The sequence below is a fragment of the Niastella populi genome (assembly GCF_002078015.1).
Lineage (GTDB): Bacteria > Bacteroidota > Bacteroidia > Chitinophagales > Chitinophagaceae > Niastella > Niastella populi.
The window spans coordinates 115,344-173,014 of sequence record NZ_LWBP01000045.1; the positions used below are offsets into that span (position 1 = coordinate 115,344).

Genomic DNA, 57,671 nt, shown 5'->3' on the forward strand with positions numbered 1-57,671 from the left:
GTACCGGTAATGTAGGCAGCAAACTGCTGGCCCAGCTGAAACAGCAACAACAGTATTTGCAACAGAACATGCGTTTGCAGGTACGCATAGTAGGTATGGCCAACAGTAAGAAAATGGTGTTCAGTGATGAAGGCATCGATCTCGACAACTGGCGCGATCACCTGCAGCAGGGCGAAGCCAGCGACCTGGGCAGGTTTGTTGAAACCGTACGGTCGAAGAACCTGCGCAACTCCGTTTTTGTAGATGTTACCGCCAATGAAATGGTAGCGCAGGTATACGATCAGTTGCTGGCCAAAAGCATTTCGGTAGTAGCCTGTAATAAGGTGGCCTGTTCTTCTGCCTATGCTTATTATAAAAAGCTGAAAGACCTGGCGCGCGAATACAATGCTTTCTTCCTGTTCGAAACAAACGTAGGCGCCGGCCTGCCGGTAATAGGCACCCTGAACGACCTTATGCGCAGCGGCGATGTGGTAACCCGTATACAGGCGGTGCTCAGCGGTACCCTTAACTTCGTTTTCAACAATTACGATGGCTCCAGAAGTTTTGCACAGGTGGTGAAACAGGCGCAGGACGAAGGGTATACCGAACCCGATCCGCGGTTAGACCTGAGCGGTACCGATGTAATGCGCAAGATCATGATCCTGGCCCGCGAATCGGGCGAACGCCTCGATATGGAAGATATTACCAACAACAGCTTTATGCCCGCTTCATGTATGGTAGGCAGTGTGGAAGATTTTTATAAGGAAATGGAAAAACAGGAAGCGCATTTCAAAGCGATCTACCAGCAGGCGGCCGATGCAGGAAAGAAGCTGAAGTTTGTGGCGAAGTTCGAGAACGGGAAAGCTTCCGTTGGTTTACAGCATGTTGATGCGCAAAGTGATTTTTATCACCTCTACGGAAAGGATAACGTGGTATTGTTCTATACCAACCGTTATCCCGATCAGCCGCTGGTGGTAAAAGGAGCGGGCGCCGGCGCCGAGGTAACCGCATCGGGTGTGTTTGCTGATATTATCCGCGCAGCACATTAGTAATGTGATAATTCGATAATGTGATAATGGGAAAGGCAATAAAAGAATACAGACAGGACTATTGATTAAATTATGTTCAAAAGAATAAAATGGCAAATGATATAAAAAGCCCTGGAAGTAGCGTACAGGTTTTGGCGCCGGCCACAGTGGCTAATCTGGTTTGCGGATTTGATGTGTTGGGTATGGCGTTGCAGCAACCACAGGATGTTATGACCGTAAGGCTAACGGAGAAACCCGGCATCTTTATACAAAAGGACGACGTTTATAACCTGCCGGTAGAGCCGGAAAAGAACGTAGCCGGTGCATCGCTGCTGGCATTGATGGAAGAATGGAAAGCGCCCGTTGGTTTTGAAGTGAGCATCGACAAGCGCATAAAACCCGGCAGCGGGTTGGGGTCAAGCGCCGCCAGTTCGGCCGGTGCGGTGGTAGCCGCCAATCATTTGCTGGGAAGCCCGTTCACGAAAGAAGACCTGGTGCGTTTTGCCATGAATGGCGAAAAAGTAGCGTCGGGGGTAAAACACGCCGATAATATTGCGCCCTGTATCTATGGCGGTATAACCCTTATCCGCTCCATTTTCCCGCTCGATATTGTACAACTTACCGCTCCGCCGATGTATGTAACGGTTGTGCATCCGCAGATAGAGGTGCGCACTTCCGATGCGCGGCAGATATTGCGGAAAGAAGTGCAGTTGAAAGCGGCTATTAAACAATGGGGCAATATTGCCGGTTTGGTTACGGGTTTTCTAAAGAATGATTATGATCTTATTGGCCGTTCGCTCGAAGATGTGATCATTGAACCGGTGCGCAGCATTCTTATACCCGGTTTCGATGATGTGAAAAAAAGAAGCAAGGATGCCGGTGCATTGGGCGGCGGCATTTCCGGTTCTGGCCCCTCTATTTTTATGCTTAGCAAAGAAGAGTATGTAGCCAAAGGCGTAGAGGATGTGATGATAGATGTATACACAAGACTGGGAATAGAGTTTAAGACCTACGTCACTATGATCAATTACGAAGGAGCGAAATGCATAATTAGCTAATTAGCTAATATGCTAATGTGATAATGGAAAAGCAACACGAATAAGAATTTCGGGAATCCCAAACCTGGTTATAAACCTTGAAAAATCCCGAGCCTGCGTTCCCATTAGCAAATTAGCACATTAGCACATTATCACATTAACAATGAAATACTATAGTTTAAATAAACAATCTCCCGACGTAGATTTCAAGGAAGCTACCATAAAAGGACAGGCGCCTGACAAGGGATTGTATTTTCCGCATACCATTCCGGTACATGAGCAGTCGTTCTTCCGGAATATTGAACAATACAGTAATGAAGAAATTGCCTTCCGGCTTATACAACCCTATGTTGCCGGCACCATACCCGACGATGCCTTGCAGGGGATTGTAAAAGAAACCATCAACTTTCCCATACCGCTGGTGCCTGTGAATGACGGCATTTACTCACTGGAACTTTTTCATGGGCCTACGCTGGCATTTAAAGATGTAGGCGCCCGTTTCATGAGCCGTTGCCTGGGTTATTTTGCACATGAGCGCAGCGAAAAAGTGGTGGTGCTGGTAGCAACCTCCGGCGATACCGGCGGTGCGGTTGCCCATGGCTTTTACGATGTGCCGGGCGTTGAAGTGGTGATCCTGTACCCATCGGGCAAAGTAAGCTCAGTACAGGAAAAACAACTCACCACATTAGGTAAAAATATTCATGCGCTGGAGGTAACCGGTACATTCGACGATTGCCAGCAAATGGTGAAACAGGCATTCGCCGATGAAGACCTTACTAAAAAGATCTTCCTTACTTCGGCTAACTCTATCAACGTTGCACGCTGGCTGCCACAACAGTTCTATTATGTGCTGGCCTGGAAACAATGGGCCGATAAAACCAACCCGCCGGTAATTTCGGTGCCGAGCGGCAATTTCGGAAATATCTGTGCAGGTTTGCTGGCGCATATTTCGGGTTTGCCGGTAAAACATTTTATTGCCGCCTGTAATGCCAATGCTGTTGTGCCTTCGTTTTTAGATAGTGGTGAGTATCAGCCTAAAAAAGCGGTAGCTACCATCTCCAATGCGATGGACGTTGGCAATCCCAGTAATTTTGTGCGTATTCTCGAACTGTTCCATCATAAACTGGGCGACCTGCGGAAGGTGCTTACCGGTTACAGCATTTCGGATGATGAAACAAGAGCTACCCTGAAAGAAGTATATCAGCAGCATAAATACCTGCCCGATCCGCATGGCGCGGTAGGCTATCTGGCCCTGCAGCGTTATTTACAGCAGCACGCCGGCGATAAAGGTATGTTCCTCGAAACGGCCCATCCCGTGAAATTTTACGATGTGGTGGAGCCGGTTATCAACGAAACGGTGCCCGTGCCGGCCGCCATTGAAGAGCAGCTGAAACTTACCAAGAAAAGCAGCCTGATAGCGCCGGATTATGCCGCATTGAAAGATGATCTGCTTGGCAGGTACTAATTCCTTTATTTATAAGAGGTTAGTTTACACATGGGTAAGCGGTTGAAAACGGTTGAAAAAAATTGTTAGTAGAACACTTTCTTTTGTAGGGAAAAGGTGCTTTTTTGTGTATCTAAAGCAACCTATCTATATGCAAAAGGCTCTTTTCCTGTTTATTGCCCTGATCGTATCGTGCGGGATCGTTCGTGCCAAAGACGAAGATTCCCTGACCAACCAACTGCTTAAGCAACTTAAGCAGTATGACTCTGTTAACAAAGCCATGAAATACCAGACCGGGTTGGTAAAACTGCCCAACGGTATTGCCCAGTTGAACGTGCCGAAAGGTTTCAAATACCTGAATGCCGAACAAAGTCAATTCATAATACATGACCTGTGGGGTAACCCCGCCCGCCCCGATGTGATCGGGATGTTGTTCCCCGAAAACGGCGGTCCGTATGCCGACAGTACCTATGCATTCATTATTTCGTATGATGAAACGGGTCATGTGGAAGATGAAGAAGCCAACAAGATCGATTATGATGAAATGATGAAGAACTGGCATACGGCAGAAAAACAAACCAACACCGAACGCATGAAACAGGGTTACCCTACTTTACATATTGTAGGCTGGGCGCAAAAACCTTATTACGATAAAAGCACCAAAGTATTGCACTGGGCGAAAGAGTTGCATTTTGGCGGTGAAGAAAGTAACACACTGAACTATGACATCCGCATCCTGGGCCGCAAGGGAATGTTGTCGATGAATGCGGTGGCCAATATGAGTGAATTAAGCCTGGTAAAACAAGACATCAGCAAAGTATTGGGTATAGCTGAATTCACCGCCGGAAACAAGTATTCAGATTTCGATTCCAATATCGATAAAATTGCCGTAGGCGGTATTGCTGCGGTGATTGGTGGTAAAGTGTTAGCCAAAGCGGGTATCCTGGCCGGTTTAGGCAAATTTCTGAAAATTATCATCCTTGGTATTGGCGCACTGATCGCCGGTATTATAAGATTCTTTAAAGGAAAGAAACAGGACGAGTCGTATACTACTTATGAGCCGGCGCCGCCCGCTGATAATTCAACACCAAACGCATAATGTTATTATAGGTGTGCCACACTTTGAAAGTGTGGCACACCTTTCAAACTTTTAAACGATGCCGGCCAGCTCGAGGCTCTTCTTTTTTAATTTACGTACTTCCACATCTTCAATAACTGCTTCGGGCGAAAGAATGAGTGAGGTTTTATTTTCACGCCACCAGTCGTTTTGGGCCAGTTCGTTAAAGTGCAATACGCCAACCAGGTATTTACGGTCGGTTTCGGCATGCCACTCTTCGATCCACTCGAACTTCTCTTTTGGAATATATTTCCAGTCGTCGAAACTTACATATACACGAACGTAAAAGTCGTTGGTAAGTTCGTTGGGTGTATGGTGGTACAATTTCTTGTACTCGTATTTATATTGGTAACGTAAAGCCGAGAGATCGCTCAATACGGCAGAAGCAGTGGGGAAGCTGCCGGCGCCTTTACCATAAAAGAATTGTTTATCGGCAAAACCGCTTTCTATAACAACGCCATTGTATTCATTCTTTACGAATGCGAGATGGTCGTCGTGTTTAACGAATTGAGGTAATACAAATGCGGCTACTTTTCCATTTTCGAGTTTTTTGGCCTGGGCTACCAGTTTAATATCGTAATGTTTTTCAGTAGCAACTGACGCATCGCTTCCGTGAATGTTTTGAATACCGTTAAATACCAGGGCATCGGGTGGTATTACGATCCCGTAGGCGTGCGTGAGCAGGAAGTTCCATTTGTTGGCGGCATCAAAACCTTCTACATCGAGCGAAGGGTCTGATTCAGCAAAGCCCAGCTGCTGCGCCAGTAAGAGGGCCTGTTGAAAGTCGAGCCTGTCTTCAAACATTTTGGTAAGAATGAAGTTGGTTGAACCGTTAACGATGGCTTTTATGGAATGTAACAGGTCGTTATCATAATATTCTTCGAGGTTGCGGATAACCGGTATGGAAGCACAGGCGGCTGCTTCGTACAGGAAGGAACGCTCGGTTGTTTTTTGCAGATCGAGTAATTCGGTTAAATGTTCGGCGATCATTTTTTTGCTGGCGCTCACCACATCTTTTCCGTTCTTCAGTGCGGTAGAAACTATTTCAAAAGCGGGTTCACTTTCATTGATCACCTCTACGATCACATTGATCTCGGGATCGTTCAGCAGTTCGTCTTTGTTTGTAGTGAACAATGCATCGGGCGCATTGCGTTTTTTTCCGGGGTTCTTTATACAGACCTTTTTAATAGAGGCTTTCAGTGAAGGGGTTTGTTGTAAAACTTTATAAAGACCTTCACCTACGACACCAAAACCAAATAAACCAATTGTGAGTGACTTGTGTGCGTCCATACGATAAAATAATTTGCTAATGTGCTAATTTGCTGATGTGCTAATTAAAATACCTGCCGGTATAACCGGTATTTTGTATTAATTTTTTAATTTTTCATTTCTCTGTTCTTCATTTTACATTTCCACCGACCATTCATCTTCAACTATCTGCCAGTCGTTAAACTGTTCTTTGCCGCCGCGGATCTTCCAGTCGGAATCGATGGTAAGTTTTGAACTGATGCCGCCGCGCGGGTTGCAGATCATTACCAGGCGCAACCTTGCAGGTTCGTACACGGCAACAAGATCATCATAGATTATGTTGATCAATCTTTCGTATGACACCACAATGTTGCGTAACTGGAAAACGTATTGTTTCAGCGATTTCAGTTCAATGATTTTTTTACCGGGGTAGAACGTGCAGTAAATGACTGCGAAATCGGGTTGTTCTTTTACACCCAGGAAGGTGAACTCCGGTATTTTGATCTTGATCTCGTAGGCCTGTTCGCTTGGGTTAGGAATAGGTTTTAAAATACTACGGTCAATATCCCTGTATGTTTTAACAGGTTCCCGCGTAATTTGTTCAGACATGTTTTTCCTGTTTTACAATTTGTTTTAAATGGCTATACTTTCCCTGCCCTTAACAAGGGACTGCTTTACTTTCAGTTGTTTCAATGATATTGGTTGTGCTTTCAAGGGCCTGTTGCAGGTCTTTTAACAGATCGGCTGCATCTTCAAGGCCTATGCTTAAGCGGATAAGGCTATCGGTAACACCGGCTGCATGGCGTTTTTCGGCCGGAATGGTCTTATGCGTCATGCTGGCTGGGTGGCTTACAAGGCTTTTGATACCACCGAGGCTTTCAGCCAGTTTGAACAGCTGCGTGCCGGTAACGAAGGCGGTGGCTGCATCAATACTATCCTGTTTCAGGGTGAAGGAAACAATGCCGCCGAATCCTTTGCTTTGTTTTTTGGCAATGGCATGGTTGGGATGATCTTTCAACCCGGGATAGTATACTTTATCAACAGCGGGATGGTGTTGCAGGAACTCCGCTATTTCCTGTGCGCTGCGGCAATGCTGTTGAATGCGCAGGTGTAAGGTTTCAATACCACGGATAACCAGCCAGCTGTCGAAGGGGGCCAGGATGGCGCCACACGCGTTCTGGTAGAACTTTATTTTATCGCCGAGCGCTTTGTCTTTGGTAACTACCAGGCCTGCTATAAGGTCGCTGTGACCACCGAGGTACTTGGTAGCAGAATGCACTACAATATCAGCACCCAGTGAAAGCGGTTGTTGTAATGCGGGTGAAGCAAAAGTGTTATCCACGCAAAGCAGGCTGTTGTTTGCTTTGGCTATTTTGGCAATGGCTTCAATATCCGAGATCTTTAGGGTTGGGTTGGTAGGTGTTTCGAGCCAGATGAGCTTTGTTTCAGGCGTAATGGCGTTGAACACTTTTTCAGGATCGCTGGTATCTACAAATTTGATGGTGATACCGAATTGCTGATATACCTGTGTAAATAACCGGTATGCGCCGCCGTAGATATCATCAACGGCCACTATTTCATCGCCGGGGCGTAATAATTTGGCAATGGCGTCAATGGCGGCCAGTCCGCTCGAGAAGGCAATACCAACCTTACCGTTCTCGAGTTGTGCAATAAGGCTTTCGAGCGTAGCCCTTGTCGGGTTACTGGTACGCGCATAATCGTATCCTTTGTTTACACCGGGCGCTTCCTGTACGAAGGTGCTTGTTTGATAAATGGGCACAGAGATGGCGCCGGTTAACGGATCGACAGGAATGCTGTGAATGAGTTGTGTTGTCGCTTGCATGATAAACATTTTTTTCTCCATTGCCGTCCCGATAGCTACCGGGAACGGTAAGCGGAGCATTGATAATTTGATTAAACAGTTGTACTATGACCGGTCTTTGTTATGAGACGATGTGCAGTACATGTGTTAGCGACAGCACTTATCAAGAGGAGTTCTTACTGGAGGAGACAATTTTATCTGCAGCGACCGGATACGTCCGATTTGCGATGCGGTCCTTTAACCTGCCGGTGGTTGGGCATGGTGCTGGACAATAAAAAAGCTCTTCCGTAAGTCAGAAGAGCCTTTCAATATGTTGTATTTCAGTATTGTAGAAGCTTTTATCTGACTTATCTGTCCCGCCTTCCGCGGGATGGAGTTGGCACCTTACAGCGGTTATATTGCAAACCAGCATGCAGGTTGTCAAGGCTTCATCGGGCCATTTCCCTCAGCCTTTCTTGATAAGCGATGTATAAAGAACTGGTGCAAAGATAATGCTGGAAATTAATATTCCAAATTTTCCTTTAATGGAAAATTTGTTTGGTGGGAGATACATAATGAAAAAGGCCTCCCCATCAGGAGAGGCCTTTTTATAAATCCAATTAAGATTTTTGTAAGGGTTACTTTCGATACAACAGGTTGATCTCTTAGAAACGGTATCCTACAGAGATGCCGAAGCCGGTATTTTTAAGTTTGGTATCATCTGGTTTTTCACCCATAATTTTAGGGAACATGTTTGCCATACCCAGTTGAGCATTCAATTGGAAAGACAGTTTGCTGCTCAGTTCATAACCAACCAGCAGGTTTCCGCCAAAGTCAAGGCGTTTTTGGTACCATGCATCCATGCTTCCAAATTCCATTGCTTCTTTTTCATCGAGGTCATTGCTGAATTTGATATCAATGTCGTCACCATCACCTTTGATTTTACCACCTACAGCAATACCAACGTAGGGGCCGAAACCTAATAACAGTTTACCATCGCCTAATGTAGGTTTGTACAGGAAATTGATAGGAACCTCAATATAAGACAGGTTCCATTTGCCATCGCCTTCATCGGCTTTAGCTCCCTTTGTGCTGAACAATAAACCCGGCTGTAAATAAAACTCAGAAGCAACAGGAATCTCAGCATTTACACCGATATGAAAACCGGTTTTCATTTTTAAGTCGAGATCCTCGCCTCCGAATTCACCATTGAGATTTTGGAAGTTAACACCAGCGCGTACGCCAAATGTTGTTTTGTCTTGTGCTTTTGAGGCTAAAGAAAGGGCGGTAGTTGCAAGTGCAAGCAACAGAACTTTTGATTTCATAATAGATCTTTGGTTTTTAATGTAGTTAAAACGAATTTGGGTTTTTAAAAAAACGCTTAACTATCACGCAAATAAACGTAATAGTTCTTTGAAAATTGTATAGGAGTTAATACGTAAGTTGAAGATTGGCTGATAAAAGGTTGTCTCATGATAAGACAACCTTTATTGTGTAGTTGTTACGTATGTGCTTGCGATTGTACTGCAGAATTAATGTCACAACCGTATGTTTTGTTAGAACCTATAACCTAACGATAAACCAAAGCCGGTGTTCTTCCACTTTGATTTATCGTTGGTTAAACCATCTATGTCGGGATTGATTTTTAACATACCCAGCTGGGCATTCAATTGAGCTGAAAGCTTATTGGCAAATTCATAACCTACCAGTAAATTGCCACCTGCATCGATTCTTCTGGCATATACAGTATTGAGATCTGCTGCCTGTGATGCGGATATTTCATTTTCAAACTTCAGGTCTAATTCTTTCCCATCATAATTCTTATAACTGCCGCCTATACCGAAAGCGACATAGGGGCCAACGCCAAGTAACAGTTTTCCTGCCCCTAACGCTGGCTTGTACAGGAAGTTGATGGGAACTTCAATATAAGAAAGGTTCCATTTTATATCTTCATCTTCTTTATCGACCGCGCCCTTTGTTGAAAACAAAACTCCTGGTTGCAAATAAAAATCGGTAGCCACCGGTATTTCGGCATTGGCGCCGATATGAAAGCCTGTTTTTATTTTGTTTTCCAGGTCGTCATCATTATAATCCTTTCCATTAAGGTTCTGAAAATTTACACCTGCCCGAATACCGAATGTAGTCGTTTCCTGCGCCTGCGCGCCTAATGCTAACGCAGTAGTGGTCACAGCGAGTAGCAGTGTTTTTGCTTTCATGACTAAATAGTTGAAGGTTATAAATGTCGATTAACGGTGGCAATCCAGATCAAAGACGCAATTACCTATTGGTTTGCTGCTTCTTTCTTCGCGTCTGCTTTCATTTTTTCGTTGGCAGTGATGAGGAAGTCGACACGGCGGTTTTGTGCGCGGCCATCTTCTGTTTCGTTTGTGGCTACAGGAGCGGTTTCGCCATAACCTTTAATTCTGATACGGCTGCTGGCAACCCCTTTACCACGTAAGAAAGCGGCTACGGAAGAAGCTCTTCTTTCAGACAGGCCCTGGTTGTATTCATCGGTACCTTTGCTATCGGTATGGCCCTGGATCTCGATATCGGTATCGGGATATGCTTTTAACACTTCAACCAGTTTGTTAAGGTTGGTTGAAGCTCCTGCTGAGAGATCGGAGCTGTTGAAACCGAACAATATTTTATCGCTGAACTCAACAACAATACCTTCGCCTACACGCTCAACTTTAGCGCCAGGTACTTTGTTCTCGATCTCTTTGGCCTGTTTGTCCATTTTCCTTCCGATAACTGCACCGGTAACGCCACCTACAGTGGCGCCAATGATAGCACCCAATGCGGTATTGCCCGCTGCTTTTCCTATTACCGCTCCAACGGCGCCACCGCCCGCGGTTCCGATAACTGCACCTTTTGTGGTTTTGTTCATGCTTTTGCAACCGGCCAGAATGATGGCGGCGGCGGCAACACTTGTAAGGGTTTTTTGGATTGATCTCATATTATATTGTTTTAGTAAAGACCCGGTTTATAAACAGTCCACAGCTTTCAAATTGTATACCACAATACCTCCGCAAAGCTATAGTATTGATTATGAGGCGCAAATATCTTAAAGGATTTTCAACTTTCCTACATTTTTTTTGTTGTTATCTTTGATAAATTATTTAGTAATATCGCACAGCGCTTAGTGTAATTTCCCACACAAATCAAAGGCGAACGTTTTATATGGCAGAAGCGAAAGTTAAAAAGCCGGAACAATCGAAACGAGAAAATGTTGCCGGTGTTGAAACAGAAGAATCAATTCATGTTTTTGGGGCGAGGGTGCATAATCTTAAGAACATCGATATAAGTATCCCGAAAAATAAACTGGTCGTTATAACAGGTATCAGTGGCAGTGGCAAATCGTCGCTGGCTTTTGATACTATTTATGCGGAGGGGCAACGCCGTTATATGGAAAGTTTCGGCGCTTATGCCCGGCAATTCATCGGCGATATGGAACGGCCCGATGTGGATAAAATAACGGGTTTGTCGCCGGTGATCTCCATTGAACAAAAAACCACCAACAAAAACCCCCGTTCTACCGTAGGCACCATAACGGAAGTGTACGATTTCCTGCGTTTGTTGTTTGCCCGCGTTGGGGAGGCTTATAGTTACAATACGGGGAAAAAAATGGTCAAGTTCAGTGAAGAAGAGATCGTTGATAACATCTATAAGAAATTCAAAAACAAGAAGATCACGTTGCTTGCTCCGTTGGTGCGCGGTCGTAAAGGTCACTATCGTGAACTGTTTGAAGACATCCGTAAAAAAGGATATCTGAAGGTACGCGTCGATGGTGAAGTAAAAGACCTTGTTCCCAAAATGCAGGTTGACCGTTACAAGATACACGAGATTGAAGTGGTGATCGATCGCATGGCGGTAACGGATGATATGAAGGTACGGTTAAGTCAAAGTGTGCAGAAGACATTGCAAATGGGGAAGGAGCTGATGTTCCTGTTAGTGCATGATGCCGCTTCGAATGGGAAAAATGGCAAAACACAGGCGGAGTTGTTAGTGCAGTATTCGCGGCAGTTGATGTGTGAAGAAACAGGCATCAGCTATGAAGAGCCTTCACCCAACAGTTTTTCTTTTAACAGTCCATACGGCGCCTGCCCAACCTGTAAAGGACTGGGCAATGTGTACCAGATAAGCATGGATGCCATTATACCCGATAATTCTTTAAGCATTAATGAAGGCGGTATTGCACCATTGGGTGAAGAAAGAGATAACTATGTGTTCAGCCAGGTACAACGGCTGGCAAAAAAGAATAAGTTCAGCCTCGATGTGCCTTTGAAAGAAATGCCTCCCAAAGCACTCAACCTGGTGTTATACGGTAATGAAACCGGCTCACAGGAAGAGCACCTGGATTTTGATGCTATTAGTCCCGATGCGAACATGTATACCGAAGAGTTCGAAGGAATAGTGCCCCAGTTGAAGCGTTGGTTCGCCGCCAGCTCGAGCGACAGCGTTCGCCAGTGGACGGAACAGTTCATGGAACTAAAAACATGTACTACCTGCGATGGGGCAAGGCTTAAAAAAGAAAGCCTGTGGTTTAAGGTAGATGAAAAAAATATTGCCGAGTTGAGCGAGTTCAATCTCGATAAACTGATGCAATGGTTCAAGGGTGTTGAAAAAAGATTATCGAACAAACAGAACACCATTGCAAAGGACGTATTGAAAGAGATCAGGGAGCGTTTGCAGTTCCTGCTCGATGTGGGATTGACGTATCTGACGCTTAACCGCTCTTCCCGTACGCTTAGCGGCGGAGAATCGCAGCGGATCCGCCTGGCAACACAGATAGGTTCACAATTACAAGGTATTACTTATATACTGGATGAACCCAGCATCGGGTTGCATCAACGCGATAACCATCGCCTCATTGAAGCATTGAAGAACCTGCGCAATATTGGCAACAGCGTACTGGTGGTTGAGCATGATAAAGATATTATGCTGGCAGCCGATCACCTGGTTGATATTGGTCCCAAAGCCGGTTATCATGGCGGCAGGGTAGTGGCGCAGGGGGTGCCGAATGATCTGCTGAAACTCGATACGCTTACTTCAGCTTATTTAAATGGATTACGGGAAATAGCCATTCCGAAAGAAAGGAGAAAAGGCAACGGCAAGGTGTTGGAGCTGATAGGCGCTAACGGCAACAACCTGCAAAAAGTAACCGCGAAGTTTCCATTGGGAAAATTGATAGTGGCCACCGGGGTTAGCGGCAGCGGAAAATCAACGCTTATTATCGAAACCCTTTACCCGATATTAAGCAAACATGCCTATAATTCAAGGATGACGCCGCTTGAATATAAAAATGTAAAAGGGCTTGAGCATATAGATAAAGTAATTGAAATAGATCAATCGCCTATTGGCCGTACGCCCCGCAGCAACCCGGCAACGTACTGCGGCTTTTTCACCGATATAAGAACATTGTTTGCATCGGTTCCTGAAGCCAAGATCCGCGGGTATAACGCCGGCCGGTTCTCCTTCAATGTAAAAAGCGGCCGCTGCGATGTTTGTGAAGGCGGTGGTATGCGGGTGATTGAAATGAACTTCTTACCCGATGTATATGTGCATTGTGAGAAATGCCAGGGTAAACGCTATAACCGCGAAACACTCGAGATCAGGTACAAAGGCAAAAGCATCAGCGATGTGCTTGATATGACGGTTGAGGAAGCGGTTGAGTTCTTTCAGAACGTGCCATACATTTACCGGAAAATAAAAGTGCTGCAGGAAGTTGGGCTTGGGTACATTACCCTTGGGCAAAGCGCCGTCACATTGAGTGGGGGCGAAGCGCAACGGGTTAAGCTGGCTACCGAACTGTCGAAAAAAGATACCGGTAAAACATTTTATATACTCGACGAACCTACTACCGGTTTGCACTTCGAAGACATCCAGCATTTGCTCGATGTGCTGAACAAACTGGTTGACCGCGGCAATACCGTGCTGGTAATAGAGCATAATATGGATGTTATTAAAGTAGCGGATCATATTATTGACCTGGGACCGGAAGGCGGCGACGGGGGCGGACAAATATTATTTGAAGGAACGCCTGAAGACCTGCTGAAAGTAAAGGCCAGCCACACCGCTAAATTTTTAAAAGAAGAACTGAAATAAAAGTGTGCCACACTTCGCAAATGGGGTGGGAGAAAGTGTGGCACACCTTCTATACAAATATGGAAAGAATTATCATCGATATGGATGAAGTGATAGCCGATCCCATGGGGGCCATGATAACGTGGTATGAAAAGGAACATGGATTGGCTGTCGATTTCAATAAAATGAAAGGCTCGTGGCTATTAGGGTTCCCCGATAAGCACCAGGCATTGGTGCGGGAACGATTATATTCGCCGGGGTTTTTCAGAAACCTGCCTGTGATGAAAGATAGTGTTGATGTACTGAAGGAAATGAATAAGCGGTACGAGATCTTTATTGTTTCAGCAGCCACTGAATTCCCTAATTCACTAAAAGATAAACTCGACTGGTTATTGGAGCATTTTCCGTTTTTCAACTGGAAACAGCTGGTGCTTTGCGGCGAAAAGCGCATGGTTTTCGGCGATCATATGATCGACGATCACGTCCGTCATCTGCAACATTTTAATGGAAGGAAGCACCTGTTTACGGCCGCACATAACAAAGACGTCACCGGCTACGACCGGATAAACAGTTGGGAAGATGCAGCAGGCGTATTCCTGAAATAAGAGTATTGGTATTATTTGGATCAGGGCGGCTGTGAAGCGGCCCTTTTTTGGCTGAAGGCTAAAGGCTAAAGGCAAAAGGCATAAGGCTGAAGGCAAAAGGCATAAGGCTAAAGGCTGAAGGCAAAAGGCTGAAGGCAAAATGCATTGGTGAAGCGGCGGGCTACATTTAATAAGGCTTTCGGAACGTTCGGAAAGAAGCGTTAAGCCTTCAGCGTTGAGCGTTCGGCTTAAAAACGAATAGCCGGCAATTACTCATCGCCGGCTACTGAGGATACTGGAATGAACCAGAAAAAGTTGAAAAAAGCCAATAAGCAGGTGCAGGGAGTGATTAATAAAATCTTTGTGTTTCAGGGTACTTAATAAATAGGGAACGGATCAGGTTTTGACTCAACCGGATATATGGATTTTACTAATTTCCCTGCAGCTTATTGGTTTATAAGTTGTGGTAGCAAAGAGCTTGTTTGTCAGCTGCCGTTGCCGGCAACCGGTTTATCGAATGATCACCTGGCCGTTCTCGAGCCGCTCGTCATCACTGAACACTTCGAACAGGTAATTGCCTTTTTCAATGTTGTCAATAACAGTAGTTTGCTTGTTTTTGATATTTGCCTGCCTTATTAAATTGCCGGCAACATCGAATAAAAACAGCTGGTATTCTTTCTTCTCCGTTCCACGCACACTAAAGAACAGAACATTCTCTTCCGTAGCGGAATAAAGCTTTATTCTATGCTTTTTACTGGTAGTTTGCTTTTGAACCAGGATAGTATCTTGTGAATATGCAGGTACTGATAATGGACAACCGGCAGAAGCATTGCCTGCAAACAATATCGCTATTGCCAGCAGTGCGGGTAAAGTACGGATGTTAGAATGCTTTCTTACGGTTTCAAACGGATTCATGGGTTCCAAATTGGCTACCCGCCGCAGGCGGGCCAAATGTTTTCAAAAGGGTACGGATCAACAGTATCTTGAATACGGAATTGTAACAATTAGAATCTTACCGGGCAACGTGTAGAGCTATAGTCATTACCACCGCGGCCTAATCTGAAACCTAATTTCAGGTTAACAGAGAAGTATGCATCATTATTAGATGATGTACCTCTTTTCATGCCGGGAGTATATTGAGTAGTAGCACCATTGTTTCCGCTTTTGTTTGCCATTCTTTCAGCCAGTTGAGCCTGAGCCAAAGGCATGTTCGCATAGAAAACAGCAGGATCTACATAGGTAGTACTTACGTCATCGAGGTAATCGGTGAATGTAGTTCTGTGCAGCACTTCAAGCGCCAGATTTACTGTTTCGCTGAGGAAGTATTTTGCGCCAAAACCCAAAGGAATGTTCAGGCTTGTAAGTTTATATTCCTTACGGCCGGGGAACTGGGGTAAACCCTGTCCTTCGGTATGTAAAGGTCTCAGATCAACCCATTCTTTGGTCAGCGGATCGGTACCTTGCGGATTGAATTTGAAATAGCCGATACCACCTACGAGGTATGGTCTCAGTCTTCCGATAACATCGCTGGGATCGTCTTCAAGAAAAACGGTAGGATAGATCTCTGCCAGTAACATGCCTTCGGTTATCCGCGAACGGAAGTTGGAGTTACGGTATTTGCGGGCTTCTTCAAGACCGCCTTTACCTTTAATAACGGCATCATCACCTTCAATGGTTCCCCTGTTGATAGCTAATCTGAAACCCAGCCACTCATTCGGCTGGTAAGAAAGATAGCCACCAAAAATGAATTTGGTCATCGGGAAGTTATTGTCCTTGATGAACTTGGTACCTTTTCCGGCGTTACCACCGAGGTCGCCGAGGAAGTTGGAAGGTCCAAAAGAAACGCCAGCTTCGAAGACGGAGGAACCTTCAGTCTGGCCAAAAGAAGAAATGCAACTACTTGCACTTACCAGTAACAACAAGCTACACCTCCTTACAGAGTGTAAAAATTGTTTCATTGAATATCAGATTTAGTTTTCAGACGGTCAGAGAATTCCGGCGCTAAAATAGTAAACGCCAGTCACACATACAATAAACGCAGAATTGTTTGTTTCTTGTGTGCAGCATTTAAAAAATATCCAAATTAATGTTCGGATGTGGTGTTTTTACTTATTAAATGGTAAAAACATCTTAATATGTTCAATCCCATCTTCTATATAGATGTCGCTACACTGTTGAAATCCCAATGATGTGTAGAAATTACGGAGGTAAAATTGCGCACCGATAGTGATCGTAGATTTCCCCAGCACTTCGTATGTAGTACGAATGGAGTAGTTCATTAGTAGTTTTCCTATGCCTGCATGTCTTACTTTCGGCGAGGTGACCACACGGCCGATCGACTGTTCTTCATAGGAAATTCCTGCGGGCACCAGCCTTGTATAACCGGCTAACAGCTCGTTTTGCCAGCACATTACATGAATGCATACCTGATCTTTGTCATCTGCATCGAGGAAAACACAATTTTGTTCAACTACAAATACCTCACTGCGTAGTTGTAAGATCGCGTACAGCTCATGCGGTGTGAGTTCGCTGAATGGTTTGTGTATAAAGGTTATATGGTTCACCTGTACTGGTAGTTGGTTTAAAGTAATATATGGTAAGTGAAAGTTTGTAAGTTGCAGGTGTGCCAGGTTTTCAAAACGTGGCACACCTTAATCAATATCCATACTTGTCCTTCCAGAAGTTTTTCAGGAATTTTCTCAGCTCATCTTCGCGGGCATTATGGCCGGGGTTGAAAAATTTACGGCCGGTAAGCGGCGGCGGCAAATATTCCTGGCTCGAAAAATTGCCTTCATAATCGTGCGAATATTTATATCCTTTACCGTAATCGAGTTTTTTCATGAGGCCGGTGGGCGCGTTGCGAATATGCAGGGGTACCGGCAGGTCGCCGTGCTGGCGAACGGCGGCAATGGCGTCGTTGATGGCAACATAGGAGGCATTGCTTTTAGGAGAAGTGGCCAGGTAAATGGCGCATTGCGATAATATAATGCGGGCTTCGGGATAACCTATTTTATTTACCGCCTCAAATGTGGCATTGGCCATAACCAGGGCCGTGGGGTTGGCGTTGCCGATATCTTCACTGGCCAGTATCAACATACGGCGGGCGATGAATTTTACATCTTCGCCACCTTCGATCATACGTGCCAGCCAGTATACGGCACCGTTTGGATCGCTGCCGCGCATGCTTTTTATAAATGCGGAAATGATATCGTAATGTTGTTCGCCGCTTTTATCGTATAAAGCAATGCGTTGCTGCGCAATTTCCATTACTGCGTCATCGGTGATAATGGCTGTTTGGCCCATGGTATCGACAACCAGCTCGAACAGGTTCAATAATTTGCGTGCATCGCCGCCGGAAATGGTGATGAGGGCAGTCGTTTCTTTCAGCTCTATGTGTTTTTGTTGCAGCTGCGCATCTGCGGCCATGGCATGTTGCAGCAGGCCAACCAGGTTGTCTTCCTGTAATGGTTTCAATACATAAACCTGACAACGACTAAGCAGGGCGCTGTTCACTTCAAAGGAGGGGTTTTCGGTGGTGGCGCCTATCAGCGTAACGACACCTTTCTCTACGGCGCCCAGCAGCGCATCCTGTTGTCCTTTATTGAAACGGTGTATTTCATCGATGAACAAGATGGCGCGCTCTTTTTCTCTGGCCTCTGCAATTACCTCCCGTACTTCTTTTACCCCTGCGCTTATGGCGCTGAGCGTATAAAAGGGAACCTGTAAGGTGTGCGCTATAATATTGGCAATGGTGGTTTTTCCTGTGCCGGGCGGTCCCCATAAGATCATCGAGGGAACTTTGCCCTGCTCTATGGCTGTACGCAAAATGCTTCCTTTGCCGGTGAGGTGTTCCTGACCTGCCAGCTCATCCAATGTCGTTGGGCGTAACCGTTCTGCAAGTGGTGTTGCTTCCATAATTATGGGAGGAAAAATGCTGCTCAAGTTAATGAAATTTTACCTGATGACTATTTGATCGGGCATCGTTACGGCTTTTGGTCGAACTGATCGTACCAGGTATTGAGCGTATTTTCATGAATGAACCGCCGTAACCTGAACATGCCGGCCAGTGTAACAAGGTGTATTATGAAAATGAACCATGAGATCAGCAGGAGGCCCGTCATCATATACCAGGTATAGCCTTTGCGCATTTCGGGATCAAAGACGAAGCGCACCATCCACCAGTCGTTCACCACGCGGGCAAACAGGAAGGCGACCAGTAAAAAGTTGATCAGGTATAAAACGTTGAATATACGTTTTTGCTTATCAGATAAGGGCGTATCGGGATAATTATAGTTGAGGATCGACAAGCCGTGATAAACGAACATGAACACCGCGGTATAGGCAAGCATGTTTATGAAATACAACGCAGGGTTACTTCTGGAAAACAACATGCCTAAGGCCTGCATGCCCGAGAATGCCACCAGTATCAGCTGCACAATGCACAACACCCTGAATACCTTCCATAAAACTGTGAATTCTTTCATCGGCTAAAATTAGCATTTTATACGAAGCTGTTTTCCTGTTGCAGACGTGCTTCGGCCCTTACTATTTTAACCAGCCGAAAACTGCCGGTTACCTGTATAGATATTGTAATTACCAGGTTTATCAGTGAAGAACGTTATAATCCCGACGGTCGCATTCGCTCTGGGATACAGAAAATTCTTCATAAAAGAAAAGGCCTCCTGGTTTAGTTGGGAGGCCTTTAAAATTATTTAAAAAATAATCTATTGCAAATTCAACTTTATCTGTAATTCGTCGAATTGTTTTTGATCGATGGCGCTGGGGGCATCGAGCATTACATCGCGGCCGCTGTTGTTCTTGGGGAACGCAATAAAGTCGCGAATGCTTTCGCTGCCGCCTAAAATAGCGCACAAACGGTCGAACCCGAAGGCAATACCGCCGTGTGGTGGTGCGCCGTATTCAAACGCGCCCAGCAAAAAGCCGAATTTATGCAGTGCTTCTTCCTGGCTCATACCAAGGGCCGCAAACATTTTCTCCTGCAGGTCGCGCTGGAAGATCCGGATGGAACCGCCGCCGATCTCATTTCCATTCAGCACCATATCGTACGCATTTGCCTTGATGTTGGCATATGGGTGTTTCAGGTATTCGGCAGCATTGTCGATCACCGGGCTGTTTTTGATCATGATGTCGATATGATCGGGTTTCGGTGAAGTGAAAGGGTGGTGACGGGCTACCCAGCGGTTATCATCTTCGGCGTATTCGAACAGCGGGAAGTCGAGCACCCACAGTAATTTAAACTCATCTTTTTTACGCAGGCCAAGCCGTTCGCCCATTTCAAGACGCAGTTCGCTCATGGCTTTGCGGGTTCTTTCTTCTGCACCGGCCAGTATCAGCACCAGGTCGCCGGCTTTGGCGCCGGCTGCATCGGCTATGGCTTTCAGTTTATCTTCTGTAAAGAATTTATCTACGCTGCTTTTATAGGTGCCATCAGTATTGCATTTTATAAATACCAGCCCCTGCATTCCTATCTGCGGGCGTTTTACCCACTCCGTAAGTTCGTCGGTTTGTTTGCGGGTGTATTCTGAACATCCGGGCACGGCAATGGCCAGCACGGTTTCCGCTTCTTTGAAAACTTTAAAGTCGGAACCGGCGATGAGGTCACCAGTAGCCGGTAGTTTACCGTCTTTGGTAAAGGCCGATTTTATATTGAGCAACTGCATGCCGAAGCGAATGTCGGGTTTGTCGTTACCAAACTGCCACATGGCTTCTTCCCAGCTCATGCGTTGTACTTTTTCGGTAACCTCTATACCTTTCACCGCTTTGAAAATATGTTTTACCATGCCTTCGAACATGTTCAGGATGTCTTCCTGTTCAACAAAGGCCATTTCACAATCTATCTGGGTGAATTCCGGCTGGCGGTCGGCCCGCAGGTCCTCATCGCGGAAACATTTTACAACCTGGTAGTAACGGTCGTACCCGCTCACCATCAGCAATTGTTTAAATGTTTGCGGCGATTGCGGCAATGCATAGAACTGACCGGGGTTCATGCGGGAAGGAACTACAAAGTCGCGGGCGCCTTCGGGTGTTGATTTAATAAGGAAAGGCGTTTCGATATCCATAAAATGGTTATCGTGCAGGTAATTGCGGGCTGCGCGGTTAACGGAATACCGCAGCTCCAGGTTTTTCTTCACCAGGTTCCGGCGCAGATCGAGATAGCGGTATTTCATGCGCAGGTCATCGCCGCCATCGGTATCGTCCTGGATGGTAAAGGGCGGTGTTACCGATTTATTAAGAATGGAAAACGAGGTTATTTTGATCTCGATATCGCCGGTTGGCAGGTTGGGATTCTTATTACTGCGTTCGCTCACCACACCTGTGGCCTGCAGTACGAATTCGCGGCCCAGGGGCTGCTGATCGAGCTGACTGTTCAATTCTTCCCCCAATAACAACTGGGTAATGCCATAACGGTCTCTCAGGTCAATAAACGTAATACTGCCAAATTTTCTAATGGTTTGCACCCAGCCGGCAAGCGTTACCTGCTGCCCGGTTTGTGCTATCCGTAATTCTCCACAGGTATGAGTTCTGTACATTCCTATAATGTTTTAATAATCTGATAAGCTAACGAGTGTTATAAGGTCCCCGCCCGCTGCGAGGGAGGCAAAGGTAATTCAAAACGGGTATGCTTTCAAAGCAGGGGAAGGGCGGTGGAACATTTTCCAGCACATTGATAATCAGATTCCCGTTCCGCTACCTGTGCGGGCATTCTGTTTTTGGCATTTTATTTAGGTAATTTTTTTTATTTTTCTGACCAGATGTTATTGTTTTGCAGCGTCTAAGAGCGGAAAACAGGTAAAAGAACTGAACAGACGGGTAACAAAAACAATAGCTCAAGTACCAATATCATATATGGGATCCGGAATTATTTTTTGTCTGATTGTAGCGGTAGCAGGTGGGTTTGCCTTTGCCAGATACCTGCGCGACAGGTACCTCGCCCAGCGGGTGAAGGAACTGTACGATGCCAAACATACCGCGTACGATGCCATCTTACAACAATATATTCCCTATTACCGTCATCTCGATGCCGTACAAAAAGACCGCTTCCTGAAGCGCACCCTCATATTCAAGGCCACCAAACATTTTGAGTTTATTGAAATGAAGGAGGAAGAGCATATGTCGCTGCTGATAAGTGCCGCGGCGGTGCAGCTCACTTTTGGTTTGCGGCATTTTCTGATGGACCATTTTCACAAGATCTATGTAATGAAACGGGCCTATCATTTTGGGTTGTTGAGTGTGCCTTTTCAGGGGCATGTGAGCGAAGACGGCATCTACCTGTCGTGGAATAATTTTTTAAATTCTTTTGCCAATTACACCGACGGCGACAATGTGGGGTTGCACGAAATGGCGCATGCACTGGCATATGTAAATTTTCCTGAACATGAACATGACGGCGAGGATGAAGTTTTCCAATACCGCTGGTTCAAGACCTTTACCGGCATTGGCCGCGAGGTTTTCAACCGCATGCAGGCAGGAGAAATGAACTTGCTGGGAAGTTATGCTGCCACCAACTACCAGGAGTTCTGGGCGGTATGTGTGGAGAACTTTTTTGAACGGCCTGAAGCGTTTAAGCTACAACTACCTGAATTATACAATGCTATATGCAAATTGTTGAACCAGGACCTGTTAAAGCCGGGAATTTTTCTGGAAGCCGTTTTCGACGATTACAGTCAATACTAACGGAAATATAATTTTACAGGCAGGCTCTTTCTTTTTTAAAATTTTCTTTATATTTTGTAGCCGTATTGAACTCTCTAATGATCACCACCCTTTAATTTATCTCCCCCAGGATCCCTGAAAGCCGGAAATAGATCCATCTTCTCTTTTGAAAACCATAGTTTCTGTTGATCTGATCCCGTACCAGTCAATTACGAAAAAACAGAGCATTATGGAGATTTTGATCATTTTTCTGGTGGTCTTCGGCATTATCGTATTGCAGAATCCTGTGATCAAATGTTACAACTACCTGTATGAAAGAAGGCAGTACAAATTATTTCTTGGGCAGGAAACCATTTATCACACCATCGTTTCGCAACACCTGAGGTATTACAACAGGCTGAATACCGAAAACCAGCACAAATTCCTGTTCAGGACTTACCTTTTCAGAAAAGCAAAAAAATTCCATTACATAGAAGTGGAAGAATCTGCCGAAAAGCCCATTCTCATCAGTGCAACTGCGGTGCAGTTGACCTTTGGCCTTGAAAAATACCAGTTCAACTTTTTTAAGGATATCTATGTGCTGAAACACGACTATCATTACGGTTTTTACTCGCGTCCTTTCGAGGGGCATGTTGATCACAGCGGTATTTATTTATCGTGGGATAAATTCATAAAGGGATTGAGCGGGCTAACGCCAAACTGCAACATGGGGCTGCATGAAATGGGGCACGCGCTGGCGTATGTAAACTTTATTACCCAAACAGAGGAAGACAAACATTTCAAAAAAGAATGGATGAATTTTTCAAAACTGGCCCGCCCCATTTTTGAGAACATGCGTCAGGGAGCAAAAAACCTGCTCGACAATTATGCTGCTACAAACTACCAGGAGTTCTGGGCGGTAAGTGTGGAAACCTTTTTTGAGAATTCGGTTCGTATGCGTCATGAAATGCCCGAATTATACAGCGCCATGTGCGCCCTGTTGCGCCAGGACCCGATTGAAATTGCAAACATCAACAAACTGGCCGCCTGATGCACTATTTTACTTTTTTAGCCTGATATGAGTTTTGTGTTTTAAAGTGTCGGATGTGGACGTAAGAACTTTTGCATCCGGCATTTTTTTTTGTATTACCTTCTATTATGCATTTCATTTAAACATCCCCGATCATCAGGAGCCTTTTTCAACCGGTACCGGTTTGGCAACGGCTGTTTGTGCAGCCGCTTCTTTCTTTTTATTTAATGGCGAGTAAATAAGGTAGTAATAGATCAGCACTACCAGGCCAAGAGAAAATGGGATAAGGCAATAAGGTTTTACCTGTTCATCCACACCCAAAAATTCAGCGATCATCCACATCGAGTTGGCGCTTATCCATAGGGCGATGGCAATATTATGGGTAAGCTCGGCCACAATATGCCGGGTACGCCAGGCGATAAAAATGGCAATGGCCAGTGTTGGAAAGATCATGGCGATGCCCAGCGTTTTATAGATCATACACCAGCAAATATCTTTCACCAGCCAGAACAGGATATGCAGATTCTCCATTTTCCGGAATTTGGCGGGTATAACATACAGATCTTTTGATTCCTGATCCACGGGGTTTGATTTTATAATTTGAAGTTGCCCGCCTACGGCTTCAGCGAGCGGGCGATGCTCGCCTTCGCTAAAGCTTCAGCGAGCGATGCAAAAATAAATTATTTCGATAATACCCGTTTAAATCGCAGGATATCGGCTTCCGGCTGCAATGGCGTCTGGTGCTGAATATGTTGCACCAGTTGCGGTGCAAAAAATGGCGCCAGGGAGCAGCCCTTGGTACCCATTCCATTGAAGATGCCAATGGCCGGCTGTGCCGGGTGAAAGCCTATAAATGGCCGCCGCTCGATGGTGGCGGGGCGAACAGCCGCCGTATGTTCAAGCAAACGGATGGGCGCTTTGATCCAGTGTTTTAAAACAGCCATCGTTCTTTCACGAAAAGCCTCCGTTGGGGCATCGCTTGCAAAATCCCATTCATATGAAGAGCCCACCCAGAAAATATTATCGCGCCACGGCACCCAGTTAATGCCTTTTTTGAAGATGTTGTTTGCGGGCATATCGTTCGCTTCTATCAGCAGCACTTCGCCCTTGTTGGGTGCAAAAGGCAGATTGCTGAACCAGGGACTGCTGAACGAAGCAATACCATCGCAAAAGATAATGCGTTGAGCAGTGATGTCTTTATATTGTACTTTACCTGGCAAAACCTGCAGTTGACTATGATCGAATCTTTCTTCAAGCAAATTGTTTGCGGCTATCAGTAAGCGGCGATAAGCAGGTAAAAGCGCCGGCAGGTTTACCAGGTAACAGGGTGTAATGGCGCCAAACCCGAAATCATAATTGAAATGGTTTTGCCAGGCGCGGGCATCACCGGGCATGGATAAATACTGCGTGTCTTCCGAGTAACGCTTTTCAAAGGCCAGCTTCATTTGGGGCGTTGGAAAGAAGTCGATAATATCTTTTTGTTCAATGGCCGTAACCTGTAGCTGGTTACCCAGGTCGGTATATTGCTGCCAGGCAAATGGCATTACTTCATCTATCATCCAGGTTTTTACAATACGCCTGCCGGTAACGGGGTTTATAATACCTGCCGCTACTTTCGACGCCGCGCCCGGGTTATTGTCATCGATCACAAGAAACGAAAATCCCGCCTTTTGCAACTCGCGGCTCAGGAACGTTCCGCAAATACCTTGTCCTATTAGTAAGATATCAACATGCATACTGCGAAAATACGGGGAGAAATTTTAAGAATACGCCAAGGTGTGCCACACTTGCTTTCAACGATACCAGGAAAGTGTGGCACACCTTCCTAACCGGAAACGGCTTCTAAAAGAAAGGGCTGCACCAACGTGATGCAGCCCCAGGTATAACTTTGAGTATGTAATACGATCACTCCACTTTCACATTTACACCTTCACTGTGGCTGGTAAATTCAGGGGCATACATACATTGAATGGTAGTAATGCCATTGCTGAACGTACCGGTGTGTGTTACGAACAGGGGATATTCAAAAACGTATGTTCCTTTAGGTAACTGGCCAAAGAAGAAGTTGGTACTTGCATCTTTGGTTGTTTCGTAGTAACCCAGTCCGCCCTGCCATTTGTACTGGCTGATCACATTTACCGGTTCCATACAGGCGGCACGCATATCTTTCATGTGCACATACTCCATGGTGCGGTCGACCCGCAGCTCTATACGCACTTTTACTTTATCGCCCACTTTAATGGCATCGCCTTCATTGATGGGTTGTAAAACGGGACCGCGATCGGTGTTCTTTTCAATGAACAGTTTTTTCGTTAACTGTAAGGGAGTGGCGGCAGGGGTAATTTTATCGAGGTTCTCGAAATACTGCCAGTAAACGGCGCCCCATGAAGCGGAGGCATTTCCTTCAGCATTAGGAGAAGAAACGGTTACTTTGATGTTGCCCATCTCCGGCTTTATCTGTTTCTCATCGAACACTTTTTTGAAATAACCTGTGCCGGCTTCCTGTTGCTGGTCGTTGCTGCGCACAGTGGTATTGCCAAGCTCGATGGTGATCTCAGGCGTGCTGGCCAGCAGATCAGTACCCTGTAACAGCAGGGCATAACAGGCGTCGGCCGTTGCTTTGGTGGTTCTCCAGTCCTGGGTTTGCTTTTGTTTCAGCAACCACAATTTCATGTCATTTACTGCTGCAATGTCAGCTGTTACTTCGCTAAAGGTTTCAATCAGTAATGACTGCGCTTCAATGGGATGCTGGTACCAGTAATAACCACCGGTGAATTCCTTCCAGTACATGCCCATTTCCTCATTGGTAAGGGCATTCTCTTTTATTGATCTCACTATGTTCTTTGCCGTTTGTACATCGCCGGTGCGGAACAGCGATAAAGCGATCATGCCCTGCATATAACGGCTTTGCTTCAACCAGCTTTTTTGTGATTGCGAGCGATAATAATTATACGCTTTGAACACACCGCCCGGTACACTGTACTCGGGGAAGAAGCTGCGCATGTAAAGGTATTGAACATGCAGCGGGCTTATATAATCGTTAACAGGAAGCTTTTTATTATGCTTCAGCATTTCTTCATAATCTTCTTTTATCCGTGCATCGAGATAAGGGATCGCTTTTTTAATGAGCTCATCCTGAATGTCGTTCTTAGGCAATGCCTTTAACTTCTTCAAATGGCCGATACCGGTTAAAATGTATTGGGTTATATAGCGGTCATCGGGCCCGCCTTTGAACCATACAAAACCGCCGTTGCTGCTTTGCATTTCCTGCAGTTTCGCCATCCATTTGCTTAGTTCATTGCTCATCCGCACCAGGTCGAACAACAACGCAATATTCTTTTTTTGCTGCGCTTCATTTTTAGCCTGCAATACCCAGGGGGTTTCCTGCAGCAGCACTGATTTCAGCTCCTCGTTCTTTTGCAGGTTGCTCAGCAATGCTGAACTATCTGCATTTTTCCAGCGTTCAAATACCTGTTTTATTTTGGGTGAAGCGTTGGCGATGGTGCTGGCCAGTGCATTGGCATAATACCGGTTGAACACCTGTTCAGCGCAGTCATAGGGGTATTCCATCAGGTATGGTAAGGCCTGTACCGCATACCAGGCCGGGTTCGAAGTGTATTCAACAGTAAGTGCGTGGTGGTTCAGGGTTTCACTGCTGCCGCTGTTCACCAGTTTGTCGAAGGTGAAAGTTTTTGTTGTGTTACCGCGAACGGGCAGGGGCAGGCTTTCGGTCACCAACATGCGGTTGCTTACCACCGGCAGCATGGCTTCTTCACCATCGCTGATGTTACCTGCTTTGGCAACTATGCGGTAGGTAACCGGTTTATTATACTGATAAGGAATTTCAATACTGAAGGTAACGGGAACGCTTTGTTTGGCCGGTACGGTGAAGAACTGGTTTGGCATTACGTTTTTAAACCAGCCATCAACCGGTTGATTGGTAGTAGCATCGATCAGCAGCAATTGCACCTGGCCGGTAATTTCCTTATCGGTGAGGTTGGCAATTTTAGCGCTGAAGTTCATGCGGTCGCCTTCTCGCAAAAAGCGGGGGGCATTGGGTTGCACCATCAGGTCTTTTTGCGTAACGATCGTTTTTTCACTGTAACCAAGGGAAAGATCTTTGGTATGGGCCATGCTCATCCATTTCCATTGCGTTACCGCTTCGGGCATGGTGAAAGAGAATTCAATATTGCCATCGGCATCGGTATGCAGATGGGGGAAGAAGAAGGCGGTTTCATTGAAGTTCTTACGTATTTGTACGGCGGCATCCTGGGTGGGCTGTTGCTTTGGAACCTTCACGCCATCAGCGTTCATTTCGCCTTGTTGGGTAAATGCTGCCTCGTCTTTCGATAGGTTTCCCTGCAATGCTGCATCAAGCTTTTTTTCGCTAACAGCGCCTGCCGCCAGCTCTTCCCTCATGGCAGCGGGTGCAGGTGCGGCTTCGGCGGCTACAATGCCCGCAACTCTTCCTCTGGCTAATAAGTTAAACCTGGTTTGATTAGATGTAAACGGCAAACCCAGCTCATCGTACACCTTGTGCACATAGGTATACCCGCCGTTGTTGTTGTATTTTTCCAGTGATTGCACGGCCCTGAAGTTGTAGGTGCCATTCCAATTGGGCCCGGTTGTAAGGTGCTGCCACAATGACGGCTTAGCCCATTCCTGTTTTTTGAACTGGTCGAGCGATGCATCGTACATGGCGGTGAGTAATTCGGCCGCTACCTTGTCGCCTTTCTGTCCGCTTATTTTCACTTTCCATTTCTCTTCACTGCCGGGCAGGGTTTTGTCGCGGAAAGTTTCGTAGGCGATGTGCAGCTCTTTATTGGTATAGGGAACCGCAAAGGTGAGGTTATCGGTGTACACCCGGTTGTGTTTTACAAAGGCGATCTGAATGCCTAAACCGCCGCGGTCTTTTTCGGTGACCGGAATTTCAAAAGCGCGGCTGCTTTTGTTCAGGGTGAAAAAGCTTCTGTCGGTGTTATCGCCTTTTTTCATCACTTCATGAACAATGAATGCATCTTCGAGCGTGGTGTTAACCTGGTAAACGGCTTTTTCGCCTGGTTCCAGGGTGGTGTTACCGCTTGTTATATCGCCACTTGCCAGCGGGCTAATGATCGACTGGTTAAACAGTTGTACATACTTAATGTCTTTCACTTCTTCGCCATACCTGTCTTTGGTAATAGCCTCTATCACATACCAGCCCGGTGCGAATGGCGAAGCGGGCGCAATGGTGAATGGTTTACCGGCCGAAGTAGTGTCTGTTTTTTCAGCCACCTTTTGTTCTCTGGCCCATTTTTCCGGACTGTTCTCGTCCTTGTACACATCATATGGGAATGCGTTGTAAAATTCGGTTTGTGATAACACAAACTGATCGGGCTCCTGCCAGTACCGTTTCCTGAAAATACGATCGGGTGTTTCCAGTTTATAAATGGAAACGGTAACCGTCGTTTTTTCAAACAGGTCGTTCAGGTTGGTGCTGTTTATTGTAAGGCGCTTTAAACTGTCTGTATGCATTTTATCAGCTATGGAGACGTTCAGTTTCAAAGCCTGGTAAGCTACGGCCACCTGGGTACTGCCGCTCCTGGTTTCGCCGGCCATATCGGTAACATCGGCATACACCTTATAATAGAAAGTAGGCTGGTCTTTTTTATCTATCTTATTATCAGGTATTGCCTTGAACTGAATACGGAATTCACCTTTTTCATCGGTGGTGAGTTCGCCATGGGCAATTTCCACTTCCTGCTGGCCGTATGGCGGCCAGATCATTTTGCTGTACCGGCCGTACCATAATGGCATGATGACCTCGCGTACAACCCGGTATTTCACTTTAGCGCCATCGATCACATTGCCTGCATAGGCTTTGGCAGTACCGTTCACCGTAATGGTTTCATTCAGCCTGTAAGTGCCGGTGGGTTTGCTGATCTCTACCAGGAATTTCGGGCGTTTATATTCTTCTACCGAAATGGGGTGGCTGCTGGAAGCTACCAGGTCGGTGAGAGAGAAGTGGCCGTTCAACAGGTTGGTGGGCAGGGTGAACTTACCTGAATAGGCGCCAAACTCGTTGGTGGTAACAGCAACGGTATCTACAGCCTGGCCATTGGGATCGGTTAAGGTAATGCTGGTTGAAAAGTTAGGAACAATACTGCTTTCGCGGGTTTTTGAATTATAGTTAAGCAGTATGCCCTTGAAGTAAACGGTTTGTCCGGGCCGGTAGATGGCGCGGTCGGTGAACAGGTATGCGCTCTTTGTCGTCCTTTCCGTTTCTTCCGGCGCCCTGCCCGGCCAGTTGTAATTATAAATGTAATCTTCCAGCATCAGACGGTCATCGGCGGTGGTTATTTCAAGTTTGAAATTATTGTCGTTCTTATTTACGAACGGATTGAGTTTTATATACCCGTTAGCATCGGTAACACCGCTTTGTCCTTTGGTATCGGTATACTTGCGCACATTGTAATCGTAGGTATGGTTCCATACCTGTACTTTGGCATTCGCCAGCGGTTTTCCGGTTTCGCGGTTTACTACAAAATATTCGGCGCCTTTATTGATGTAAGCAATATTCGATACATGGAAGTATTGAACGGCCAGTTGATTTTCAGGTACTGAAAATTTATCGCTTACGCTTGCTATCAAAGCATAGGTGCCAACAGGCAGCGCATCGATCTTTAGTTCAACTGCATGCTTCTGGTAATCTTTCGTATCGGGTAATGGCTGGTTGAATGATCTCAGGGCCGGTAAGGCTACCAGTTTTTTCCAGTAGCTGTCGTCCCAGCTGTTGGTGCCAATGGATTCCTGTGTTTTGGCATCCAATTTTACCACGCGGAAATGCAGCCGGGTAAAATTGCGCCAGGTGAGCAGGGTGCGGAAGGCCTGGCCGGGCACATTTACTTTTTCGGTTTGCATGTTCATCTCTATACGGGTGATCTCCCGAACAAGGTTCTGGCAATTCAGCTTTCCTTCGCTGCTGTCTTTTTGCATGATCACCTTATTGCAAATACTCATGGCCTTTAAGTAGCCATCGCGGTGGGCGTCGCCCTGCTCAGGATTATATTGCGTTGCCTGGTTAACATACAATTGCGCAAGCAGATACCAGGCCTGGGTGGCCGGTGGTATAAGCCCATATTTATTGCCTGTTTGTTCCAGCGCTTTTATGTACAATGCTTCTTTGTTTTCGAGCGTGGCATTTTCGTACACGTATTGCAGTCTTGCCAGATCCACATCGATAAAGGCATCGGGTTTTGGATCGCCTGCATGAAACTGCAACAGGCGTTGGTATAATTGCAGGGCTTTGAACTGAAGCGAAAGGCTGTCGCTGGTAACGAACCTGTGGTTCATGAATTGTTTTGCTTCTGCAAATGCGGCTTCATCGGTTATTTCAAACGATTCTGCCGCTTTCTTTACCGTACGTTCGTTGTTTTTAAAGTAATCGAGCGCGCGATGTGCCAGCAGATCGAACAGGGTAGGCCGTAAGTGACGTACATTCCCTTTAATGATCACCGCATCGAACGGTTCCAGTTTTGTTTGCTGTAACTGTTTTTCGTTGCTGATCGAAGCCAGGTAAAGTTCGCTGATCTTTTTATGAAAATCTTCCGTGCTCCAGGTGGCCAGGTCGTCTTTTTTGAAGTTGATTGTTTCGGTGCGGTTGTATAACAGCCAGCGGTGCTGCTGAAACCAGGTATGGTATTTTTGAGCGGTTATGCTTTGCAGTACAGCCCGTACCGGTTCTTTCGATTGGGCAATTTCGGTTTCCAGTTGCAAAATGTTCTTTTTCACCGCTTCTTCTTCTTTGTACTGCTGCAATTCAGCCTGGTATAAAAGCGCTTTTATTACCTGGGCATCGTTACCTTCTTTTTTAGCAAGCGAATAAATATTATTCACCGCTTTTAAGGCCGATTCGGTCAATCCGGATTTTTGAATGAGGCTGTCTACCTGTTTCCATTCTTTGTCGTACGTTTTCATCTTCTGTTGCGCTTTTGTGACCAAAAAAAATAAGGTTGCACATACCACCGATAAAATTCTCTTAAATATCATTAGGCCAAATTTTATACAAGTTATAATAAGTTGACGAGTTAACAGGTTGACGTGTTAACAAGTTGACAAGGTCTGTTCAAAAGATCAGTATCACCGGGTTTATATAAGATACAGGGTGTAAGGAATAAGAGGCCGGAGAAGTCCGATATTTCTGCTTTCGCTTTTGTTTTCAGCCTGGTACAGCCACGTCTTTTTCTGACTTTTCTTTTCTGAACTTCGTTCATACCTGTTTTGATGCCGGTACCGGATAATTTACATACATGAAAAAGTTAAAGTGCTTTACAAAAGAAGAGGGCAAAAGCAATGCCGGGTCGCTTATATATGGTAATATTAAATATAAGTTTTATTCCAAACAGTGTGCAACGTAAATACTGGCCTTTTCGTTCTATACATCAAAACCTGCCGGCAGGGCAGGTACCCTTTTACCCGCACAAAACACCCAACATGAAAAAAACGTGTATCCTGATCCTTTTTCTGCTGCCAGCCTTTCTGGTGCGCGCTTTAGCCGGACCAGACGATGGTATATTAGGTATTACCAATTTAAGCCGTCAGAACATTACCATCGAAATTGATGGCCGCACTTATACCGATGTAACCAATGCGCTTATTCTCCGCAATTTCAGGCCCGGTAATCACATCGTAAAAGTGTATACGATGGTAAGATCCACACCTGTTACCAGGCTGGCCAGGCGGGTTGTATTATATAACAAGAGCATGTATGTAAAGCCAAAGTATTATGTTGATATTGTCATTAACCGCTTTGGCCGGGCATTATACGATGAACAACCCATAACCGATAACCGGTACGATGGCGATGGTGTTGATGAGCGCGATGACCGTAACAATAACAACAACTGGCCAGGTCGCAATAACGATCGTGATAACTATAACGGTGGCAGACCGCCGAGGAATGATAATTATCCTCCGCGGCCCATGGACGATAATACCTTTAGTTCATTTATAGAGACGGTGCGCCGCGAAAGTTTCGACGATTCGCGTATGGCTATTGCCAAATCGGGCATCGATCAAAACTACTTTACATCGGCACAGGCAAAACTACTGGTTGCTTTATTTTCTTTTGAGAACAGCAAACTGGAGGCGGCTAAATATATGTATGGCCGCACCACCGACCAAAAGAATTATTTTGTTGTGTATAGTGTATTCAGCTTTAGTAAAACGAAAGAAGAGCTGGCCGAATACGTGAGAGCATATAAGCCTTAAAACAAGGTGTGCCACATTTGTACGCAGCAGCGAAAGCAAATGTGGCACACCTGATTTAATAAAAAAACCTTGCAGATGTTGTTGGCTGTTACTGCCCTCAAAAACTGCAAGGTTTTATATTTTTAACGTAAGCGAGGCTTACTTCTTAAGGATATTTGCGATCGTAACGCCGATATCGGCAGGGCTCGATACCACGGTGATACCGCATTCCTGCATGATCTTCATTTTTGCAGCGGCTGTATCTTCTGCACCGCCAACGATAGCACCAGCGTGACCCATACGGCGTCCGGGAGGAGCTGTTTGACCGGCGATAAAACCAACTACAGGTTTTTTACCATTTTCTTTATACCAGCGGGCAGCTTCGGCTTCCATTCCACCGCCAATTTCACCGATCATTACCACAGCTTCCGTTTCAGGATCGTTCATAAACATTTCCAGCGCTTCGCGGGTAGTGGTTCCAATGATGGGGTCGCCACCGATACCAACTGCTGTAGAAACACCTAAACCGGCTTTGGCAACCTGGTCAGAAGCTTCATACGTGAGGGTACCTGATTTAGATACGATGCCGATCTTACCTTTTTTGAAAACGAAACCAGGCATGATACCAACTTTGCATTCGCCGGCAGTGATCACACCAGGGCAGTTAGGCCCGATAAGGCGCGATTTTGTTGCCTGCAGGTACAATTTGGCTTTTACCATGTCCTGTACCGGAATACCTTCAGTGATACATACTATCAGCTCGATACCTGCATTGGCAGCTTCCATGATAGCATCGGCGGCAAAAGCCGGTGGTACAAATATGATAGACACATTGGCCCCGGTTTCCTTTACTGCTTCCGCTACGGTATTAAATACCGGCCTGTCCAAATGCAATGTGCCTCCTTTGTTGGGTGTAACGCCACCTACTACATTGGTACCATATTCTATCATTTGGGTAGCATGAAAGGTACCTTCTGTGCCGGTAAAGCCCTGCACCAGGATCTTTGATTGTTTGTTTACTAAAATACTCATCAGCGGAATTTTTAATACCGACATTTATCGGGTGTGCAAAAATAGGGGATAATGGCTGAATATGCTAATGTGATAATTAGCTAATGTGCTAATAACGGGATGTAAATACGCAAACGTTGCCGGGAGCAACCGGCAACATATAATGGTCTGTTTGTAGCTTTGATGAAAGCGGCAAAACCGGGTATCACCGGAAATTAATTTTTATAAAGCGGGCAAGTGTAGTCTTACGGGAGAAGGCGAAGCTGTATTCAATCAGCTCATTGGCATATTACCAAATCAGCACATTATTTTATCATTTTATCCATATCCCGGTTCTCATCAATTTTACCGGTTTGTTCAAGCATACGCATGTCTTTGGCGTCTTTTAAGAACTCTGAGGCAAAAATAAATTCATTCAGGCGCTCATTCTTGTTAAAGATGATCTCTTTATTACTGCCTTCCCATTCTTTTTTACCCTGGTACATAAAGATGATATGATCGCCAATTTCCATTACGCTGTTCATATCGTGGGTGTTCACCACCGTTGTGATGTTGTATTCTGTAGTAATTTCTTTAACCAGTTTATCGATAACCAGCGAGGTTTCCGGATCGAGGCCCGAGTTAGGCTCATCGACAAACAGGTATTTGGGATTTAGAACAATAGCCCGCGCAATACCCACCCGCTTTTTCATACCACCGCTCAGCTCGGCCGGGAATTTTTTATTCACGTCTTTCAACCGTACCCGCTCCAGCACTTCATTCACCCGTTTCAATTTCTGGGCGTGGGTGTCGCGGGTAAACATGTTCAGGGGGAACATAATGTTTTGCTCAACGGTAAGGCTGTCGAACAGGGCCGAACCCTGGAACAGCATGCCGATCTGCTGGCGGATCTCTTTCTTTTCTTCGGTATTCAGCTTATTGAAGTCTTTATCGTCGTAGCAGACCTCACCCTGATCGGGTACCATAAGGCCCACCATCAATTTCATAAACACGGTTTTACCGCTACCGCTGGCGCCGATAATAAGGTTACATTTACCTGCCTGCATGGTAACGCTAACTCCATTCAACACAGTTTTCTCTCCAAATCCCTTCTTTATATTTTTTACTTCGATCATGGTTTATGAATTCATGCTACGGATACAATACCGCTATAACTTATTAAAATTGTATGGGTTCTATTTAGTTAGACCGTTTTAGCCGCGCTTTCGCTGTTCAGTTCATAACGGTTTTACCCCATTAGTGTAACAATATTGCGGCCAGCACATAATCGGCGCCTAAAATGCTCACACAACTCACCACTACCGACTTGGTGCTCGACCTGCCGATTTCCAGGGCGCCGCCTTCCACATGATACCCATAATAAGCGGGGATGCTGGAAATAAGGAATGAAAAGGTGTATGCTTTTACCAGGGCGAAGAAGACATTATATGGCTGAAAATACTGCAGTAACCCGGTTTCATATTGCGCGGGCGACAAAATACCCGCCGAGGTGGATGCCAGTTGTCCGCCATAAATACCCAAAGCAGCCGAAATTACCACCAGCAGGGGAATTACGATGAGGGAGGCCAGAATTTTTGGCAATACCAGGTAAGCCTTGGTGTTGATGCCCATAATTTCCAGAGCGTCAATTTGTTCGCTTACCCGCATGTTGCCCAGTTCGCTGGCAATTTTACTGCCAACCACCCCGGCAAGAACTATACACACCAGGGTAGGGGCAAATTCCAGGATCACCGTATCGCGCACGATCTGCGCAACTGTGCTCATGGGAATTACGGGGCTAACCAGCTGATAGGCTGTTTGCAGGGCAGATACCGCCCCCATAAAGAAGGAAATGATGACTACTATCCCCAAAGAGCCGATACCGATCTCATTGCATTGGTGCATCAGCTCCTTCCAATACATTTTCCAGTTCTCAGGTTTTGAAAACATTCCCTTGATCATCAACAGGTAACGGCCAAACTCGGTAAATAAAGTCATGATATTTAAGCAATAGTGTAAAAATACAGCTTAACGATGAAAAACAATAGTTTATGATATAAGGTTCAAAAACGGCAAACGTGAAAAGCCCTGGCAACAGCTTCTGTTACGGAAACAGGCTTCAGGCTAAGGCATTGGCAATGATCGTTAATACCTGTACCCCAGCTGAGCCCGGGGCAAGCGCTGAAACCCGTAACCTGAAACAGTTAAATATAGTGCCTGAAGAATGTTCGCCGGAAACCGGTACCCGGCGCCTGGCAACCAGCAACCGGCACCCGGTAACTATTTCTTCTTCCACCAGGCCGGCTTTTTCGCCGTTTCCTGGTTGTTGTTATTACATTTCAATTGTGCGTCGATAACGGCAATTAGGGCCATATTGTAAATGCTGCGAACCGAACTGCCCAGTTGCAGCACATGCACCGGCTTTTTCAGTCCAAGCAAAATAGGGCCAACGGCATCGGCGCCGCCGATCTCTTTCATCAGGTTGTAGGCGATATTACCCGCTGCGAGGTTGGGGAAAATGAGGGTATTCACTTCCTGGTCAACCAGTTCGCTGAACGGGTAGTTCTCACGGAGAATATCCTGCCTGAAGGCGATACTTGCCTGCATTTCGCCATCTATGGTGATGGTAGGATCTTTTTGTTTAACGATGTCCTTTGCCCGCGCAACCAGTTTGGCTTCCGGCGAATCGCTGCTGCCGAAGTTGGAATAGCTCAACATGGCAATGCGGGGCACCAGGTTAAAGCTGCGCACTTCTTTGGCGGCCAGCAGGGTGATATCGGCCAGCTCTTCCGCAGTGGGGTTGAAGTTCACTGTGGTATCGGCCAGGAACAGGGGACCTCTTTTGGTAAGCAGCATGTACATACCGGCGATCTTTTTCACGCCTTCTTCCATCCCGATCACCTGCAGGGCCGGACGAATTGCTTCTGCGTAATTGCGTGTTAACCCTGAGATCACTGCATCGGCATCACCGGTTTCCACCATCATACAGCCGAAATAGGTGCGGTCTTTCATCATCTTGCAACTCTCGTAGAGGTTCACACCTTTACGCTGGCGTTTTTTGAAGAACAGTTCGCCGTATTGTTTGCGTTTCTCTTCATACTCATCATTGCGCGGGTCGATGATGGCCATTTCATCGAGGTCGACACTGTTCTCGAGGGCCAGTTGTCTGATCTTCTTCTCATCGCCCAGCAAAATGGGTTGGCAAATGCGTTCTTCAACGGCGATCTGGGCTGCTTTCAATATTTTAACGTTATCGGCTTCGGCAAATATCAGTCGTTTGGGATTGCGGCGGGCTTTGGCGCCAAGCACCCGCATCAACTGGTTATCGAGGCCGAGGCGTTTATTCAATTCTATAGAATAAGTTTCCCAATTGGTGATCTTCGTTTGTGCAACCCCGCTTTCGATGGCTGCTTTTGCAACGGCCGGGGCAACGGTGCTCAACAACCGTGGATCGAGCGGTTTGGGAATGATATAGTTGGGGCCGAACGATAAGTTCTTTTCGTTATAGGCAATGTTCACGATATCGGGCACAGGGCTTTTGGCCAGTTCGGCCAGCGCTTTAACGGCAGCCAGCTTCATGGCCTCGTTAATTTGTGTGGCGCGAACGTCGAGCGCGCCGCGGAAGATGAACGGAAAGCCCAGTACGTTATTTACCTGGTTAGGATAATCACTGCGGCCGGTACCCATGATCACATCTTTACGGGCAGCAGTGCAGTCTTCATAAGTGATCTCGGGGTCGGGGTTGGCCATGGCCAGAACAATGGGGTTCTTTGCCATGCTCTTAATCATTTCCTGCGTTAATACGTTGCCTTTGCTGAGACCGATAAATACGTCACAACCATCGAGCGACTGCTCCAGCGTTACGTTTTTGCCTTTGGAAATAAATTCCTTTTTCAGCACATCGAGGTCGGTGCGGCTTTCGTGAATGAGGCCTTTACTGTCGAAAACGAGAATGTTTTCGCGAACCGCGCCGAGGGCTTCATATAATTTTATACAAGCGATGGCTGCGGCGCCGGCGCCATTTACGACAAACTTACACTTCTCTATCTTTTTCTTTTGCAGTTCCAGGGCGTTCAGCAGGGCGGCTGCACTGATGATGGCGGTACCGTGCTGGTCGTCGTGCATCACCGGAATTTTCATTTGCTTTTTCAGCTCCTGTTCTATGTAAAAACATTCCGGCGCTTTGATGTCTTCGAGGTTAATGCCGCCGAAAGTAGGTTCCAGGGCTTTAACGATCTGAACGAATTTCTCGGGGTCTTTTTCATTGATCTCGATATCGAATACATCTATATCGGCAAATATTTTGAACAGAACGCCTTTGCCTTCCATTACGGGTTTACCGGCTTCGGGGCCAATGTCGCCAAGACCGAGCACGGCGGTACCGTTACTGATAACGGCAACCAGGTTTCCTTTGGCGGTATATTTATATACAGATTCGGGGTTGGCATGAATTTCAAGGCAGGGCTCGGCCACACCGGGCGAGTAGGCAAGCGACAGATCGCGTTGGGTTTTTGCTTCTTTTGTTGGGATAACTTCAATTTTGCCGGGACGGCCCTTGGCATGGTACTCTAAGGCAGATTCCTTACGCAGTTCTTTTTTCATCTGAAATTGATAATTTTTATTTTTAGCCAGTTGTCCGCATGACCCGAACGGGCAGGGGGACTTACAATGCCAGAATTTTCATCACAGGTAAAATGGTTAATGACAATTTGGGCATTGACCTTTCATCATTTACTATTTAATGTTTAACCAGTTACCCCTCTATCCATCGGGGCTGAACCTGATATTACCATAAACGCATTTTCTAATCAATTAGTTACGAAGAAAATGAGTTTATGAGGCAATTCCTGGAAATTAATTCAGCACAATTGGCGCGCAATTTACGGGAAAACGGGTTACCGCATTGGGGTATGGATATATATGGCGATTACTGAATGTGTAATGGCTGGAAGGCGAGCCAATTTTGCGGTTTCTGGATTTCGTTTAGCTATTTCTGGTTTAATACTGGATAAATCAGGCGTATTAAAGGAATTGTGAACGACTTCAGGGAATTCACTTTTCCTTGTAGGAAAACTCAATTCCCTTTAGGGGATTGGGGAAAGCTTACGGGAAAACAGAAAAGCCTGAAGGAATGGTTAAAAGCTTTCAGGAAAACCGGAGTGCCTGCGGGAAACCTGAATAGCCTGCACGAAATCTCAAAAGCTTCAGGGAAAACATAAAAGTTGCAGGGAATCGGCTTTTCCCTACAGCTTTTTGTAAACGATGATTGACAATGGCTCAAAACAGGCTTACAATGACCTAAAACTGGCTAACAACGGGGTAAAGTAAGCGAGCAACGACCCGAAATAAGCGAACCATGAGTGAAAACAAGCTAACAATGGGGCAAAGTAAGCCGGCAACGATCTAAAGTAAGTAACAATTGAGGCATTGTAACCCTGCAATGATATTAAAGCATTCTGCAACGGCCGGGGGTAACCATGCAATAACCCAAAGCAACGCTACAATACCTGTTAACCATTCAACAGGAGCTTTATTTAACATAGCGGCACTTGAATAAATTCTATATCCATAACATAAAAGGTGGCTGTCGCCCAATGTATGTTTATGTGATTGTCTCAAACCGGCCCGGGGTACAAGAATTGCGATAATACCCTAAAAATGTGCAATGAGCCGGGTTAATATATTGACAGTGATAACCGTTATATTTATTATGGCGCTGTTCAATGAAAGAGCATGGGCGCAAAATGCTTCAAACGCACAAAACAGGTTTTATGCAATGAATGTAAAAAAGATCGATTCGTTCAACCTGTTCCTGAGAACCTGGTGCGATTCGGTAAAACCGGTGACCATTACCGATGCGTCTTTTCAACAGGATAAAGAGAATATCAGGTATGTAAGCAAACTGTACAATGCAAACATGTCATATAAAGATTTTTTACGTGAAGCCGATAAGAATGACCTCGTACGATCGCAGTTCAGGCGGGTTGGCCTGGTTAATTTGTATGAATACAAGATCGATGAGCAATTAGGCTATCTGGCTATAGACATATGGCTTACGGTTATGGATGAAAAAATAATTTATAAGAAATTTGTAATTAGGAATCTGGCGAAACGGGAATGCCTTTCCGGTAACGTAACGGTCCCGTTTTTTGATTATGTATATTTCAAAAGACTGGTAAACGAAGTTCATTTTCCTATCGAAGGCTGCGCCAATTGCGATAGCCTTGTTGTTGACACCTTGTATGGGTCATTGTTTAATGAAGTAGCTCAAAAATATCCAAACTATAATTTTATTCCTGAAGTGGCCAATGAACGGCTGAAAGATCGAATATTTGAAGCAACTTATCTCGATGATAGTTATTATCATAATAATATAGTGCCTGAACTGTTTGTTTTATTGGTAAACCTGAAAGAGTACGAAGCCATTACCAACCTGTTGTATTCTCCCAACCACCTTATGGCTGTCAATGCGTATGAAGCGTTGGTATATTTAAGAAGCACCAGGACCCTTGAAATAAATGCACAGCAGGAAGAAAAGATGAACAGCATTGCGGCCGGTAAAACTGAAATACCTGTTTACTGTGGCCGGGATTGCAAACCGGAAAATTACCCATACAGTACTTTAAAAATAAGCGAAAGAAATATATATGATAAATATGAGGCGGCGTTGAGGTAGGCCTTCCTTCTTTGCAGTCAATTTCCTAACCTGGCATTTTGCCGGTTTTATTTTATATCGTATACCCATAATTCATTGAATTACAGACGAACGCTGTTGAAAGACGGCCTTGCGGCCCCTCCGCTCATCACATTTTTTAACCATTTCATTTGACAATCCGGAAAAAGCCCTTATGTTTGCGTGTACTATTAAACTAGTACACTAAAACGCCAAACATGATACAGATCCAAAACCTGCATTTTGGGTATCGGAAGAAAAAAATATTCACCGGCCTGAGCCTTAAACTCGAAGCTGGCCATATCTATGGTTTGCTTGGTAAGAATGGTACCGGTAAATCGACCCTCCTGAGAAATATGGCCGGCCTGCTTTTTCCAAAAGAAGGTAATGTAAGCGTACTTGGCTTTAACCCCGCCAAACGCCAGCCCGCTTTTCTGCGCGATATTTTTATGGTGCCTGAAGAGTTCTTTATGCCCGACATGCCCGTTGATTACCTGGTGAAATACACCGCCCCTTTTTACCCCAAATTCAACGAAGAACAGTTCAACCGGTATGTCACCGAGTTCGATATTCCCCGTTCCAACAGTATGCAGCAGATGAGTTATGGTCAGAAAAAGAAAGTGCTCATCAGCTTTGGCCTGGCCTGTAATACCTCTGTATTGCTTATGGATGAGCCTACCAACGGGCTCGATATCATGAGCAAAAGCCAGTTCAGAAAAGTAATAGCCGGTTGCCTCGACGAGAACAAATGCATCGTCATCAGCACCCACCAGGTGAAGGATCTCGAAAGCCTTATCGACCGGGTTACCATTATCGATGAAGGCCGCATCCTGTTCGATCAAACGGTTGACAACATCACCCGCAAGTTGTCGTTCCATGTTTCTTACGACATCGACGAAATTAAACAGGCTTTATATCGGGAACCATCTTTACGCGGCAGCGCCGTCATTACCCGCAACACGCAGGGTGATGAAAGCAAAATGGATCTTGAATTGTTGTACAAGGCCATAGTGCTGAATGGTAATGCCATTGAATCTGTCTTTAACGCTTAAACTAATGCTATGAATTCCTACTTCGATCTTAACCGTTGGTTTTTATATATAAGCAAACACTGGAACGAGAATAAGAAAAAGTACCTGATCTCACTGGCCGCCATTGGAGGTTTATTGGTTCTCTGGTTCTCTTTTCTGATGATCGTAAACAGGCGTCATCCCATGCAGGAAGATATGCAGGTGGTAGCCTATTACGTGGGTCTGTATCTTACCGGTTGTTTGTATGCCAGTATGATTTTTCAGGAACTGAGCGATAGTTCCAAAGGCATTTCCTATCTGTTATTACCGGCTTCATTACTTGAAAAATTACTGACAGCCATATTGTTTGGCGTAGTACTGTATTTCGTTTGCTATACAGTTGTTTTTTATGCCGTTGATTTTATTATGGTAAAGGCATCGAATGGTATTGTTAGCAATATATATGAAAAGGAACATTTAGGGCGTTTCACACCGCAGGAAGTGGCCAATGTTTTTGTTACCACGCGGGTGAATGGCGATAACTTTTACATTATTATCCTGCTCATTTATTTCACGGTGCAATCGATATTTCTGTTGGGCTCCGTCTATTTTTCAAAGTACAGTTATATAAAAACCCTGGTGTGGGGACTGATCGTTTTCCTGGTACTGGTATTTTTTCAACACAAGATCATAGCGTCATTTATGCCGCATGGTGGTTTCTTCAATTCCACGGTATACAGGGTGTTCGATCATGAAAAGGGAGAACTGAATATTAACATACCGGCATGGATTGGTATCGTTGGTTTATACCTTATCAAATATTCCCTGCCGCCGCTGCTTTGGATCGCTAGTTATTTCAGGTTGAAAGAAAAAGAAGTTTAACGCCTAAATCAATAAATATGCAATTCCGAGAATCGCAAGCTATATACTTACAAATTGCCGATTATGTGTGCGAGAAGATCTTGCTAAAGGAATGGAAGGTTGAAGAGCGGATACCATCCGTACGGGAACTGGCGGTTCAACTGGAAGTGAATCCCAATACTGTAATGCGCACCTATGAATTTCTTCAGCAACAGGAGATCATTTATAATCAGCGGGGCATCGGTTATTTCGTTTCCCCTCCGGCTTTAAAGAATGCGCAAAGCTACCGCAGGAATGATTTCGTAGAGAAAGACCTGCCGCAGGTTTTCCGCACCATGTTTCTGCTGGGGATGGATCCCGAAGAACTGAAACCCCGGTTTGAAAAATACAAAAAACAAAATTTTGCTTAAGAAAACAGCTGCAAGCCACACGCTGCAAGCTGCAAGCAGAACATCAAAAAAGAATTAGATTATGAAAACGAGCAATAAAATATTAATAGGGATATTTTTAGCCGTGATAATACTTACCACATCCATTCACCTGTACGTGTATGCCAAATACAAACGCGGTGATTATGTGCCCTTTCAGCGGGAGTCGGCCGTTTTTATGGATAGGGTAGATGTGCCGGGGGCAAAGTTTGTATCTATAACCGGTCTCGGTGGTGTTGAGCTCATCAACAGCGATACGGCAAAATTCGAAACAGATAAAGACAATGTAGGCCGTATTTCATACAAGATGGTAAAAGATACGCTGGTGATCACTGATCCTACCTTAACAGATGAACAGCTTGAACGGGGAGGGCGCAATTACCAGCGGTTTAAATTATACCTGCCGCCTTCGGTTCCGGTGCAAACAGCCTTTTGCAGTATTAATGCGAAAGGTGCGGTTGATTCTACCCATGCGGCATCTTATAAAATTGCTTTAACCAGGAACTCAAATTTGAGTATCAGGAATGACAATAGAGCTTCCTATTTTGATCAATTGCTTATCAAAGGAGAATCCGCAGAAATTGTGCTGGAAGACCAGGCCATTATAAATGACCTCCATGTTCAATTGGTGCACTCCTCCATAAATGACATGAAAGCGACGATACAAAGTATAACCGTTGAGGCAGACCCCCAATCATCACTGAACCTTTCTGGTAAGAATATTAAAGCCTTAAAGTAATCAGTTATGCAATCATCAATTATTGAAACCCGGGGCCTGAACTTTGCTTTTCAAACCGGTCAAAAAATATTAAATGATCTGAACCTGCAGGTACCTGCCGGTAGCATATATGGATTTTTAGGTCCCAATGGCGCCGGCAAAACTACCACGTTGCGGTTATTGTTGGGTTTATTAAAAAAGCAGGAAGGTGATATCGCCCTGTTTGGCAAGCATCTTCGGGCGAACCGGCTTGAAATATTACGCCGCATTGGCTCACTCATTGAACAGCCCTCATTATACCTGCATTTGACGGGTAAAGAAAACCTGGAAGTTTTTCGATTAACCTATCAATGCAATAAAATCAGGATAAATGAAGTGCTTCAACTGGTTGGGTTGATGCAGGCAGCGAATAAAAAAGCTAAGAACTATTCGCTCGGTATGAAGCAAAGGCTGGCGATTGCCATTGCTTTGTTACATGATCCTGAAGTACTGATACTGGATGAACCAACAAATGGCTTAGATCCCAATGGCATCATTGAAACCAGGGAACTTATTAAACAACTGAACCGTGAATTTGGCAAAACCATTCTTGTTTCGAGCCACCTGTTAGCCGAAGTAGAAAAAATGGCTACGCATGTAGGGATCATTAACAAAGGGAAGTTGTTGTTCCAGGGAAGCCTGCAAAAATTACAAAATCTCCAGTCAAAACAATCGGCCATTGAAATTGAAGTAAATGATGCAGAGCGGGCGCAACAGGTGTTACAAGAACAATTTGCTGTAAAGCAGGTAAATGGCACGCGGCTGTTGCTGAATTATGAAAGCAGGGAACGATCGGCGCAGTTGAATAAATTACTGGTACAACAGGGCGTGGACGTATATCAGCTGGCTGTTACCCAAAACGATCTGGAAAATTTATTTCTTCAAATTACAGCTCAATAGTATGATCGCTTCATTTGTACTTAATTCAAAAGCCGAATTTTTAAAAAGCAAGCGAACGGCTGCGTTTTGGATAACAGTTGTTGGCGCTGCCTTTGTACCTATAGTAAGTTCTATAATGCTGGTGGCGCGTCCCGGTCATTTTATTCCGGCGCTTAAAAAAGATCCCTGGCAACTGATCATTATTGATAACTGGCAGGCGGGCGCATTTTTTCTGTTACCGATGTTTGTAATATTGGTAACCAGCCTGGTGGTGCAAACAGAATATAAAAATAACACCTGGAAGCAGGTATATGCTTCCCCCCGGACCATTGCCGACATTTTTTTTTCGCGGTTTATTGTTATTCATACGCTGATCCTTCTTGCGTTTATCCTGTTTAACGCATTTATTATTATAACTGCCTGCGCGGCAAACCTACTGCAAAAAGGATATACTTTTTTTGATCATCCTGTACCCTGGAAAACATTATTTGCACTAACAATAAAACTTTATTTTTCTGTATTGGCCATTACTTCCATTCAATATTGGCTAAGCCTGCGCTTTCGCAACTTTATTATTCCGGTTGGTATTGGGTTGGCATTGCTGATAACAGGTTTTATGATTAACCAGTGGGAGCAGTTGTATTGTTATCCCTACATGTACCCCATCATATTTTTTTGGCCTGATTTCCAGAAAAAAGCTGCATTTGTTAATAAAGCGCAGGTATTTGATACGATCTGGTTTGCAGTGGTATTGGGGATCGCGTATTGGGATATGGTTACCCGAAGGGAGAAGGGATAAAGGATCCGGGCCCTGCCATTTATTAATAGTAAATTTACTTTTTATGCAACATCTTATGCTGGCATTAGCTATCATTTTGCTGACGGTGATCGCCCGCAATGAACATGCTGCAAACAGACGGGGCAAGGTTTCTAAAGTAATTGAAACGCCAAAATCACAGAAAGCGGTTATGGAGCCGGAGCGGGAAGAAGAAGTTGAAACCGGTTTTTCAATACGGTATTTCGTAATTGATAAGTACGGTATTTAGTTACGCAGTCATTTGTTGTGTTTTTATAGCCATGAAACGCAAATAAAAAGCGCACATAGCTTTTTATGAAGTAGGAGGTAGGAAGTAAGATGTAAGAAGAGTCTTTTATTGCTGACTCAAGTTTATTTTTTAACCTCAAAAAATCGTACCTCTTACTTCCTGCTTCTTACTTCAGTTTTTGTAGCCTCGTAGAACCTTGTATTACTATAAACGATTTTAATACTCCGTACCACCACCCAACCACGCCATCATGCCCATGCCGGTTTCAATAGCGCTTTCATCTATATTGAAAGTGGGTGTATGCACACCTGATGTAATACCTTTTGCGGCATTCATAACGCCTAAGCGATAAAAACAACCGGGAATGTGATTGGTATAATAACCAAAGTCTTCAGCGCCCATCCGCACTTCGGTGGTTTCCACTTTTTCTTTACCCATGTATTGTTCGGCGAGGTTACGGGCAATGCCGTTAAGTTGTTCATTATTGTATACGGCAGGATAACCTACATCGATGTGCAGATCGATCTCAGCGCCCATACTGTGCACCAGTTCGGTTGCCTGTTTACGAATGAGCTCATGCGCTTTGAACCGCCATTCTTCATCCAGAGCGCGAAAGGTACCCATCAGTTTCACTTCGCTGGGAATAACATTGGTGGTATGACCGCCCTGGATAGAACAGATAGATAATACCGAAGGCGATAACGGGTTCCTGTTGCGGCTGATGATCTGTTGCAGGCTCACTATGAGGTGCGAAGCAATGAGAATGGTATCTGCAGTTAAATGCGGAGCGGCCGCATGTCCGCCCTTGCCTTTGATGGTGATATAAATTTCATCGGCGCTGGCCATAACCTGTCCGCCCCGGAAACTCAGTTTGCCGATTTGCAGTTGGGGATGTACATGCAATCCGTAAATGGCCTGTGGTTTGGGATTGTCCAACACGCCTTCTTTAATGAGGATGCTGGCGCCGCCGGGATTTCTTTCTTCTCCGGGTTGAAAGATCAGTTTCACGGTGCCTTCCCATTCGTCTTTTAGTTCCTGTAATATTTTGGCAGCGCCTAATAAACAGGTAGTGTGTACGTCATGGCCGCAGGCATGCATAACGCCTTCGTTCTTTGATTTATAGGGAACATCGTTTTGTTCGGTAATAGGAAGCGCGTCCATATCGGCGCGCAGGGCGATCACTTTTTTGTTGGGGTTCTTTCCTTTTATCAAACCCACTACGCCGGTTTGGGCCATTACAGAAAAAGGGATGCCAAATTCATTCAGTTTATTTTGAACGAAACGGGATGTTTCGAATTCCTGGTAGCTCAGTTCGGGATGGGCATGTAAATGATGGCGAATATCTATAAACTCAGCAGCGTATGTTTTTGCCAGGTTTTGGATCTTCTTTTGTAAAGTGCTCATAGCCACAAAGATAATCGGAAAGGGGCAAAAACCGCCCTACAACGTCCCCGACTTGTCGGGATTCACCTCAATGATATCGCGAATGATGTATACGCCGTTGGGAAAGAAACGCTGAATGGCCGATAAATACGGTTCGGCTTCTTCGCGGTTTCTGAAGTCGCCCACCTTCAATTTCATATTGGGCTGCTGCCACATGAGGTAGGCCTTTAATTCAGGAAACTCCTGGTAGATCTTTACCTTGGCGCTGTTGGCTTTATTGCGGTCGTTGGTGCTTATTACAAGAATACGATAGCCCTGCACATGCCGGCGGGCATCGCGGGTGGTAAACTCATTGATCTGGATCTGCTTTTTTATCAGCATATCGATCCGCGGGTCTTTATGCACCGTAATGGAACTTGTATCTGTTTGGGCAAACAATGTGTGTGACAGGATCAATAAGGTACAACTGATAATGTATTTCATGCGAATATTTAATTGTTTTAAAGGCCGCAGTGAGCTTGCCATAGCCCTAGTCGATGTTCATGCAAAATCTTCGCCAAAGATAATTCAGGGAGTTGCAGGTTGCAAGCGGCCGCCCCCCTTCTTCTAATATTCCGCTGTGCCATTTTGCGGCGCCCCGGTCACAATGGCAACGCTTGCACTGCATCCCAGCCTGTTGGCCCCGGCTTTTACATATTGCTCCGCCTGCTCATAAGTGCGAATGCCGCCCGAGGCTTTTATCTGTATAGTAGACGGCAGGTGTTGCCGCATCAGTTGCACCGCTTCGATGGTAGCGCCTTTTTCGGCATAACCAGTTGAGGTTTTCAGGAAATCGACCCCAACTTTGGCATATATTTCACAACATTTAATTATTTCTTCATCGGTAAGTATCCCGCTTTCAATGATCACTTTTACCAGCCGGTTCTGCGCATGCGCGGCTTCAACAATTCCTTCCATTTCCAGCTCAAGGTATTGCCAGGCCTTGCTCCGCAGCGCCACCAGGTTGATCACCACATCCAGTTCATCGGCCCCGTCCTGTATGGCCTGCTGCACTTCTGCCTGCTTGGCCCGCGCTACGGAATAGCCAAAAGGAAAACCGATCACGGTTGCGGTTTTTACCGCACTGCCGCCCAGCACGGCCCGGGCATTTTTTACCAGCGGCGGCGGCACGCAAACCGCAAAAAAGTTGTATTGAACCGCCTCCTCACATAGGTTTTTTAGCTCATGTATGGTGGTTGCAGGTTTTAGCAGGGTGTGATCGATATATTGCGCGATGTTCATGTAGTGTATTGACCGGTTAAGAAGTTTTTAACCCGCCTAAATTACTTCATTTAACTAAATTCGGCTTTTGTTCCCGGTAATAAAACTAAAACCAAAAGCACACATGAGAGAGTACTGTTTCTTTCCCCCAGGAAAGTTCCTGTTCCTGCTGGGCCTGATATTTATGGTCAACACTGTTTCCATGTCGCAGGTAACTTTTCCTGTGAATGGAATAGCTGATCCCCAGGTAAAATGTTTTGCATTCACCAATGCCACCATTGTCAAAGATGGTCAAACCACGGTTCCGAATGCCACGCTGGTCATTCGCGAAGGAAAAATTGTAAGTGTGGGCGCATCTGTAACCATTCCCAAAGAGGCCGTGGTGATCGATTGCAGCGGCAAATTCATTTATCCTTCCTTCATCGATATATACAGCGATTATGGCGTTCCTGTTCCCCAACGGCAGGGCGCGCCTTTCGATTATCGGGCTCCTGCGCAGCTTACCTCAAATATAAAAGGGGTTTTTGGCTGGAACCAGGCAATCAAAAGCGATATCGATGCCGCCAAACTGTTCAATGCCGATGACGCCAAAGCAAAACCTCTGCGCGATCTGGGGTTCGGCGCAGTGTTAACGCATCAGAAAGACGGTATTGCCCGCGGTACCGGCGCCCTGGTAACACTGGCTACCGAAAAAGAGAACCTCGTGATGCTGAAAGACAAAGCATCGGCGCATTATTCGCTTAGCAAGGGTACATCAACCCAAAGCTATCCCTCGTCTATGATGGGTTCCGTTGCCCTGTTACGCCAAACTTACCTCGATGCACAATGGTATAAAACCAACCCGGCTGCGGAAGGCGTGAACCTTACACTGAAAGCCTGGAACGACATACAGTCATTACCACAGATCTTCGAAGCGAACGATAAGTGGAACGACCTGCGCGCCGATCGCATCGGTGATGAATTCGGTGTTCAATATATCATCAAAGGCGGTGGCAACGAATACCAGCGCATAAAAGAAATTGCTGCAACCAAAGCAACTTTCATTTTGTCGGTGAACTATCCGCAAACGATGGATGTGGAAGACCCCAATGAAGCGCGTTTTGTATCGCTCAGCGATATGAAACACTGGGAACTGGCGCCAACCAACCTCGCAGCTTTTGAAAAAGCCAACATTCCTTTTTGTATAACCGCTGCCGATTTGAAGGATACAAAAACATTTTTCGCCAACCTGCGCAAGGCCATCGACAATGGCCTCAGCGAATCAAAAGCACTGGAAGCGCTTACCAAAACACCGGCCACAGCATTAGGCGTGTACGATAAAGTGGGAAGCCTCGATGCCGGTAAAATAGCCAGCTTCATTATCACGAACGGCGAAGTGTTCAAAGACAAAACGGTGATCCTACAGAACTGGATACAGGGCAATAAATATGCAGTCAAAGATGAGAACTGGTCGCCCGTAGCCGGGCAGTATACCTTACAGGTAAGATCGGCTGGTGGCAATAACAGCTACACCCTCGATGTAAAAAGCATTTCCGATGCCAGCATTATTGCAAAAGACACCATCAAAACAAAGTTCAGCTATGATGGCAAACTGGTAACTATCAGTTTTGCTACTGAGAAAAAAACGCGCGCCGCTTCCATTCGTTTAGGCGGAACGGTGAACGGCGATGTATGGAACGGTAATGGTGTTGATGCCGATGGCAATAACGTATTGTGGACCGCCTCCTTCGCAAAAGCCGGCGCACCTGCACCCGATACCAGCAAAAAGAAACCGCAGGGCGAGCTGGGTAAAGTGGTATATCCGTTCGATGGTTATGGCTGGGATTCATTACCACAGGCCGAAACTATTTTAATAAAGAACGGCACCGTATGGACTAACGAAAAAGAAGGCCGGCTTGAAAATACCGACGTGTTGATAAAGAATGGCAAAATAGCGCAGATAGGAAAGAACCTTGCTGACGCCGGCGCCAGAGTGATTGATGCTACCGGTAAATTTGTTACACCGGGTATTATCGACGAACATTCGCATATTGCCGCCGCTTCCATAAATGAAGGCGCACAATCGGTAACATCGGAAGTGCGTATCGGCGATAACCTGAATCCCGAAGATATCAATATCTACCGCCAACTCAGCGGCGGCGTTACTTCTTCACATATCCTGCACGGATCGGCCAATACCATTGGCGGACAAACCCAGCTGATCAAGCTGCGGTGGGGCGCTGGCGATGAAGAGCTGAAGTTCAAAGGCGCCGATCCCTTCATCAAATTTGCATTGGGTGAGAACGTAAAACGCACCACCTCGCAAAATAATAACCGCTTCCCCGATACGCGTATGGGGGTGGAAGAGGTGATGATGGATGCCTTTACCCGCGCCTGTGAATATGAAAAAGGTTGTAAAGAAGCCGCGGTTCCCGCAACCACATCAAAAAAGAAAGGCGCTGCCGCTACTACGGCTGCTGCCGCTGTTCGCCGCGACCTGGAACTGGACGCCCTGGTTGAGATCATGAACAAAAAGCGTTTCATTACCTGCCACTCTTACGTACAAAGCGAGATCACCGCTACCATGCGCGTGGCTGAAAAATTCAATTTCACGGTAAATACGTTCACGCATATTCTAGAAGGTTATAAAGTGGCCGATAAAATGAAAACGCATGGCGCTAACGCTTCTACGTTCAGCGACTGGTGGGCATATAAGACCGAAGTACAGGATGCCATTCCGTATAACGCCACCCTTATGCAACGCGTGGGATTGAATGTTTGTATCAATTCAGATGATGCAGAAATGGCGCGGCGCCTGAACCAGGAAGCCGCCAAAAGCGTAAAATACGGCGGCATGTCGGAAGAGGAGGCGTTTAAAATGGTAACGCTGAACCCGGCTAAAGCGCTCCATGTAGATGAAAAGGTAGGCAGCCTGAAAGCAGGTAAAGATGCCGATGTGGTTATCTGGAGCGATAACCCGTTAAGCATTTATGCAAAGGCCGAAAAGACGATCGTTGATGGCATCGTTTATTTCGATCGTACCCGCGACCTGGAAATGCGTAAAAAGATCGCTGCCGAAAGAAACCGATTGGTGCAGAAGATGCTGGGCGAAAAAAGAAGCGGCGGACCGGTTGCGCCTGCAACGCCCAGCTTCCAGGTAGTGCTGAGCTGTGGCGATCATGATCATCATGACGGGTTGATAACCGTGGATGTCGATGAACATGATGCGACTCATTAACGTGAAGGTGTGCCACACTTTCAAAGTGTGGCACACCCTGCAACTAAAATTGATAAAAATATTACAATGAAGAAACTAATCATATTCATACAACTTCTTGCTGCAGGCATTGCCTCGCAGGCGCAGGAAGATGTATACCCGGCCAAAGCATACGCCGGTAAATTGTACATTACCAACGGTACCATACATGTTGGCAACGGCCAGGTCATTGAAAACGGTACTATTGAAGTAGAGAACGGAAAGATCGTTCAGGTAGGCGCAGGCGTTACCGTGCCTGCGGGCGGCAAGGTAGTTGATGTGAAAGGCAAACAGGTGTACCCGGGATTAATATTACCAGTAACCGATCTGGGCCTGAAGGAGATCAGCAATGGGGTAAGGGGCTCCAACGACTATTCAGAACTGGGCGAATACAATAACAGCATCCGTTCAATAGTAGCGTACAATACTGATTCAAAGATCATCAACACGCTGAAGGCAAATGGCATTTTACTGGCAGGTGTTACACCGCAGGGCGGCACCATCAGCGGCTCTTCTTCAGTAGTACAACTCGATGCCTGGAACTGGGAAGATGCCGCGTATAAAATGGATAACGGCATGCACCTGAATATGCCCACCTTTATCAGCCGCCCCAGCCGGTTTGCGGCTTTTTTCGGTATTCCGCAATCGCAAACCGATCCCACAAAAGATGCGTTGAAAAAAATAGACGAGATCAAAACGCTTTTCCGCCAGGCAAAAGGTTACCTGCAGGAAACAACCCATAAAGAAACCAACCTGAAGTTCGAAGCATTGAACGCGTTGTTCAGTAAAAAGCAAAAGCTGTTCGTGCATGCCAGCCAGGTAAAACAAATGCTGATCGCCATCGACTTTGTAAAAGAGTTTGGATTCGATGTGGTGATCGTTGGCGGCAGCGAATGTTTTCAGATTGCCGATCTGCTGAAGCAATACAACATTGCCGTTATCCTTGGTGATGAGCATGCGTTGCCGGCTACGGAAGACGATGACATTGACCAGCCTTTTAAAACGCCGGCCATGTTGCAAAAAGCGGGGGTGTTGTTTGCGCTGAATGACGAACATGGCGAAAGCCGTTATCGCAACCTGCCCTTTAATGCAGGAACGGCCGCCGCATACGGGTTAACGAAAGAACAGGCATTACAGGCCATTACACTTAATTCGGCCAAAATATTGGGTGTTGATGACAAAACAGGTTCACTTGAAGCCGGTAAAGACGCCAATATCGTAGTAAGTGAAGGCGATATCCTCGATATGCGTACAAGCATCATTGTACATGCTTTCATTCAGGGCCGCGAAGTAAGCCTCGAAAACAAACAAAAGCAGTTGTACGACCGGTATATGTACAAATATGACTTGAAATAAGATGAAATAACCGGTAGTAAATAACGAGTGGCGGACAGGTGTTACCTGCCCGCCACTCGCTTTTAATGGCTCACCGTTTATAACTCAGAACTTATTTGATATTGATCAATAAATATGATAAAAAATAGTAAGTCATTCCGTACGGAAACAGAATGAACTATATTCAGGTAGTTCAATTCCCCTTTAACACCAAAACTGCCTGCATATGAAAAAGATACCGGTACTGGTATGTATTGCCGCTTTGTCAACTTTCCTTCTTGTTTATTGTAACACAGTAGCATCAAAAAATCCCGCTACGGCCAGTGTCGATGCAGCTACCGCATCCGCTTCTCCCGACAGCATGGTAAAACGCGGCGCCTACCTGGTGAGCATCATGGGGTGCAACGATTGTCATACACCTAAAAAAATGGGGCCGAAGGGGCCTGTTTTCGATGAGGAAAGAACCCTGTCGGGCCACCCGGCTGAAATGCCTGTAGCGCCATACGAAGCCGGCACGGCGAAGAACTGGATCCTGTTCAACCAGATGCTTACAAATTATGTGGGGCCCTGGGGCACTTCTTTTTCTGCCAATCTCACTCCCGATTCAACCGGTATCGGTGGCTGGACGGAAGCCCAGTTCCTGAAAGCGATCCGCGAAGGGAAATACAAGGGGCTTGATAATTCGCGCCCGTTACTGCCGCCCATGCCCTGGCAGGAATACAGAAATGCGACCGATGAGGACCTCAAAGCTATTTTTGCCTACCTGAAATCTTTGAAACCGATCAGGAATGTGGTGCCTGCAGCGAAGATCAATATGCCGCCGAAATCGTGAGTGGTCAATGGTCAATGGTCAATGATGAAGGTTACAGGTTTATCGTACCAGTAACATGGTGCCGGTTACCGGTTCGTGCGTGCCAGGCTCTTAATGCAGAACACTTCAGGCTGCAGCTATAAATTTGAGGCCCGGCAACCGGTAACCGGCAACTGGTTACCTTAATCTTGTATTTCCGGGTAACCGGTAACAGCTTGCAGTTGAACCCTGAAACAGCAACCCGCATCCGTTAATTGACAATTATCCTGTAACTTTCAGCGATAGAAACACTATCCGCTATGCTTACAGGATTTATCCGCAACTGTTTTATTTGTTTTGCTGCCATCACGATTGCCGCCTGCCACAATGCACAGAAAACGCAAACAACCGGTAAAAACGGCTGGGTATCGCTTTTCAATGGCCGCGATCTCAACGACTGGATCGTGAAGATCCATCACCACGAAGTGGGTGTTAATTTCGGCAATACCTTCCGGGTGGAAGACGGGATGATAAAGGTGCGGTACGACCAGTATGGTGCTTATAACGACCAGTTCGGCCACCTGTATTATAAAAAGCCTTTCTCGCATTACCACCTTGTAGTGGAATACAAATTTGCCGATGAATGGAAAAAGGATGCACCTTCCTATACCTTGCTAAATAGCGGTATCATGTTCCATTCGCAGGACCCCCGAACGATGCCGAAAGAACAGAACTGGCCCATTTCAATAGAATACCAGTTGCTGGCCGGACTGGGTGATGGCCAACCGCGTACGACAGGCAATATGTGCTCGCCCGGCACCAACATCGTTTATAACGGCGTGCTCGATACAAGGCATTGCATCAACTCTACCTCCAAAACAATTAGTAAAGATGAATGGGTGCGCGCCGAACTGATCGTGTTGGGCGATTCGCTGATAACCCATATTGTCAATGGTGATACGGTTATGCGGTACTCCAAACCGCAGATCGGCGGGGAAGTGGTTTCAGGCCACGACCCCAAAATGAAACCGGATGGTAAGATCCTTTCTTCAGGTTTCATAGCGTTGCAAAGTGAAGGACAGCCGATTGATTTCAGGAAAGTTGAAATAAAAGAATTGAAGTAAGTTGACCAGTTGACGGGGGTAATGAGTGAACGAGTGGGAAATACAGGGTTGAAAAGTTGATGGAGTTGATAATGTTGATAAAGGGAAAGGCAGCCAGCTGTATGCTTGAAGCTATCAGCCGAAGCCGATGGACATACCCTTATTCAACTTCGACATTTGAAATTCGACATTCGACATTCAATATTCGGCTGTTCGGTATTTTCTCATTTCCCTGTATTCCACTTCAACATTCAATATTGAACATTTAATATTCGATATTCCCTACGAATTCAGCAACCTGAACGGCCTCAACCTCGGCAGCCACCGCGGAACATGTTTCTTGTACTTCAGGTAATCGCCGCCAAAACGCTGCAGCATGCTGCGTTCCTCAACGAAGATGAAATAGATGGTATTGATAATAAAAAATGCCACGGCCCAGGCGAGTATATTGGTTGAATACAACATCAGCCCTTCGCCCAGGATCATAAAGAACACACCCGAGATCATCGGGTTGCGGCAATACCGGTAGGGGCCTTCCACAATCAGTTTTTGGGTAGGCTCCCAGGGAGCCAGCGTTCCATGCCCCAGTGTTTTAAACAGAAAAACGGTATACACGAACAACGCTGAACCTGCCACTGCTATGAGCCAGCCAATTATTTTAATGTTCGGGTTATGCGGTATCAGCGCGTCTTTACTGTCGTACAAGAGGTACGGTACAATGAATGTAACCGTAAAGGGCATAATTATAATGTCACGTAAATGTTTTAAGATCGAAGGCGACTCCATTTGTCAGTTAATTTAAACTTTTGATGCAAATGCTACACGGAAAAATTCATACCCTTTTTCGGGACGATCAGGCAAGTACTTATCGCGGTAATCAGATGATCCGGAGTTTTCAGGGAGTACGTAATATATGCTGAAGCAGGGCGGATAATTGCTTTGGTTGAACCCGAAGGTTCAGCATTTACCAGGGCGTTAAGATCTTTCAAAAGTTTCGATGCACCAAAAAAGTTTTCAGGCGCTTCCAAAACTGTTGATGTACAAAGGTTCCTTTATACATTGCCATGCATTTCGAAATCTAAAATACATAGTTTCGCCAGAATTTGGCGGGGTGTGGAGGAAAAATTACCAGTAAGTGGTACTGATTCGGGCTGTTGATATTTCAAAACCAGCTGAATAATTTTGCATTTTCTGATAAGTATTTGATAAGCAATTATTACATTTTTCCTTTTGACTCTTTATAATCGAGCTGCAGTTCAATCAGGGTGCCTATGTTTAAAACAAAATAAAGAATTAACAGTAAAAGAGCGCTGAAATTCATAGGCGGGAGTGGTATTTCAATTCCAAATAAAGTGATTGACATACTTACTCCCATGTAAATGGTAATATTTGCCAAATAAAAAGTAGCCAGAATTAAGTACACCCCCAATGCAAGCAGGGCCTTTTTACAGGTTTTGTCTTTATACAGCAAGTATAAAACAGGAACAAATAAGATCAGGCCTAGATAATTTGTTATGTACGGATTGTTTTTTCCGGAAATAAACAAAAACCAGATATAAGCCAGCATACAACCGGTAATTATCAGTGGAATGTAGAATAAGATCTTTCGTTTACGGGTCATTATTGTCATGAAAGTGAAAATTGAATTGGGCGTTTGCCGCTACGGTTTGGCAAGCAATTGAATTAAGCTATTGAGGTTGGTAATCCGGCCTTTTAATTTAATGTTTCCTGCTGATTGTTTCATTGTCCCCGGGCATATACTTCAACCGCAGTGATACGGTAGAAAATAATCTTCCCATTTTACCGCTTTTGAATTCTACTCCTGCATACAAACTATCGTTGTGAAACAGCTTCAGCATAGGGTTGCTTTTTGAGTCCATTTCCTGAAAGTTTTCCGCTTTGAATAGTTTAGGAAAACGCTGCCAGTTCTCAAACGACCCTACTAACGTTACCGTGCCTGATTGGGGTGATATTCTTATAAACTGCGATTTTCGTTCGTTGATCCAGCCTGAATCGTGTTTCGTCCACGGATAACTGATGGTATTCAGGAAGGAATCAACATCGTTCCGTTTCATGGTGAGCAATGCTTTCAGGTCCTTTATTTCAAACTCCCTCGATTTTACATTTGTATATTCTTCCACCTGCGAATCGGATGAAAGGATCTCTACGATATTGGGGTGTTTTTTAGAATATACGATGGTAACCCACTGTCCTTTACCGTAACGGCGGAATTCATTCTCCGATACACTTTCTTTAACTGTAAGCCAGCGCCCGTTCTCGTCTTTGAATTCTATGGTTACATCGAAAGAACCGCCGCGCCTGGTTTTAAAGCCGCTGCCATCCCTGATGATGCCTTTTGTCGTTACGCCGTATTTCTTCAGTTCGTTGCTTTCATCGTTAACGGTTCTTATAATTAAGAGTATTAACATGCCCAGCGCCGGAAGTACCATTAATGGCGTTACTTTATGCCGCCAGTCATGGCGCGATTTATCTTTTGTATTGAATTCATCCCAGGTGTGAAAGTCGCCAATCAGTTGAACCAGGAAGAAAAGGAACGATGCGGCGCCAATGATCGAAAAAAAAATGGGCGCCTGCGACCAGGTGCCTATTGGAATTAAAACATAGAAAACTAAAAAGGTAGCCACGAGACCAATGGCCCACCAGACTCTGCGTTTATTCATGGGGTTTAATATTTGTTGCGCTGAACAAGTCCGGAAATAAGTTGGATCAGTCCGCCGAGGATGGCGCCATAGGCAACGATATAACGGCGGCCGCCACTGCCCATAGAGATCAGCGTTACCAGCAATCCACCAACGAACCATACAGAACCCCAGAGGATGTTCTTGTTGGCTTTTTCAATAACGGCATCGGTGAATAAACTGCGCGATTCTTCGGCGATCCTTTCGGCTTGTTCTTCGGAAAGGCCTTTTTCTTTCAGCGCTTCTTTAACCTCCCATGAGGTTTTGTTTTCTGCATGTAATGCAGCGGCAAAGTTTACCAGGCTGGAATCGGGTATTTGTGTTTGATTTTCCATAGGGGGGAAGGGGTTTTAAGGATTCCAAAATACCATCCTTTGCGGGCATTTGCAAGCAGCAGAAACAAAATAAAATGCAAAAAACAAAAAGGTGGGCCACCTGTTGAGCGTGACCCACCTTTATATAGTGAATGAACGTTATGTATTAAACTACATCCTTACCGTGACAGTTCTTGAACTTTTTGCCACTGCCGCAGGGACAGGGATCGTTACGACCAACTTTAGGGCCTACACGAACCGGTTCCTGTTTCACCTGCTCATCGAACAGATCATTTTCGTTGGCTGCGTAATCATCGCCACGCGCATCTATTTCTTCTTTGTTGGCGCGCATCCGGCTCATATCGGTCTTTTGCTCATGCCCTTCGCGTATCTGGGGCTGTTGCTGGTTAGGGCCCTGTTGCTCTACCGGTATGTTTGCATGGCAAAGGAAGCTGATGATGTCTTTGTTTACGTCGCTGTCCATTTGTTTGAACTGATCGTAAGCCGTGATCTTGTATATTACCAGTGGATCTTTTTGCTCGAGGTAAGCTGTTTGTACACTTTGTTTCAGATCGTCCATGGCGCGCAGGTGTTCTTTCCATGCGTCGTCAATAACAGCCAGGGTTATCTGACGTTCAAGCGCGCTGATCAGTTCGCGGCCGTTTGTCTCCAGCG

General features: G+C 45.6%; 48 protein-coding genes and 1 riboswitch (2 of these 49 cut by a window edge). Of the genes, 21 read left to right on the plus strand and 27 right to left on the minus strand.

The genetic code is table 11. The annotated features are described in order from the left end of the window. The 4 genes from thrA to A4R26_RS06240 all read left to right on the plus strand — a co-directional run. Positions 1-1,028, plus strand: partial view of a bifunctional aspartate kinase/homoserine dehydrogenase I gene (thrA, locus tag A4R26_RS06225; protein ID WP_081162174.1) — the 3' portion only. Its footprint begins 1,423 nt before the window's first position; the window shows 1,028 of its 2,451 coding nt (coding positions 1,424-2,451); its start codon lies off the left edge, out of view; it ends in the stop codon at positions 1,026-1,028. 89 nt (positions 1,029-1,117) lie between these two features. Beyond that, complete coding sequence (locus A4R26_RS06230) at positions 1,118-2,065, plus strand: homoserine kinase (RefSeq protein WP_081162177.1); 948 nt, start codon at positions 1,118-1,120, stop codon at positions 2,063-2,065. 142 nt (positions 2,066-2,207) lie between these two features. Then, on the plus strand, positions 2,208-3,509 hold the full coding sequence (thrC, locus tag A4R26_RS06235) for a threonine synthase (RefSeq protein ID WP_081162180.1): 1,302 nt from the start codon (positions 2,208-2,210) through the stop codon (positions 3,507-3,509). Positions 3,510-3,639: 130 nt separating this feature from the next. Then, positions 3,640-4,587 carry a DUF2167 domain-containing protein gene (locus tag A4R26_RS06240; protein WP_081162182.1) on the plus strand — a complete coding sequence of 316 codons (948 nt, stop codon included), beginning with the start codon at positions 3,640-3,642 and terminating at the stop codon, positions 4,585-4,587. A gap of 51 nt (positions 4,588-4,638) precedes the next feature. Here A4R26_RS06240 and A4R26_RS06245 read toward each other — a convergent pair whose 3' ends face one another. From A4R26_RS06245 to A4R26_RS06270, 6 genes are all read right to left on the minus strand, one after another. Then, positions 4,639-5,895, minus strand: a complete 1,257-nt coding sequence (locus tag A4R26_RS06245; RefSeq protein WP_081162186.1) for a homoserine dehydrogenase — start codon at positions 5,893-5,895, stop codon at positions 4,639-4,641. A 114-nt stretch (positions 5,896-6,009) separates the two neighbouring features. Next, positions 6,010-6,462: a preQ(1) synthase gene (gene queF / locus A4R26_RS06250; protein WP_207625691.1), complete on the minus strand. Its 453-nt coding sequence runs from the start codon at positions 6,460-6,462 to the stop codon at positions 6,010-6,012. A 49-nt stretch (positions 6,463-6,511) separates the two neighbouring features. Continuing rightward, entirely contained in the window at positions 6,512-7,756 is a 1,245-nt protein-coding gene (locus tag A4R26_RS06255; protein WP_081162191.1) for a cystathionine gamma-synthase, read from the minus strand. Between the two features lie 263 nt (positions 7,757-8,019). After that, a riboswitch (SAM riboswitch) is annotated at positions 8,020-8,140 on the minus strand. Positions 8,141-8,319: 179 nt separating this feature from the next. Continuing rightward, positions 8,320-8,979, minus strand: a complete 660-nt coding sequence (locus tag A4R26_RS06260; protein ID WP_081162194.1) for a porin family protein — start codon at positions 8,977-8,979, stop codon at positions 8,320-8,322. A gap of 231 nt (positions 8,980-9,210) precedes the next feature. Then, complete coding sequence (locus A4R26_RS06265; RefSeq protein WP_081162198.1) at positions 9,211-9,870, minus strand: porin family protein; 660 nt, start codon at positions 9,868-9,870, stop codon at positions 9,211-9,213. 65 nt (positions 9,871-9,935) lie between these two features. Next, on the minus strand, positions 9,936-10,610 hold the full coding sequence (locus A4R26_RS06270; protein WP_081162201.1) for a YiaD family glycine zipper/OmpA-like lipoprotein: 675 nt from the start codon (positions 10,608-10,610) through the stop codon (positions 9,936-9,938). A gap of 224 nt (positions 10,611-10,834) precedes the next feature. Between A4R26_RS06270 and uvrA the strand changes: the two genes are divergently transcribed. Both uvrA and A4R26_RS06280 read left to right on the plus strand, forming a co-directional pair. Then, the gene (gene uvrA / locus A4R26_RS06275) at positions 10,835-13,759 is read left to right on the plus strand and encodes an excinuclease ABC subunit UvrA (RefSeq protein WP_081162205.1); all 2,925 of its coding nucleotides are present in this window, start codon (positions 10,835-10,837) and stop codon (positions 13,757-13,759) included. A 59-nt stretch (positions 13,760-13,818) separates the two neighbouring features. After that, positions 13,819-14,343, plus strand: a complete 525-nt coding sequence (locus tag A4R26_RS06280) for a 5' nucleotidase, NT5C type (protein WP_165760163.1) — start codon at positions 13,819-13,821, stop codon at positions 14,341-14,343. A 489-nt stretch (positions 14,344-14,832) separates the two neighbouring features. Here the strand turns inward: A4R26_RS06280 and A4R26_RS06285 are convergent, their stop codons facing one another. From A4R26_RS06285 to aspS, 6 genes are all read right to left on the minus strand, one after another. Next, entirely contained in the window at positions 14,833-15,237 is a 405-nt protein-coding gene (locus A4R26_RS06285) for a T9SS type A sorting domain-containing protein (protein ID WP_133054566.1), read from the minus strand. Positions 15,238-15,326: 89 nt separating this feature from the next. Beyond that, positions 15,327-16,280 carry an outer membrane beta-barrel protein gene (locus A4R26_RS06290; protein WP_133054567.1) on the minus strand — a complete coding sequence of 318 codons (954 nt, stop codon included), beginning with the start codon at positions 16,278-16,280 and terminating at the stop codon, positions 15,327-15,329. Positions 16,281-16,427: 147 nt separating this feature from the next. Further along, the gene (locus A4R26_RS06300; protein WP_081162220.1) at positions 16,428-16,886 is read right to left on the minus strand and encodes a GNAT family N-acetyltransferase; all 459 of its coding nucleotides are present in this window, start codon (positions 16,884-16,886) and stop codon (positions 16,428-16,430) included. A gap of 91 nt (positions 16,887-16,977) precedes the next feature. After that, positions 16,978-18,264: a replication-associated recombination protein A gene (locus tag A4R26_RS06305; protein ID WP_242674835.1), complete on the minus strand. Its 1,287-nt coding sequence runs from the start codon at positions 18,262-18,264 to the stop codon at positions 16,978-16,980. 41 nt (positions 18,265-18,305) lie between these two features. Then, a complete protein-coding gene (locus A4R26_RS06310) occupies positions 18,306-18,806 on the minus strand; it encodes a hypothetical protein (RefSeq protein WP_081162223.1) in 501 nt (166 codons plus the stop codon). Positions 18,807-19,046: 240 nt separating this feature from the next. After that, positions 19,047-20,873 carry an aspartate--tRNA ligase gene (gene aspS, locus A4R26_RS06315; RefSeq protein WP_081162226.1) on the minus strand — a complete coding sequence of 609 codons (1,827 nt, stop codon included), beginning with the start codon at positions 20,871-20,873 and terminating at the stop codon, positions 19,047-19,049. 316 nt (positions 20,874-21,189) lie between these two features. Here aspS and A4R26_RS06320 point away from each other — a divergent pair, with 316 nt between their 5' ends. Both A4R26_RS06320 and A4R26_RS06325 read left to right on the plus strand, forming a co-directional pair. Then, positions 21,190-22,017: a zinc-dependent peptidase gene (locus A4R26_RS06320; protein WP_081162229.1), complete on the plus strand. Its 828-nt coding sequence runs from the start codon at positions 21,190-21,192 to the stop codon at positions 22,015-22,017. 208 nt (positions 22,018-22,225) lie between these two features. After that, the gene (locus tag A4R26_RS06325) at positions 22,226-23,026 is read left to right on the plus strand and encodes a zinc-dependent peptidase (protein ID WP_081162232.1); all 801 of its coding nucleotides are present in this window, start codon (positions 22,226-22,228) and stop codon (positions 23,024-23,026) included. A gap of 135 nt (positions 23,027-23,161) precedes the next feature. Here A4R26_RS06325 and A4R26_RS06330 read toward each other — a convergent pair whose 3' ends face one another. The 3 genes from A4R26_RS06330 to A4R26_RS06340 all read right to left on the minus strand — a co-directional run bounded on the left by A4R26_RS06330 (position 23,162) and on the right by A4R26_RS06340 (position 30,961). Next, entirely contained in the window at positions 23,162-23,587 is a 426-nt protein-coding gene (locus A4R26_RS06330) for a hypothetical protein (protein ID WP_242674836.1), read from the minus strand. Between the two features lie 98 nt (positions 23,588-23,685). Continuing rightward, complete coding sequence (locus A4R26_RS06335) at positions 23,686-24,741, minus strand: NAD(P)/FAD-dependent oxidoreductase (protein ID WP_081162235.1); 1,056 nt, start codon at positions 24,739-24,741, stop codon at positions 23,686-23,688. A 169-nt stretch (positions 24,742-24,910) separates the two neighbouring features. Next, positions 24,911-30,961 (minus strand): alpha-2-macroglobulin family protein, encoded by a 6,051-nt coding sequence (locus tag A4R26_RS06340; RefSeq protein WP_165760164.1) that lies wholly within the window; start codon positions 30,959-30,961, stop codon positions 24,911-24,913. Positions 30,962-31,477: 516 nt separating this feature from the next. Here A4R26_RS06340 and A4R26_RS06345 point away from each other — a divergent pair. Further along, positions 31,478-32,254 carry a proline and serine-rich protein 1 family protein gene (locus tag A4R26_RS06345; protein WP_165760165.1) on the plus strand — a complete coding sequence of 259 codons (777 nt, stop codon included), beginning with the start codon at positions 31,478-31,480 and terminating at the stop codon, positions 32,252-32,254. Between the two features lie 138 nt (positions 32,255-32,392). Here A4R26_RS06345 and sucD read toward each other — a convergent pair whose 3' ends face one another. The 4 genes from sucD to A4R26_RS06365 form a co-directional block, all read right to left on the minus strand. Next, positions 32,393-33,265 (minus strand): succinate--CoA ligase subunit alpha, encoded by an 873-nt coding sequence (gene sucD, locus A4R26_RS06350; RefSeq protein ID WP_081162244.1) that lies wholly within the window; start codon positions 33,263-33,265, stop codon positions 32,393-32,395. 284 nt (positions 33,266-33,549) lie between these two features. After that, positions 33,550-34,359, minus strand: a complete 810-nt coding sequence (locus A4R26_RS06355; RefSeq protein ID WP_081162249.1) for an ABC transporter ATP-binding protein — start codon at positions 34,357-34,359, stop codon at positions 33,550-33,552. Between the two features lie 121 nt (positions 34,360-34,480). Beyond that, positions 34,481-35,221: an MlaE family ABC transporter permease gene (locus tag A4R26_RS06360; protein WP_081162254.1), complete on the minus strand. Its 741-nt coding sequence runs from the start codon at positions 35,219-35,221 to the stop codon at positions 34,481-34,483. A gap of 282 nt (positions 35,222-35,503) precedes the next feature. After that, entirely contained in the window at positions 35,504-37,825 is a 2,322-nt protein-coding gene (locus A4R26_RS06365; RefSeq protein WP_081162258.1) for an NADP-dependent malic enzyme, read from the minus strand. A 1,063-nt stretch (positions 37,826-38,888) separates the two neighbouring features. On the opposite strand from A4R26_RS06365, the gene A4R26_RS06370 reads away from it, so the two are divergent. The 8 genes from A4R26_RS06370 to A4R26_RS06405 all read left to right on the plus strand — a co-directional run bounded on the left by A4R26_RS06370 (position 38,889) and on the right by A4R26_RS06405 (position 44,877). Further along, entirely contained in the window at positions 38,889-39,899 is a 1,011-nt protein-coding gene (locus A4R26_RS06370) for a hypothetical protein (RefSeq protein ID WP_081162263.1), read from the plus strand. Between the two features lie 215 nt (positions 39,900-40,114). Continuing rightward, positions 40,115-40,948: an ABC transporter ATP-binding protein gene (locus A4R26_RS06375; RefSeq protein WP_081162268.1), complete on the plus strand. Its 834-nt coding sequence runs from the start codon at positions 40,115-40,117 to the stop codon at positions 40,946-40,948. 9 nt (positions 40,949-40,957) lie between these two features. Further along, entirely contained in the window at positions 40,958-41,788 is an 831-nt protein-coding gene (locus A4R26_RS06380; protein WP_081162273.1) for a hypothetical protein, read from the plus strand. A 17-nt stretch (positions 41,789-41,805) separates the two neighbouring features. Beyond that, positions 41,806-42,177 (plus strand): GntR family transcriptional regulator, encoded by a 372-nt coding sequence (locus A4R26_RS06385; RefSeq protein ID WP_081162277.1) that lies wholly within the window; start codon positions 41,806-41,808, stop codon positions 42,175-42,177. A gap of 61 nt (positions 42,178-42,238) precedes the next feature. After that, on the plus strand, positions 42,239-42,934 hold the full coding sequence (locus A4R26_RS06390) for a hypothetical protein (protein WP_081162282.1): 696 nt from the start codon (positions 42,239-42,241) through the stop codon (positions 42,932-42,934). 6 nt (positions 42,935-42,940) lie between these two features. Continuing rightward, positions 42,941-43,852 carry an ABC transporter ATP-binding protein gene (locus A4R26_RS06395; RefSeq protein WP_081162287.1) on the plus strand — a complete coding sequence of 304 codons (912 nt, stop codon included), beginning with the start codon at positions 42,941-42,943 and terminating at the stop codon, positions 43,850-43,852. Between the two features lies 1 nt (position 43,853). After that, on the plus strand, positions 43,854-44,630 hold the full coding sequence (locus A4R26_RS06400; protein ID WP_081162292.1) for an ABC transporter permease: 777 nt from the start codon (positions 43,854-43,856) through the stop codon (positions 44,628-44,630). Between the two features lie 43 nt (positions 44,631-44,673). Next, positions 44,674-44,877, plus strand: coding sequence for a hypothetical protein (locus tag A4R26_RS06405; protein WP_081162297.1), 204 nt, complete (start codon positions 44,674-44,676; stop codon positions 44,875-44,877). A gap of 216 nt (positions 44,878-45,093) precedes the next feature. Here the strand turns inward: A4R26_RS06405 and A4R26_RS06410 are convergent, their stop codons facing one another. The 3 genes from A4R26_RS06410 to deoC all read right to left on the minus strand — a co-directional run bounded on the left by A4R26_RS06410 (position 45,094) and on the right by deoC (position 47,541). Continuing rightward, positions 45,094-46,281 carry a M20 metallopeptidase family protein gene (locus tag A4R26_RS06410; RefSeq protein ID WP_081162302.1) on the minus strand — a complete coding sequence of 396 codons (1,188 nt, stop codon included), beginning with the start codon at positions 46,279-46,281 and terminating at the stop codon, positions 45,094-45,096. 36 nt (positions 46,282-46,317) lie between these two features. Next, positions 46,318-46,743 carry a sporulation protein gene (locus A4R26_RS06415; RefSeq protein ID WP_081162306.1) on the minus strand — a complete coding sequence of 142 codons (426 nt, stop codon included), beginning with the start codon at positions 46,741-46,743 and terminating at the stop codon, positions 46,318-46,320. A 123-nt stretch (positions 46,744-46,866) separates the two neighbouring features. Then, positions 46,867-47,541: a deoxyribose-phosphate aldolase gene (deoC, locus tag A4R26_RS06420; RefSeq protein WP_081162310.1), complete on the minus strand. Its 675-nt coding sequence runs from the start codon at positions 47,539-47,541 to the stop codon at positions 46,867-46,869. A 103-nt stretch (positions 47,542-47,644) separates the two neighbouring features. Between deoC and A4R26_RS06425 the strand changes: the two genes are divergently transcribed. From A4R26_RS06425 to A4R26_RS06445, 4 genes are all read left to right on the plus strand, one after another. Beyond that, a complete protein-coding gene (locus A4R26_RS06425) occupies positions 47,645-50,737 on the plus strand; it encodes an amidohydrolase family protein (RefSeq protein ID WP_081162314.1) in 3,093 nt (1,030 codons plus the stop codon). 66 nt (positions 50,738-50,803) lie between these two features. Continuing rightward, positions 50,804-52,111 carry an amidohydrolase family protein gene (locus A4R26_RS06430; RefSeq protein ID WP_081162319.1) on the plus strand — a complete coding sequence of 436 codons (1,308 nt, stop codon included), beginning with the start codon at positions 50,804-50,806 and terminating at the stop codon, positions 52,109-52,111. A gap of 205 nt (positions 52,112-52,316) precedes the next feature. Then, on the plus strand, positions 52,317-52,922 hold the full coding sequence (locus tag A4R26_RS06435) for a c-type cytochrome (RefSeq protein ID WP_081162324.1): 606 nt from the start codon (positions 52,317-52,319) through the stop codon (positions 52,920-52,922). 278 nt (positions 52,923-53,200) lie between these two features. Then, positions 53,201-54,004: a 3-keto-disaccharide hydrolase gene (locus A4R26_RS06445; protein ID WP_081162333.1), complete on the plus strand. Its 804-nt coding sequence runs from the start codon at positions 53,201-53,203 to the stop codon at positions 54,002-54,004. A gap of 261 nt (positions 54,005-54,265) precedes the next feature. Here the strand turns inward: A4R26_RS06445 and A4R26_RS06450 are convergent, their stop codons facing one another. From A4R26_RS06450 to secA, 5 genes are all read right to left on the minus strand, one after another. Beyond that, on the minus strand, positions 54,266-54,769 hold the full coding sequence (locus tag A4R26_RS06450) for a methyltransferase family protein (protein ID WP_081162338.1): 504 nt from the start codon (positions 54,767-54,769) through the stop codon (positions 54,266-54,268). Positions 54,770-55,199: 430 nt separating this feature from the next. Further along, on the minus strand, positions 55,200-55,550 hold the full coding sequence (locus A4R26_RS06460; protein WP_133054568.1) for a hypothetical protein: 351 nt from the start codon (positions 55,548-55,550) through the stop codon (positions 55,200-55,202). Positions 55,551-55,701: 151 nt separating this feature from the next. Then, positions 55,702-56,664: a hypothetical protein gene (locus A4R26_RS06465; RefSeq protein WP_081162351.1), complete on the minus strand. Its 963-nt coding sequence runs from the start codon at positions 56,662-56,664 to the stop codon at positions 55,702-55,704. A 5-nt stretch (positions 56,665-56,669) separates the two neighbouring features. Continuing rightward, positions 56,670-57,017 (minus strand): hypothetical protein, encoded by a 348-nt coding sequence (locus A4R26_RS06470; protein WP_081162356.1) that lies wholly within the window; start codon positions 57,015-57,017, stop codon positions 56,670-56,672. A gap of 145 nt (positions 57,018-57,162) precedes the next feature. Further along, positions 57,163-57,671, minus strand: partial view of a preprotein translocase subunit SecA gene (gene secA / locus A4R26_RS06475; protein ID WP_081162361.1) — the end only. It continues 2,824 nt past the right edge of the window; the window shows 509 of its 3,333 coding nt (coding positions 2,825-3,333); its start codon lies off the right edge, out of view; the stop codon is at positions 57,163-57,165.

Coding starts and splice junctions, on each gene's coding strand:
- A4R26_RS06230 (WP_081162177.1), top strand. CDS start 1,118: ATGGCAAATGATATAAAAAGCCCTGGAAGTAGCGTACAGGTTTTGGCG.
- thrC (WP_081162180.1), top strand. CDS start 2,208: ATGAAATACTATAGTTTAAATAAACAATCTCCCGACGTAGATTTCAAG.
- A4R26_RS06240 (WP_081162182.1), top strand. CDS start 3,640: ATGCAAAAGGCTCTTTTCCTGTTTATTGCCCTGATCGTATCGTGCGGG.
- A4R26_RS06245 (WP_081162186.1), bottom strand. CDS start 5,895: ATGGACGCACACAAGTCACTCACAATTGGTTTATTTGGTTTTGGTGTC.
- queF (WP_207625691.1), bottom strand. CDS start 6,462: ATGTCTGAACAAATTACGCGGGAACCTGTTAAAACATACAGGGATATT.
- A4R26_RS06255 (WP_081162191.1), bottom strand. CDS start 7,756: ATGCTCCGCTTACCGTTCCCGGTAGCTATCGGGACGGCAATGGAGAAA.
- A4R26_RS06260 (WP_081162194.1), bottom strand. CDS start 8,979: ATGAAATCAAAAGTTCTGTTGCTTGCACTTGCAACTACCGCCCTTTCT.
- A4R26_RS06265 (WP_081162198.1), bottom strand. CDS start 9,870: ATGAAAGCAAAAACACTGCTACTCGCTGTGACCACTACTGCGTTAGCA.
- A4R26_RS06270 (WP_081162201.1), bottom strand. CDS start 10,610: ATGAGATCAATCCAAAAAACCCTTACAAGTGTTGCCGCCGCCGCCATC.
- uvrA (WP_081162205.1), top strand. CDS start 10,835: ATGGCAGAAGCGAAAGTTAAAAAGCCGGAACAATCGAAACGAGAAAAT.
- A4R26_RS06280 (WP_165760163.1), top strand. CDS start 13,819: ATGGAAAGAATTATCATCGATATGGATGAAGTGATAGCCGATCCCATG.
- A4R26_RS06285 (WP_133054566.1), bottom strand. CDS start 15,237: ATGAATCCGTTTGAAACCGTAAGAAAGCATTCTAACATCCGTACTTTA.
- A4R26_RS06290 (WP_133054567.1), bottom strand. CDS start 16,280: ATGAAACAATTTTTACACTCTGTAAGGAGGTGTAGCTTGTTGTTACTG.
- A4R26_RS06310 (WP_081162223.1), bottom strand. CDS start 18,806: ATGAAAGAATTCACAGTTTTATGGAAGGTATTCAGGGTGTTGTGCATT.
- aspS (WP_081162226.1), bottom strand. CDS start 20,873: ATGTACAGAACTCATACCTGTGGAGAATTACGGATAGCACAAACCGGG.
- A4R26_RS06320 (WP_081162229.1), top strand. CDS start 21,190: ATGGGATCCGGAATTATTTTTTGTCTGATTGTAGCGGTAGCAGGTGGG.
- A4R26_RS06325 (WP_081162232.1), top strand. CDS start 22,226: ATGGAGATTTTGATCATTTTTCTGGTGGTCTTCGGCATTATCGTATTG.
- A4R26_RS06335 (WP_081162235.1), bottom strand. CDS start 24,741: ATGCATGTTGATATCTTACTAATAGGACAAGGTATTTGCGGAACGTTC.
- A4R26_RS06340 (WP_165760164.1), bottom strand. CDS start 30,961: ATGAAAACGTACGACAAAGAATGGAAACAGGTAGACAGCCTCATTCAA.
- A4R26_RS06345 (WP_165760165.1), top strand. CDS start 31,478: ATGAAAAAAACGTGTATCCTGATCCTTTTTCTGCTGCCAGCCTTTCTG.
- sucD (WP_081162244.1), bottom strand. CDS start 33,265: ATGAGTATTTTAGTAAACAAACAATCAAAGATCCTGGTGCAGGGCTTT.
- A4R26_RS06355 (WP_081162249.1), bottom strand. CDS start 34,359: ATGATCGAAGTAAAAAATATAAAGAAGGGATTTGGAGAGAAAACTGTG.
- A4R26_RS06360 (WP_081162254.1), bottom strand. CDS start 35,221: ATGACTTTATTTACCGAGTTTGGCCGTTACCTGTTGATGATCAAGGGA.
- A4R26_RS06365 (WP_081162258.1), bottom strand. CDS start 37,825: ATGAAAAAAGAACTGCGTAAGGAATCTGCCTTAGAGTACCATGCCAAG.
- A4R26_RS06370 (WP_081162263.1), top strand. CDS start 38,889: ATGAGCCGGGTTAATATATTGACAGTGATAACCGTTATATTTATTATG.
- A4R26_RS06375 (WP_081162268.1), top strand. CDS start 40,115: ATGATACAGATCCAAAACCTGCATTTTGGGTATCGGAAGAAAAAAATA.
- A4R26_RS06380 (WP_081162273.1), top strand. CDS start 40,958: ATGAATTCCTACTTCGATCTTAACCGTTGGTTTTTATATATAAGCAAA.
- A4R26_RS06385 (WP_081162277.1), top strand. CDS start 41,806: ATGCAATTCCGAGAATCGCAAGCTATATACTTACAAATTGCCGATTAT.
- A4R26_RS06390 (WP_081162282.1), top strand. CDS start 42,239: ATGAAAACGAGCAATAAAATATTAATAGGGATATTTTTAGCCGTGATA.
- A4R26_RS06395 (WP_081162287.1), top strand. CDS start 42,941: ATGCAATCATCAATTATTGAAACCCGGGGCCTGAACTTTGCTTTTCAA.
- A4R26_RS06400 (WP_081162292.1), top strand. CDS start 43,854: ATGATCGCTTCATTTGTACTTAATTCAAAAGCCGAATTTTTAAAAAGC.
- A4R26_RS06405 (WP_081162297.1), top strand. CDS start 44,674: ATGCAACATCTTATGCTGGCATTAGCTATCATTTTGCTGACGGTGATC.
- A4R26_RS06410 (WP_081162302.1), bottom strand. CDS start 46,281: ATGAGCACTTTACAAAAGAAGATCCAAAACCTGGCAAAAACATACGCT.
- A4R26_RS06415 (WP_081162306.1), bottom strand. CDS start 46,743: ATGAAATACATTATCAGTTGTACCTTATTGATCCTGTCACACACATTG.
- deoC (WP_081162310.1), bottom strand. CDS start 47,541: ATGAACATCGCGCAATATATCGATCACACCCTGCTAAAACCTGCAACC.
- A4R26_RS06425 (WP_081162314.1), top strand. CDS start 47,645: ATGAGAGAGTACTGTTTCTTTCCCCCAGGAAAGTTCCTGTTCCTGCTG.
- A4R26_RS06430 (WP_081162319.1), top strand. CDS start 50,804: ATGAAGAAACTAATCATATTCATACAACTTCTTGCTGCAGGCATTGCC.
- A4R26_RS06435 (WP_081162324.1), top strand. CDS start 52,317: ATGAAAAAGATACCGGTACTGGTATGTATTGCCGCTTTGTCAACTTTC.
- A4R26_RS06445 (WP_081162333.1), top strand. CDS start 53,201: ATGCTTACAGGATTTATCCGCAACTGTTTTATTTGTTTTGCTGCCATC.
- A4R26_RS06450 (WP_081162338.1), bottom strand. CDS start 54,769: ATGGAGTCGCCTTCGATCTTAAAACATTTACGTGACATTATAATTATG.
- A4R26_RS06460 (WP_133054568.1), bottom strand. CDS start 55,550: ATGCTGGCTTATATCTGGTTTTTGTTTATTTCCGGAAAAAACAATCCG.
- A4R26_RS06465 (WP_081162351.1), bottom strand. CDS start 56,664: ATGAATAAACGCAGAGTCTGGTGGGCCATTGGTCTCGTGGCTACCTTT.
- A4R26_RS06470 (WP_081162356.1), bottom strand. CDS start 57,017: ATGGAAAATCAAACACAAATACCCGATTCCAGCCTGGTAAACTTTGCC.